General features: G+C 56.6%; 45 protein-coding genes, 1 tRNA gene and 7 pseudogenes (1 of these 53 running past the window's edge). 29 read left to right on the top strand and 24 right to left on the bottom strand.

Features of this window, described 5'->3' with window-relative positions; all coding sequences use genetic code 11:
• Nucleotides 1-571: pseudogene (locus tag CR254_RS16765) on the top strand (integrase core domain-containing protein); the annotation flags it as partial.
• Nucleotides 572-1,044: 473 nt separating this feature from the next.
• On the opposite strand, the gene CR254_RS16775 reads toward CR254_RS16765, so the two are convergent.
• The 3 genes and pseudogenes from CR254_RS16775 to CR254_RS17845 form a co-directional block, all read right to left on the bottom strand.
• On the bottom strand, nucleotides 1,045-1,875 hold the full coding sequence (locus CR254_RS16775) for a lysozyme inhibitor LprI family protein (RefSeq protein WP_097932063.1): 831 nt from the start codon (nucleotides 1,873-1,875) through the stop codon (nucleotides 1,045-1,047).
• Nucleotides 1,876-2,285: 410 nt separating this feature from the next.
• Nucleotides 2,286-3,597 (bottom strand): annotated as a pseudogene (locus CR254_RS16780) (IS3 family transposase).
• A gap of 203 nt (nucleotides 3,598-3,800) precedes the next feature.
• Nucleotides 3,801-3,945 (bottom strand): annotated as a pseudogene (locus CR254_RS17845) (transposase); the annotation flags it as partial.
• Between the two features lie 481 nt (nucleotides 3,946-4,426).
• Here CR254_RS17845 and CR254_RS16795 point away from each other — a divergent pair.
• The 3 genes from CR254_RS16795 to CR254_RS16805 are packed head-to-tail and all read left to right on the top strand — an operon-like array spanning nucleotide 4,427 to nucleotide 6,575.
• Nucleotides 4,427-5,701, top strand: coding sequence for a DNA cytosine methyltransferase (locus tag CR254_RS16795; RefSeq protein WP_219618038.1), 1,275 nt, complete (start codon nucleotides 4,427-4,429; stop codon nucleotides 5,699-5,701).
• Nucleotides 5,701-6,162, top strand: coding sequence for a very short patch repair endonuclease (locus tag CR254_RS16800; RefSeq protein WP_097932067.1), 462 nt, complete (start codon nucleotides 5,701-5,703; stop codon nucleotides 6,160-6,162). Before CR254_RS16795 ends, CR254_RS16800 begins: the two co-directional genes overlap by 1 nt.
• Before the next feature lie 11 nt (nucleotides 6,163-6,173).
• Nucleotides 6,174-6,575, top strand: a complete 402-nt coding sequence (locus CR254_RS16805; RefSeq protein ID WP_097932068.1) for a hypothetical protein — start codon at nucleotides 6,174-6,176, stop codon at nucleotides 6,573-6,575.
• A 3-nt stretch (nucleotides 6,576-6,578) separates the two neighbouring features.
• Here CR254_RS16805 and CR254_RS16810 read toward each other — a convergent pair whose 3' ends face one another.
• From CR254_RS16810 to CR254_RS16825, 4 genes are read right to left on the bottom strand one after another with little or no spacing between them, the layout of a single operon-like run.
• The gene (locus tag CR254_RS16810; protein ID WP_097932070.1) at nucleotides 6,579-8,702 is read right to left on the bottom strand and encodes an AIPR family protein; all 2,124 of its coding nucleotides are present in this window, start codon (nucleotides 8,700-8,702) and stop codon (nucleotides 6,579-6,581) included.
• 1 nt (nucleotide 8,703) lies between these two features.
• The gene (locus tag CR254_RS16815; RefSeq protein WP_097932072.1) at nucleotides 8,704-9,648 is read right to left on the bottom strand and encodes a PD-(D/E)XK motif protein; all 945 of its coding nucleotides are present in this window, start codon (nucleotides 9,646-9,648) and stop codon (nucleotides 8,704-8,706) included.
• Complete coding sequence (locus tag CR254_RS16820) at nucleotides 9,641-12,382, bottom strand: Z1 domain-containing protein (RefSeq protein WP_097932074.1); 2,742 nt, start codon at nucleotides 12,380-12,382, stop codon at nucleotides 9,641-9,643. The genes CR254_RS16815 and CR254_RS16820 overlap by 8 nt, the downstream gene beginning before the upstream one ends.
• 1 nt (nucleotide 12,383) lies before the next feature.
• Entirely contained in the window at nucleotides 12,384-13,871 is a 1,488-nt protein-coding gene (locus tag CR254_RS16825) for an ATP-binding protein (protein ID WP_097932076.1), read from the bottom strand.
• A gap of 285 nt (nucleotides 13,872-14,156) precedes the next feature.
• Between CR254_RS16825 and CR254_RS16830 the strand changes: the two genes are divergently transcribed.
• Nucleotides 14,157-15,286, top strand: a protein-coding gene (locus CR254_RS16830) for an IS3 family transposase (protein ID WP_097932078.1) whose coding sequence is annotated in 2 segments (ribosomal slippage) — nucleotides 14,157-14,400 and nucleotides 14,400-15,286 — 1,131 coding nt in all. Because the reading frame shifts where the segments join, the coding sequence is not laid out codon by codon here.
• Between the two features lie 37 nt (nucleotides 15,287-15,323).
• Here the strand turns inward: CR254_RS16830 and CR254_RS18255 are convergent.
• A pseudogene (locus CR254_RS18255) lies at nucleotides 15,324-16,177 on the bottom strand (IS3 family transposase); the annotation flags it as partial.
• Nucleotides 16,178-16,584: 407 nt separating this feature from the next.
• Nucleotides 16,585-17,466: a LysR substrate-binding domain-containing protein gene (locus CR254_RS16845; RefSeq protein WP_097932084.1), complete on the bottom strand. Its 882-nt coding sequence runs from the start codon at nucleotides 17,464-17,466 to the stop codon at nucleotides 16,585-16,587.
• Between the two features lie 99 nt (nucleotides 17,467-17,565).
• Between CR254_RS16845 and CR254_RS16850 the strand changes: the two genes are divergently transcribed.
• Both CR254_RS16850 and CR254_RS16855 read left to right on the top strand, forming a co-directional pair.
• Nucleotides 17,566-18,270 carry an SDR family oxidoreductase gene (locus CR254_RS16850; RefSeq protein ID WP_097932086.1) on the top strand — a complete coding sequence of 235 codons (705 nt, stop codon included), beginning with the start codon at nucleotides 17,566-17,568 and terminating at the stop codon, nucleotides 18,268-18,270.
• Entirely contained in the window at nucleotides 18,260-18,520 is a 261-nt protein-coding gene (locus CR254_RS16855) for a DUF6552 family protein (RefSeq protein ID WP_425440297.1), read from the top strand. Before CR254_RS16850 ends, CR254_RS16855 begins: the two co-directional genes overlap by 11 nt.
• A gap of 58 nt (nucleotides 18,521-18,578) precedes the next feature.
• Here the strand turns inward: CR254_RS16855 and CR254_RS16860 are convergent, their stop codons facing one another.
• The 4 genes from CR254_RS16860 to CR254_RS16875 all read right to left on the bottom strand — a co-directional run bounded on the left by CR254_RS16860 (nucleotide 18,579) and on the right by CR254_RS16875 (nucleotide 22,688).
• Nucleotides 18,579-19,541: a YHYH protein gene (locus tag CR254_RS16860; protein WP_097932088.1), complete on the bottom strand. Its 963-nt coding sequence runs from the start codon at nucleotides 19,539-19,541 to the stop codon at nucleotides 18,579-18,581.
• An 11-nt stretch (nucleotides 19,542-19,552) separates the two neighbouring features.
• On the bottom strand, nucleotides 19,553-20,194 hold the full coding sequence (locus CR254_RS16865) for a PEBP family protein (protein ID WP_097932196.1): 642 nt from the start codon (nucleotides 20,192-20,194) through the stop codon (nucleotides 19,553-19,555).
• 525 nt (nucleotides 20,195-20,719) lie between these two features.
• Nucleotides 20,720-21,847 carry a Gfo/Idh/MocA family protein gene (locus CR254_RS16870; RefSeq protein WP_097932090.1) on the bottom strand — a complete coding sequence of 376 codons (1,128 nt, stop codon included), beginning with the start codon at nucleotides 21,845-21,847 and terminating at the stop codon, nucleotides 20,720-20,722.
• Between the two features lie 10 nt (nucleotides 21,848-21,857).
• Nucleotides 21,858-22,688 carry a GntR family transcriptional regulator gene (locus CR254_RS16875; protein WP_245851719.1) on the bottom strand — a complete coding sequence of 277 codons (831 nt, stop codon included), beginning with the start codon at nucleotides 22,686-22,688 and terminating at the stop codon, nucleotides 21,858-21,860.
• Between CR254_RS16875 and CR254_RS16880 the strand changes: the two genes are divergently transcribed.
• From CR254_RS16880 to CR254_RS16890, 3 genes are read left to right on the top strand one after another with little or no spacing between them, the layout of a single operon-like run.
• Nucleotides 22,667-23,821, top strand: a complete 1,155-nt coding sequence (locus CR254_RS16880; RefSeq protein ID WP_097932094.1) for an LLM class flavin-dependent oxidoreductase — start codon at nucleotides 22,667-22,669, stop codon at nucleotides 23,819-23,821. The genes CR254_RS16875 and CR254_RS16880 overlap by 22 nt on opposite strands.
• Entirely contained in the window at nucleotides 23,821-24,711 is an 891-nt protein-coding gene (locus CR254_RS16885) for an aldo/keto reductase (RefSeq protein ID WP_097932096.1), read from the top strand. Before CR254_RS16880 ends, CR254_RS16885 begins: the two co-directional genes overlap by 1 nt.
• Complete coding sequence (locus tag CR254_RS16890) at nucleotides 24,711-25,229, top strand: flavin reductase family protein (RefSeq protein ID WP_097932098.1); 519 nt, start codon at nucleotides 24,711-24,713, stop codon at nucleotides 25,227-25,229. The genes CR254_RS16885 and CR254_RS16890 overlap by 1 nt, the downstream gene beginning before the upstream one ends.
• A 68-nt stretch (nucleotides 25,230-25,297) precedes the next feature.
• On the opposite strand, the gene CR254_RS16895 is transcribed toward CR254_RS16890, so the two are convergent.
• The 4 genes from CR254_RS16895 to CR254_RS16910 all read right to left on the bottom strand — a co-directional run bounded on the left by CR254_RS16895 (nucleotide 25,298) and on the right by CR254_RS16910 (nucleotide 31,255).
• The gene (locus tag CR254_RS16895) at nucleotides 25,298-27,673 is read right to left on the bottom strand and encodes a glycoside hydrolase family 31 protein (protein WP_097932100.1); all 2,376 of its coding nucleotides are present in this window, start codon (nucleotides 27,671-27,673) and stop codon (nucleotides 25,298-25,300) included.
• A gap of 162 nt (nucleotides 27,674-27,835) precedes the next feature.
• Nucleotides 27,836-29,128, bottom strand: a complete 1,293-nt coding sequence (locus tag CR254_RS16900; protein ID WP_097932102.1) for a mannitol dehydrogenase family protein — start codon at nucleotides 29,126-29,128, stop codon at nucleotides 27,836-27,838.
• A gap of 3 nt (nucleotides 29,129-29,131) precedes the next feature.
• A complete protein-coding gene (uxaC, locus tag CR254_RS16905) occupies nucleotides 29,132-30,517 on the bottom strand; it encodes a glucuronate isomerase (protein ID WP_097932104.1) in 1,386 nt (461 codons plus the stop codon).
• A 9-nt stretch (nucleotides 30,518-30,526) separates the two neighbouring features.
• Nucleotides 30,527-31,255: a GntR family transcriptional regulator gene (locus CR254_RS16910; protein ID WP_219618039.1), complete on the bottom strand. Its 729-nt coding sequence runs from the start codon at nucleotides 31,253-31,255 to the stop codon at nucleotides 30,527-30,529.
• Between the two features lie 277 nt (nucleotides 31,256-31,532).
• Here CR254_RS16910 and CR254_RS16915 point away from each other — a divergent pair, with 277 nt between their 5' ends.
• Genes CR254_RS16915 through uxuA form a run of 5 tightly spaced genes read left to right on the top strand, consistent with a single transcriptional unit; the run spans nucleotide 31,533 to nucleotide 37,171 of the window.
• Nucleotides 31,533-32,795 (top strand): ABC transporter substrate-binding protein, encoded by a 1,263-nt coding sequence (locus CR254_RS16915; RefSeq protein WP_219618040.1) that lies wholly within the window; start codon nucleotides 31,533-31,535, stop codon nucleotides 32,793-32,795.
• A gap of 57 nt (nucleotides 32,796-32,852) precedes the next feature.
• Nucleotides 32,853-33,821, top strand: a complete 969-nt coding sequence (locus tag CR254_RS16920) for a carbohydrate ABC transporter permease (protein WP_097932109.1) — start codon at nucleotides 32,853-32,855, stop codon at nucleotides 33,819-33,821.
• The gene (locus CR254_RS16925; RefSeq protein ID WP_097932111.1) at nucleotides 33,814-34,875 is read left to right on the top strand and encodes a carbohydrate ABC transporter permease; all 1,062 of its coding nucleotides are present in this window, start codon (nucleotides 33,814-33,816) and stop codon (nucleotides 34,873-34,875) included. The genes CR254_RS16920 and CR254_RS16925 overlap by 8 nt, the downstream gene beginning before the upstream one ends.
• Entirely contained in the window at nucleotides 34,875-35,975 is a 1,101-nt protein-coding gene (locus CR254_RS16930) for an ABC transporter ATP-binding protein (RefSeq protein ID WP_097932113.1), read from the top strand. Before CR254_RS16925 ends, CR254_RS16930 begins: the two co-directional genes overlap by 1 nt.
• Nucleotides 35,972-37,171, top strand: coding sequence for a mannonate dehydratase (gene uxuA / locus CR254_RS16935; protein ID WP_097932115.1), 1,200 nt, complete (start codon nucleotides 35,972-35,974; stop codon nucleotides 37,169-37,171). Before CR254_RS16930 ends, uxuA begins: the two co-directional genes overlap by 4 nt.
• Before the next feature lie 369 nt (nucleotides 37,172-37,540).
• On the opposite strand, the pseudogene CR254_RS16940 reads toward uxuA, so the two are convergent.
• The 4 genes and pseudogenes from CR254_RS16940 to CR254_RS16955 all read right to left on the bottom strand — a co-directional run bounded on the left by CR254_RS16940 (nucleotide 37,541) and on the right by CR254_RS16955 (nucleotide 40,096).
• A pseudogene (locus tag CR254_RS16940) lies at nucleotides 37,541-38,671 on the bottom strand (IS3 family transposase).
• A 66-nt stretch (nucleotides 38,672-38,737) separates the two neighbouring features.
• Nucleotides 38,738-39,607, bottom strand: a pseudogene (locus tag CR254_RS16945) (IS30 family transposase); the annotation flags it as partial.
• 76 nt (nucleotides 39,608-39,683) lie between these two features.
• A pseudogene (locus tag CR254_RS18400) lies at nucleotides 39,684-39,784 on the bottom strand (IS6 family transposase); the annotation flags it as partial.
• Between the two features lie 222 nt (nucleotides 39,785-40,006).
• A tRNA-Ser gene (locus CR254_RS16955) sits at nucleotides 40,007-40,096 on the bottom strand.
• A gap of 294 nt (nucleotides 40,097-40,390) precedes the next feature.
• Between CR254_RS16955 and rplU the strand changes: the two genes are divergently transcribed.
• From rplU to CR254_RS16995, 8 genes are all read left to right on the top strand, one after another.
• Nucleotides 40,391-40,996 carry a 50S ribosomal protein L21 gene (rplU, locus tag CR254_RS16960; RefSeq protein ID WP_097932117.1) on the top strand — a complete coding sequence of 202 codons (606 nt, stop codon included), beginning with the start codon at nucleotides 40,391-40,393 and terminating at the stop codon, nucleotides 40,994-40,996.
• A 23-nt stretch (nucleotides 40,997-41,019) separates the two neighbouring features.
• A complete protein-coding gene (gene rpmA / locus CR254_RS16965; RefSeq protein ID WP_097932119.1) occupies nucleotides 41,020-41,289 on the top strand; it encodes a 50S ribosomal protein L27 in 270 nt (89 codons plus the stop codon).
• 130 nt (nucleotides 41,290-41,419) lie between these two features.
• Nucleotides 41,420-42,814, top strand: a complete 1,395-nt coding sequence (locus CR254_RS16970; RefSeq protein WP_097932121.1) for an RtcB family protein — start codon at nucleotides 41,420-41,422, stop codon at nucleotides 42,812-42,814.
• Nucleotides 42,815-42,880: 66 nt separating this feature from the next.
• Nucleotides 42,881-43,393 (top strand): GNAT family N-acetyltransferase, encoded by a 513-nt coding sequence (locus tag CR254_RS16975; RefSeq protein WP_097932123.1) that lies wholly within the window; start codon nucleotides 42,881-42,883, stop codon nucleotides 43,391-43,393.
• Between the two features lie 108 nt (nucleotides 43,394-43,501).
• A complete protein-coding gene (obgE, locus tag CR254_RS16980) occupies nucleotides 43,502-44,542 on the top strand; it encodes a GTPase ObgE (RefSeq protein WP_097932125.1) in 1,041 nt (346 codons plus the stop codon).
• A complete protein-coding gene (proB, locus tag CR254_RS16985; protein WP_097932126.1) occupies nucleotides 44,527-45,654 on the top strand; it encodes a glutamate 5-kinase in 1,128 nt (375 codons plus the stop codon). Before obgE ends, proB begins: the two co-directional genes overlap by 16 nt.
• Before the next feature lie 221 nt (nucleotides 45,655-45,875).
• On the top strand, nucleotides 45,876-46,349 hold the full coding sequence (locus CR254_RS16990) for a hypothetical protein (RefSeq protein ID WP_219618041.1): 474 nt from the start codon (nucleotides 45,876-45,878) through the stop codon (nucleotides 46,347-46,349).
• Nucleotides 46,350-46,364: 15 nt separating this feature from the next.
• The gene (locus tag CR254_RS16995; protein WP_097932130.1) at nucleotides 46,365-47,624 is read left to right on the top strand and encodes a glutamate-5-semialdehyde dehydrogenase; all 1,260 of its coding nucleotides are present in this window, start codon (nucleotides 46,365-46,367) and stop codon (nucleotides 47,622-47,624) included.
• Between the two features lie 68 nt (nucleotides 47,625-47,692).
• On the opposite strand, the gene mepK is transcribed toward CR254_RS16995, so the two are convergent.
• The gene (mepK, locus tag CR254_RS17000) at nucleotides 47,693-48,259 is read right to left on the bottom strand and encodes a peptidoglycan L,D-endopeptidase MepK (protein WP_097932132.1); all 567 of its coding nucleotides are present in this window, start codon (nucleotides 48,257-48,259) and stop codon (nucleotides 47,693-47,695) included.
• Nucleotides 48,260-48,568: 309 nt separating this feature from the next.
• Here mepK and CR254_RS17005 point away from each other — a divergent pair, with 309 nt between their 5' ends.
• The 4 genes from CR254_RS17005 (at nucleotide 48,569) to CR254_RS17020 (ending at nucleotide 52,999) form a co-directional block, all read left to right on the top strand.
• Nucleotides 48,569-50,320 carry a L,D-transpeptidase family protein gene (locus CR254_RS17005; RefSeq protein WP_097932134.1) on the top strand — a complete coding sequence of 584 codons (1,752 nt, stop codon included), beginning with the start codon at nucleotides 48,569-48,571 and terminating at the stop codon, nucleotides 50,318-50,320.
• Between the two features lie 84 nt (nucleotides 50,321-50,404).
• Entirely contained in the window at nucleotides 50,405-51,493 is a 1,089-nt protein-coding gene (gene lpxD / locus CR254_RS17010; RefSeq protein ID WP_097932136.1) for a UDP-3-O-(3-hydroxymyristoyl)glucosamine N-acyltransferase, read from the top strand.
• 29 nt (nucleotides 51,494-51,522) lie between these two features.
• Nucleotides 51,523-51,789 (top strand): acyl carrier protein, encoded by a 267-nt coding sequence (locus tag CR254_RS17015; RefSeq protein WP_097932138.1) that lies wholly within the window; start codon nucleotides 51,523-51,525, stop codon nucleotides 51,787-51,789.
• 1 nt (nucleotide 51,790) lies between these two features.
• A complete protein-coding gene (locus CR254_RS17020) occupies nucleotides 51,791-52,999 on the top strand; it encodes a beta-ketoacyl-[acyl-carrier-protein] synthase family protein (protein WP_097932140.1) in 1,209 nt (402 codons plus the stop codon).
• Nucleotides 53,000-53,038: 39 nt separating this feature from the next.
• On the opposite strand, the gene CR254_RS17025 is transcribed toward CR254_RS17020, so the two are convergent.
• The gene (locus tag CR254_RS17025) at nucleotides 53,039-53,641 is read right to left on the bottom strand and encodes an invasion associated locus B family protein (RefSeq protein ID WP_097932141.1); all 603 of its coding nucleotides are present in this window, start codon (nucleotides 53,639-53,641) and stop codon (nucleotides 53,039-53,041) included.
• A 377-nt stretch (nucleotides 53,642-54,018) separates the two neighbouring features.
• On the opposite strand from CR254_RS17025, the gene CR254_RS17030 reads away from it, so the two are divergent.
• Nucleotides 54,019-55,575: a helicase HerA-like domain-containing protein gene (locus tag CR254_RS17030; protein WP_097932143.1), complete on the top strand. Its 1,557-nt coding sequence runs from the start codon at nucleotides 54,019-54,021 to the stop codon at nucleotides 55,573-55,575.
• Between the two features lie 12 nt (nucleotides 55,576-55,587).
• Here the strand turns inward: CR254_RS17030 and CR254_RS17035 are convergent, their stop codons facing one another.
• Entirely contained in the window at nucleotides 55,588-56,889 is a 1,302-nt protein-coding gene (locus CR254_RS17035) for an HlyC/CorC family transporter (RefSeq protein WP_097932145.1), read from the bottom strand.
• Between the two features lie 84 nt (nucleotides 56,890-56,973).
• Between CR254_RS17035 and CR254_RS17040 the strand changes: the two genes are divergently transcribed.
• Nucleotides 56,974-57,671, top strand: partial view of a metallophosphoesterase family protein gene (locus CR254_RS17040; protein WP_097932146.1) — the 5' portion only. The gene runs 88 nt beyond the window's last position; 698 of the gene's 786 nt are visible here — the first part of the coding sequence; the start codon lies at nucleotides 56,974-56,976; the stop codon falls past the right edge of the window.

Here is a 57,671-nt window from a genome sequence, read left to right on the forward strand (position 1 = left end):
AGTTCCGCATCTTGGCAGTGAATGATGATTGCTGCCGCGAGAATCTGTGCCTCATGGCGGACACCAGCATCTCTGGCGCGCGGGTGGCACGTGAGGCGCGGTTGCCCCGTGCGTCGATGGACACGCCAACCCCAGCATCTCTGGCGCGCGGGTGGCACGTGAGTTGGACGCGCTTGTGCGGATATATGGCAAGCCCGCCTGCATTGTCAGCGATAATGGGACCGAGTTCACCAGTCGTGCGATCCTGAAATGGGCGAACGAGAACGATGTCGAGTGGCACTACATCGATCCTGGAAAGCCGCAACAGAACGGCTTCATCGAGTCCTTCAACGGGAGCCTGCGAGATGAACTGCTGAACGAAGAATGGTTCGACAGCCTGGACGACGCCCGCCGTAAGCTGGCGCTCTGGCGATACGATTACAACAACGTCAGACCGCACTCATCACTGGAGAACCAAACACCCGCTGAAGCGCGTCGGGCGCTTCAGCAATTTGAGGCCTCCGCGCACGACGCGCTTGCCCAAACCGACGACGAACAATATGAAAATCACACCCGCAAACTCTCATTATAAATGACGGAGCCTCGGGGGGCAGGTCAGTCCACTTCAGCTAAACTGCAGCGCAGCGACGATCGTGATGGCCAATGTCGGCTTTGGGCCGTTCGTGTCGGTCGACACCATGGGCGGGAAGCAATCGTTCGCTGCAGACGCGAAGAAACGATTAGTTAGCGCAAGAGCTGTCACTCAAACCTCACTAAGGGCTTTTGATAATGTCAGGATGGCTGCGCTCTTGTTTTGGACAAATCATAACCTATTGCTGATGATCTGCTCTTTTCAAAAGAAGTAGCAAGCCGGTTGATAGGCTTATCCCGAAAGACATCCATCCAGCGACGACGAGAGCAGCATGCCGAACGGGGTGAAGGTTGCGATAATATCCCCATGAGTCTGCGAATGGTATGCTCTTCATCCAACGTTCGCACATTAAGAAAGTGACGATACAAAGACAAAGCACACTGCATGTTAAAAATAGCTTCCAGCTCACCAGCTTAGCCATCAAATTCAATTCCAACAATGTAGTTATTCACAAAATCCACACGCCGGGCAGTGTAGTCAGATAAGCAACTTAACATGCCAACATCTTCTTCAAATGGGTTGTAAACAACCCAAGCACTAAGCCCGCAGTCAGCATCACGGCTTGCTTCCCAGAGGTGTTGCGCATGGTCAAGCTCAGTCGCTGCGCTAAGTTTCTCAGCAAGCACAGCCCGCCAACGGTCATATTCTACGGTCAGGCACTCGGTCTGGTCGTAGATATCCAAACTGCATGACGATGCCTCCACGTTTAGGCAAGCGGTGGCACTCAGCTCACTCGACAAACATTGCTGAAACGCATCATAGTCTTCGCTCCTGAGGCTGGCCATGCGCCCAATCCCGTGGAACACATTGACCGGCATAATACTGTTTTCGTCGCATAGGATTTCTGTCCTTTGTCCCGATGGCGCGATAACCACCACACCTCCGTTTGACCCGTCAGTGAAATTGATTCCAGATCGGTTCATGATGTGAAACACCTCATAGGATGTCTCGCCGTTGTGAAATGTTATGCGTTCTGCAACATCCGGGCTATCCCATGCGAAGGGCGTATAATCGACGTCTGATAAAGGGCTTTTGATGGATAGCTCAACACGACCTTCCGCATTGGAATAGAAATACTGCACGTTGTCCGAAAACAATATCACGCTGACAGTGTTCGCTGCATTGTTTAGGGAACATTGGAACAATACCTCTGATTCATCGCTGTGACTATCCGCGGCCAAGCTGACTGGAAAGCAGCAAAGGTAGACCGTTTTTACCAAGAGGCTGATGATGACTGGGCGCATGTTTGCCTCTCATTTTGTTTTCGTGCTCTCGGGATGTGAGCAGCTTACTAGTGACATGGGCTATTGCAACCAAACACTCGTTGCTGATCATGCAGTGTAAAAAGATGAAAGTCCTGCTGCTAACTGCTGACTTTTGCAAACCGCAGATGTGGGGTGGTCGCGTAGCCCCCAGGCCATCAACAAGAGTAATTTTTGGAAAACTCTTGCTGTATCGGAAAGTTCCGAAAGCTTCTCCTCAGAAGAACTGATGGAGTCCTATGCCACCGCTGGAATTTGAGGAAGTCGCATAATGCCCTACCGAGCTGTAATCCAATGCTATGTATAAGAGCCTTTCAACAAATGAGTTCAAATTCACCATATACCGCAATAATCCTGAACGTCCGTTTCGGTCTTGACCTGCCACTGAACTTTCATCCAGCCGCGACCGGAGCCCGGTTGCTGTTTACGCCGATAGGCGCAGGTTGAGCAATCGCCCGACGCGCGGAGCTTTCATCTCGCGCAGCGGGTCGGGCGATTGCGGCGGTCAGGGTCCGTGCGTAGTCAGCCGGGGTCTGGTAATCCAAGGCCGAATGCGGGCGTTCGTTGTTGTAGTCGGCGGTCCAGGCGGCGATGACGACCCGCGCGTGGGCCAGGTTGCGGAACATGGTCTCGTTGAGCAGTTCGTCCATTGCCCGGCAGGCGATTGCGAAGCAATCTGCCGAGAGGGGCGCATCCGACCGTTGAAACTCTCCACGAAGCCGTTTTGCATGGGTTTGCCCCCTCTCGGGATCATGCTGCGCATGACCCTGTCGGGCAGCGGGACGCAATGTAGTGCCATTCGATCCGCTGCTCGGAACACCACCGCAGGATCGCGTTACTGGTCAGTTCGGTCCCGTTGTCGCTGACAATCATGCCGGGCTTTCCGCGCCGCTCGATCAGAGCCATGAGTTCCCGTGCCACACGCCGCCCCGAGATCGAAGTATCCGGGATCGCAGCCAGGCATTCGCGGGTGACGTCGTCGACCACGTTGAGCACCCGAAAGCGCTGGCCGCCCGCGAACTGGTCGTGGACGAAACCCAATGATCCCGCCGCCCGGCAGCGGTTTGCGTGCAAACCGCGAGAGGGGCGTGCATTGGGCCGTGCCTCGACCAAGATTGGCGCCCGTGTCCCGACAGCCTTGCGTCGGGCCTTTCGCTTGCGCACCATCAGGCCCTCCTCGCGGTAAAGCCGATAGATCCGGTTGATGCCAGATGGCTCGCCCTCGCGGCGTAGCAGGACATACAGGCGCCGATAACCGAACCGCCGGCGCTCATTGGCCAGCTCCCGCAGCCGCCCGCGCAGCTCCGTGTCTGGCGCGCGCTGCGCCTGGTATCGGATCATCTTGCGATCCGCCCCGACAATCTGGCACGCCGGCCGTTCTGACAGCCCCAATAGGGCCTTCAGATGCGCGACCGCCTCGCGCTTCGCGGCAGGCGTCACCATTTTTTTTGCGACGAGTTCTTTCATCGCCGCCAAGTCTAGCATCTGTTCCGCCAAGAGCTTCTTCAGCTTGGCGTTCTCATCCTCAAGCGCCTTCAGCCGCTTGGCCTCAGACACCGTCATGCCGCCGAACTTGGCCTTCCAATTGTAGAAAGTGCCTTCCGACATGCCGTGCTTGCGGCACAGGTCCGCGCACTTTGCGCCTGCCTCGTGTTCGGCCAGGATGCCGATGATCTGTTCGTCGCTGAATCTCGTTCGCTTCATTGTCCGTCCTCAGGTTGGGCCGGACTCTAATCGACGGTGGAGGAAAAATCCCGTGGCAGGTCAATGGCCATCTCTCGCCGATAAGACGGCCTTAACGCTTTTTTCCAAGCGCTTCCTTCAGAAGATCGTTTTGCATGCTCATCTCGGAAATCAAGGACGCGTCTATTACCCGGCAGGCGATTTCAAAGTAATCTGCCGAGAGGGCATGCCGTCAAACTTGGCCCGCCATTTGTAAAAACTCGCGCTGCTCATTCCGTGCTCGCGGCACAGCTCAGAGACCGGAACGCCACCCTCTGCCTGCTTCAACACGGCCATGATCTGTGCGTCGCTAAATCGTCCGTTCTTCATCATAAATCTCCTCAGATATCTTGCCGAGAAAATTCTACTTTTGAACACCACTAGTTTTAGGGGGGATTACCCACCGAGGCCAGCTATGCGGACTTTACTGCCATTGCCGTCATCTGGACTTGATGGCATTTTAGTCTCGGCGGACTACAGGACATGCTGCTGTTTGGCGAAGAGGCGGGTGGGCATGCGCGCGCTTTGTTCCCGATCCACGCCACACGGGTCATGGCGATGCGGTCACCCTGCCGTTCATTCTGAAAAGATAATGGGGCGCTGATGATGTTTGTCTGTCTTGCAACGTGGCAAATCGCAAATCAGGCGGGGCTGTTCAGTGCGTCCAAATTTGGGGTCGATGGTCCTTGTGGGTCTGTTAGCGATTGCGCTCAGGACAGTTCGGATTACACAGGGTCGCATTAAGATTGGGAGTTCTGCAGCGCTTCCTCTATACACTCAATCAAAAGCCAAAAAACGATCGAGCTAGGTATTGAAAGTCATTCCCGAAATAAACCGTAAACTCGCTGAGGCGCGTGAAAGGCTTGGTTTAGACCATTACGTAATGGCGACACTTTTGGGCCTAGGGCCCAAAGGGGCGGAAACGGTGAAGCTGTGGGAAAACGGCAAAGGGGGGAAGATAACCCCCGCCAAGGAAAAAGCGATTTACGCCTTACCTATCGAAATACCCTACCAGGATACCCGTAAGGAACCTGCGTTCAAGTTTATTGATCTCTTTGCCGGGATAGGAGGGATGCGTCTCCCGTTTCAGGAATCTGGCGGAAAGTGTGTATTCACAGCCGAAATCGACAAGCATAGCAAGGTCACGTACGCAGCTAATTTCGGGGAAGTGCCCGAAAAGGATGGTGACATAACCAAGTTCACCTCCTCGGAAATCCCAAGGCACGATGTGCTTCTCGCGGGCTTTCCCTGTCAGGCTTTTTCACAGGCGGGGAAAAAGCAGGGGTTTCTTGACACTCGTGGCACGATGTTTTTCGAGATTCAACGCATTTTGGCTACGCATCACCCGAAAGCGTTTTTGCTGGAAAACGTTAAACAACTGAAGGGGCATGACAAACAGCGTACCCTGAAAACGATAATGGCGATCCTTCGGGGCGAGGCTTCTGTCGAAATCCCGGATGACATTCAATTGTCTGAAGAGATTCGCGCAAGCCTGGGTACAAAACTCGACTACGACGTCAATTTCGAAGTCCTCCGTGCGCGGGATTTTGGCGTGCCACAGATCCGTGAGCGTGTTTATATCGTGGGTATCCGTCGCGACAAGGACGTGTCGGCCAATCACGAGCGGATCAAGGAGATGTTCGGCAGGATCATTGAAAACTATCGGTTGAAAGTACCTCTCAAAGATATTCTCATTGATGATCCTGAGCGTACTCAGGATTTCACCATATCGGATAAGCTCTGGACCGGGCACAAGGAACGCAAAAAACGGAACCGTGCGAATGGCAAGGGGTTTGGGTACAGTCTTTTTGATCGGACATCCGAATATTGCAGCACAATGAGTGCGCGCTACTACAAGGATGGCAGCGAGATCCTCATTGATCAGTCAGATTTGGGGCGAAATCCGCGTAAGCTCCTTCCTGAAGAGGCACGCGCCTTGCAAGGATTTCCCGAAGAATTCGTGATCGATCGTGTCGGCAAATCCCAACTTTATAAGCAGTTCGGGAATTCTGTTGCAGTCCCTGTAATCCGGGCGATAGCAAGCGAGATGCTGAAAGAGGCCAATATCCGGACAAGGGAAAGCTGATGGCCGACATCGTGTCCTCGGAAGTTCGTAGTCGAATGATGTCAGGCATCAAAGGCAAGGACACGAAGCCGGAAATCCTGGTAAGACAATTACTGCATCGTGCTGGCTACAGATTCAGGCTTCATCGGAAAGATCTTCCCGGTCGACCAGATATTGTTCTTTCACGCTACAACGCTGCGCTATTCGTGAATGGCTGTTACTGGCATGGGCATGAGGACTGCCATCTTTTTCGCCTCCCGAAATCGCGCCAGGAGTTCTGGAAAGCGAAGATTTCCGGCAATCAGGCACGGGATCTCCGAAAACAGACAGAACTCTTTGAACTTGGCTGGCGGGTTGGTGTCGTCTGGGAGTGCACATTGAAAGGCAAAACGGCATTGGGGCATGATTGCATTCTGAGACGTCTTGAAGAATTTATACGCGGAGATATTCCGTTTTACGAACTGCGTGGAACGTACCAGTAGAGGAAAAATAGATGGGGAACGTTTTCGAGGACATGCTGGTGGACAACGACCGGATTCTTGTGACCGTTCCGGCAGAGGCCCAGGTTATCACCTTCAGTAACAGTGGAAGAGGCGGCAAACGGAACTGGTTTGCCATGACAATAGATCAACTAAAGGGCTGCCTTGAAGACATGCTTGAGGGCTTGGACGCTTTTCCGTCTGTTTATGAGGAAAAGTTGTGGAGGGAGTTGTTCAAGACCCACCTGACCGAGGATGTCGCGCGAACCATGGGAGCCGTGCAAACGCTGCCGCTCTTCGAAATTCTGGCGAAAGTGATCCACTACTCGAACGGATCAGGCCCCAGATCGTACAAGACGATCAATCTGGAGCCGAATGCAGTGCGGCAGGCTATTGCCATGCTAGAACGCGACTAGAGCCTATTCATCGGCCTCAAGAGCAGCGTGCGTGTAGCCCAACCCCTTGAGTTTTACGAGGCACCTCAGGACCGTTTTTGCCTGGTGTGCGGATGGAATTTTCTCAGGTATTGCGGCGCAGATCGAAAGGACCCTGTTATCCATGGGCGAAAGCGCCTTTTTTTCGGTTCCCCAGTTCAGAACGTCCTTCCAGAAGTCGGCACCAACTTCGATAATCCAGCTCTCGCCGATCAGATTCTTCGTCAAGTCACTGTCCGCCCGCGCCTCCTGCGCGACCGAACGGACATCTTCAGGATCCACAAGCGCGTCCAGAAATTCTTCAGGATACTCTAGTTCACGCTGTCTGAGTGTTTTCCAGCAGGCCTCTTTCTTTGCCCATTCGCCGATGTGCCGCATGCCTGCGACAGGATTCAGGATCACCTCCTGAGCCTCGGAACACGCGATATCAAGTGCTGCTTCGACGCTTGTCAGATTTCGCTGCAGCCTCCAGACGCGATCGAGATCGATTGCCTTGTTCATCTCGGTAACATCTGACACCACTTTCGCGATGCCGTATGTGACAATGTTCGCGCGGTAGCCGCCCTCGTACCAAGTTTCGACGGCGGCAGAGACAAGCCTTTCGGTGGCGCGGAAAATAATTGCCTTTGAAATCAGCCTTTTGTACCAGGTCTCGTCAAATGAAATCCCGTCCTTTCCCCATCTCGTGCCAATGCTCTTGGCGAAGTTCGCAAAGTTCTTTTGTGCGCCGAGGCTGACAATATCGGGCTCGCACCGGAACGAGTTTTCGTATTTTGCGAGATCGGTTTTGGTGAAGAACCCTGAGCGCGGGTAGGTCCCGTCAAACTTCTTCCGTTCGGCAGGTGTTTTGTTTCCTCGCGCATCCGCGTATTGCCCACGGGCCCGCTCATAGAACCACTTTGTATCCTGAAACCCGTTTTCCCCGGCTGGCGCATAGATTTTGCGAGAAAACTCCTCCATCCGAATATGGAACGGATGGTTAGAAAAGAAATCGGCGGCATTCACCTTGTTCTGGGTGTTGGCGTATTCTGAAATCTTGGGGATAACGTCCTCGGACTGCTCCTTTGGGACGATATTGAGTTTCATCTGGACGTAGACATTTTTTAGCTGCTCGGGCGCAGTTTTCATTGCGGCATGTAGTGAAGCCGTCGTCTGGCCCCCGTTTACGATCTGTAGGTTCTCAACGCTGGACAGGACAAGGCCTTCACCTGTGTTGGAAATGGTCACTGCATCGGCTGTCGCGGTGATCCCGTTATTGTATGGCAGGAACATGTGCGGTTCCTTGACAATCGTGTCCCGAATGCCTCGGTTCACATTACCACGCGCCTGAAGGAAAGAGCGCACGTTAGATTCCAGCAGGCGAGCACCCCATTTGTTATAGATGCTTGCCAGCTGATCGCCGTTTATTACGGCAAGATAGCTTTCCAGTGCGGCATCTCCACCGAACGCCTTGAGGATGGGGATACTGCCGCCAAAGTCCTTTTCGAGGTCGATAACCAGGTCCTCGCGAGCTTGGCCCTGTTCCACATATTTTTGAAGACGTTTCAGGTCCCAGACGTTGTAGGTGACGCTCTTGCCGTCGATCTTTCCGGCGGAATAGGAATCAACTCTTGCAGAGGTGGATGCGGTCGTGGCGATGATCAGTTTGATGCTATCCAGTTGTGACCATTTGCGCACAATGAGATCACAAAGGATTGCACCGTCACTCGTTTCCTCGATCGCATCCCGGAACTCTTCGCTTCTCGCTGCGCGCAGAAATTCTACAAGTTTGCCAAATAGGCTTTTAATTTCAGGCGAACCCATTTGACGGATAGTTTCGCTGTACCGGAAATCTGTCAGTATAAGGCTCAGGGTGCTATCTTCGTTATCGGTCCCGATGCTGTAGCCGGTCACGGCAATCGGTTTTGTTAGAGTTTTAGCATCCTCTTTACGGCGGCGTTTCCACTCCCCCTCGTGCCTGCTCCAGGATGGTGTGTCGATTTCACCGGCCTCGTTCAGCATGTCGCCAACCAGTTCGAAAAAGCTCTCCTCCTGAAGTGCCCCTTCCGATGTGGCAGTTCCCATAATATCGCTCTGGAACTGTTGGTGAAATTCCTCAAGTCCATCCATATCAGACCTCCCCAGCTAAAATTCCCGGTTCAAATTCGGTGATAAAATCTGTGCATTCGGTCAAATCGATTGCGTAGGTGACATGGTGGACGCCACTGGTGAGAGGTGGCGTGATGCGTGGGAAGCCGTCGGCAACTGCGAAAGTCCGGCAGGTGCCAACAATCCAGCGGCGCTTCTCGTAATCGTGACCGCGTTCATACCCGACAGCTTCAAGGCGCTCCTCGAGAACATTGAGGCAGTCGGGATAATCCTCGAACAGCACGACGGTGTTTTCTACATGGCCGTGGAGATTGTCACCCTCCGGAATGACGGCGCTATCCACGTCATACACGCGGAGAAATAGTAGTTGTCCGGTTACATCGGAGAGCTGGTCCTCCGACGAAATCCTGACATACGGCTTGGCTGCGCCTCGTCGCGCTTTCACCTCGATGCAGGCTGCGGGGAACTCGAAGTCCTTTGCAGCGCCTTCCGGTCCAGTCCAGCCTTCTATCGCGGTCTCGGGCGATACGTGAGTTGAGATTTCACGAAGGAACGCCAGCTCGCCAACCAGCCCGCGCTGTTCCTCTTTGCTGAGGCCTTCAGAGGAGCCGCCTTTAAGCAGAAAATGCCACCGACGCGTTCGCCTGATGACACGGTCAAGCGCGGCCGATTGATCAGGCGCACATTCAGCTGCCGTTACAATATCGCGGCAGAGGGTTTCAAAAATCTCTCGGTGCGCGTTGTCGAGAAGTGATATGACGAGCGCTCTACCATTGACCGTCCTGAACTGTACAACGATGTTCTTGAGCGCAGGAAGATCGGCGACCATCTCTGCTTCGGGCCCGAGACCCATCAGCAGTGCCGGGGCCTTATTCTCGACCGTTGCCCAAAAGAAATCATGCTTCCCCTGCGCATCAACACGCCGCATGTTGCCTTCAGCAAGGCCTTTCCAGGGATCATTACTCATCTACGTTTTCCTCGTCCTCATCGGTGTCAGGATCGCCAAAGAGTTCACGCTGTTTGGTAGTGTTGATGATGTACTCGACCTTCTCGTTCGCGCTTGCGGATCTGGGAAAGCTGATGGCCCAAGCAATAACGGGTTTGTTCGGGAAATCCTTGTGATCAGCTATGTGCTTGTCCTTCGGTTCCTTGATCTCGACGAGGTAAAGTGCGATCAGCGGCCGCTCACGGACTTCGCGGTATATCCTGCCTGGATGGTTTGCCTTGGTATCCGCTGGAAGCGAACGTGCCTCGCGGTCAGCAGCTTCCACTTCGAGCGCCAGTTTTTCCGGAATTCCCAATCTTTCAACGCCTCGAGACGAAACGCGCATTTTGGAGCCGCCGATCGACATAAATCCACGCTCCAGGTCAAATGCACCGATTTTCCGTGTTATCGGGACAATGGGCCAACCGAGTGAAGTGTCCAAACCGCCCGTTTTCAGAGTAGCGATATGAACGTCCCAATCGGCGAGTTCATCATGCTCGCGTTTACGGATGTATTCCCGTAACGGATCGATCTGGGTTGTGATGCTCTCGTCCGCATTTACCCATGCGAGCAGGAAGTCGTCGATGAGCCCAACGGGGACAGTCTTTAGCAGGAACCCGCCTGCAACGGTTTCGGCTTTTTCTGGAGAATAACCTTCCTCTCGAAGCCGAGAGATGAATGCGCGTGCAGCGCTCCTGTTCTTTTGGATATCCTCGCTATTAGATACCAGTCTCGCGGTTTCCACAAAGCTCGAGGACAGGCCTACGGCCACCGTCTTCTTTCCGGAGCCAAGCTTGTTCCGCGCTGTGACCATTAGTGCGGACGGGTGACTTTTAACAGCTAAGCCGAACTGCTTCGGTGTCGCCTTCGCACTCTCCATAAGGCGCAGTTCCTGATGCAACTCCTCGGTTGCGTCCGCGATGTGGGCGTACCATGACACAGCTTCGCGGGGCATCCAGATACGACACAAATCATCATAGCCCATGCGGTAACCAAACCAGCGCCCCATTTGCATAAGCGTATCATACATCATGGTGTTGCGGAGGAACCAAGTGGTTGTCAGCCCTTCAAGAGTGAGGCCTCGGGAAAGCGAAAAGCCACCAACCGCAATCACAGTGACGCCCTGCTTACCTGCCGAGGAATAGTCGAGGTCGTTTCGTGCGCTGTTGACTTCGACAATCTTCGCCGATGCGACTGCGTTGTAGAGCGCTGCACGCACTTCGGGCCAATCAAATTCACTTGCTGAAAACTCGCCACCCCAAACTCTTTTCAGTTCGGCAATTTCAGGATCAAGGTCAGCTGCTGCCCCCTTGGCTCCATTGACGCGCAACGCATTCTTCATATCGTCGAGAACTTCATGCAGCCGAGTACGAAGAATGCCCTGCATGCGCGTAAATCGGCTCGCATTGACGAGCATGGAGGCGTGCTTATCGGCTTGGCCTCGCAAGTTACGGATTGTTCTGGCGACGAGAAACACACGGAGTGCATCGGTCAAGGATGTTGGCAGTTCGTTGAGCTCGTGGTCGATCTTGTGCTTTAGTGGCAGGATGTCTTCGTTATCGTCGATGTAACGGATGAACTCGGGTTCGGAGTCATCATCCGGTATGCCCTCGATAAAGACACGCTTGCCTCCGAAGTAGTTCGACGGTGCGTCCAGTCCGATAATGAAATCACGAGGGAAGAGATCTTCGCCCCACATATCGTTTTCCTGATCGGGATCGATGAAAATGTTTGCGAATGGGGTGGCCGTGTAGCCCACGTAGCAACTCCGGTGGAACAGGCCGAGCAATTCCCGGATCTGCCCGTTAATCCTCGTGACTTCTTTCTTTCCATATTTTGTATTGATGGATGCGTTGTCTGCTTCATCGTCAATGAGAAGCATCGGCTGACTGATCATCTCCTCATCGCCGTGCGAGCTGTTTTCCTTCAGCCAGTCGATCAGGTTCCCCAGAGTGCTGTAATTCTTTTTGATCACAAGGACGACTGGAACTTTGTAGGAGTCAATCTGGCTTTTGTTGGTTGTCGCGACGGCCTTTTTGAAGTCGTCGATCGTCGTGGTCAGGCTGACAGGCACATTACGATCATCGGACAAACCGACGCCGATACGCCTGTTACTTCTGCCCGCTCTCGACATCCTTCCGGTGTCGCGCCCGATGAACCCTTCGTCAATTCGCTGCTGCGTCTGGTTGCGAAGGTTGTTGTGGATGCCAGCGATTACGATGATCAGTCTGTATCCGGCGTCTGCAGCTTTACAGATCAAACCTGTGTAGTTGGCAGTTTTCCCACTTTGAACATGACCGACGACCATCCCTTTTGAGTCAAAGGGTCTACCTTGTTGCGGATTACCCATCCTGCCGAGCGTTTTGTCCGTGATATCGTCTAGTTTGATTACGACATCCTTCGGCAACCCGGTCCGGATCAGGTGCTCGCGGTAACGTTTCCAGTAGAACGGATCGATGTTTTGTTTAGCTTCGTCCAGCCAGGGTTCGAAATCATCACTGGTCACAACTGCGCCGAGGCCCATGCTGATGCCATTGCGTTCCTCGAATTCCCGCGCCAGAAATTCCTCCTGATCGGACGACACCGGCTCGTATCCCATTGCAGGCATTACTGAGTTCAGCGTTTTAATCAATGCGCGAAGTTCATCAGCTGTTTTTTTGTCAGAACCGACAATGGCTTGCGAAACTTGGGCATCCAGAAACTCGTAACTACTCATTTCAGGCGTCTTCCTCTAGGTGTTTTTTTATCATTTTTTGCGTTCGGCCCCAGTTGGAGCGGAGGACAACATAGTTTTTTAAAAGGTCCGGAATGATATCGGTGGAGATGCCGCCTTCGAGTAGGCTCGTGATCAGGGCCCCAACTTGTAGATCAAGAGCTTCGTCATCGAGATAATCGCTAGTAACGTTCTCCGCTCCGCCGATAATATCAGCATGAATGGTCTCCACCGGAAGGGACGATCCGATCAGGCGGATGCAGGTATCGAAATCGCTCTTCAGATCACCTCCGAGTCGATCACGAAATTCCCGGAAGACGGGGTGTGAAATATCCGGTTTAAAAATGATTTTGTCATCTCGCAAAACCCTGTTCCAAACCGGAAGCTGATCTTCTGCAATCAGTTTTCGTCCGCGGCGAGTGTAGGTTCTTTTCGACGTGGAAACAAAACGCTCAACGATGCTTTTGAGCTTGTTTCGTACAGTTGGTGGGAGCTGCGCCGACGCCTTTTTGACGTCGATTTTCCACTCAGCATCCATGGAGTTGGGGATGTCTACAGCGATGCGGCACAATTTTGTCGATTCAGCCTGCCTGGCCAAGCCTAGCCAGCCGCCCGCAATAATCAAACGGTCGGCCCGATAGATATAAAGCCCTTGCGATCTTTGGTGCCCTTCCGGCCCGCCAATGTCGTCCCATTCCTGTTGGGACATCTTCTTGTGGTGAGGGAGGGTAACACATTTGAATCTCACGATACCTTTCGAAAGCTTCAGGAACTCTTCGGAATCCAGTTGGCGTGCAGGGTGCCCCTCGGCGAAAGGGTCGATCGGGGCGAGTTTCACATGGTTGAGGTAGAGGGAAATTCTTGCAGGTGAACCACTCAGGTAGCGATGGAAGACCAACCTGAGATGGCGTTCCGCACTGCTAAGGGCTGCGTTGAGCGTTTGGGTTCTTTTGATGCCATCATTCTTGTAACCGCCATCGAGGCGATCAAGTTTTTTCCATACTACGATTGTGCCGGAGTCTCCGAGGTGCTGCGCAGAGGGAACTGTGCTTGGGTCATCAAGGATCATAGCTGACCAACGATTTGTTTCACCAACCCGATCCAGGTCCCAAGCCGCAGCTGTCGTTTCTCCGTCCTTTCGCGTTAGAACCGTAAGTTGCCGACATTGGGAAAAGCTCGCACTTTTTAGGCCAAGGCCAAAACGCCCCAGATCTTTTGCGTCGCGTTCATCCCGAGGATTTCTTGTGCCGGGCCTTAGAGCCTCAAGCAGCTCTGCTCTCGACATGCCGTGACCATTGTCAGCAATCGCTATCCAAGGATCATCTGTGACTGTATCGACAAAGATATCAATTCGCTTAGCAGAAGCAGTGATCGAGTTATCTACAATATCTGCCAGCGACGTTTCAAGGCTATAACCAAAATCCCTAAGGCCTTCGATAAGGCTTGCAGCGTGTGGTGGAAGATCAATTTCCTGTGACGCTGAAATATCCATAGAGAGGTATCCATTAAGTGTTTACTACGACAACATACCTGTCCTGAAACTTGGGTACTTGCAACAAGCGTGCTCGCAATATGCGCTAAATTAACCTTTTCAACGAGGTGCTCTGGAGCAACGAAATCAACCAAACACTTAAGGTGAAATCAAACCCCGTTAAATCCGGATGTCAAATTCCCTAGCGATTTCGTCAAGTAAAAGGGAAATTTTAAAGCAAATTGGACCTGTCGCGGTTTGATGCCGCTCCTTTGATAGCATTTACTGCAACAAAGGAGATGAATTATGGGACTGAAACGGACGGACGAATTCCGCCAAGATGCGGTTCGGATTGCACTGACCAGCGGGCTGACGCGCAGGCAAGTGGCTGATGATCTGGGCGTGGGGATGTCGCCGCTGAACAAATGGATCACTGCGCATCGAGATACGGATGTGGTGTCGAAAGAGGATTTAGAGCTCGCCAAAGAGAATGACCGGCTTCGGCGTGAGATCAGGCTCCTCAATGAGGAGAGGGAAATTCTAAAAAGGGCCACCCAGTTCTTTGCGGGCCTAAAGCAATGAGATTTAGGTTTGTTGAAGAACACAGCGCCAGCTTCTCGGCCAACCGCCTGTGCGATGTCGTTGGTGTAAGCGCACGCGGACTACGTGCGTTCCGCAGCCGCCCTGCCAGTCACCGACAGCGGTCTGATCTTGTGACGCTGGCGCACATCAAAGAACAATCGCGTCTCAGCTTGGGTAGCTATGGCAGACCACGCATGACCGAAGAGTTGAAGGAGATCGGTCTGAACGTAGGGCACCGTCGCGTTGGGCGTTTGATGCGCCAGAACGGCATATCAGTCGTCAGGACACGCAAACACAAGGTGACGACGGACAGTAATCACAAGTTCAACATCGCACCCAACTTGCTGGACCGAGACTTCACTGCGGACCAACCGAACCAGAAATGGGCGGGTGACATCAGCTATGTCTGGACGCGTGAGGGCTGGTTGTATCTGGCCGTGATCTTGGACTTGCATTCCCGGCGCGTCATCGGCTGGGCTGTTAGTAATCGGATGAAGCGCGACCTGGCGATCCGGGCATTGAAGATGGCCATAGCTTTCCGCGCACCAAACAAAGGCTGTATCCATCACACCGATCGTGGCAGCCAATACTGCTCTCACGATTACCAGAAGATCCTGCGACAGCATGACTTCAAGGCGTCGATGTCAGGTAAAGGCAACTGCTATGATAACGCAGCTGTCGAAACCTTCTTCAAGACCATCAAAGCTGAACTGATCTGGCGTCAGTCATGGAAAACACGGCGGCAGGCCGAGATGGCGATCTTCGAATACATCAACGGCTTCTACAATCCACGGCGACGCCACTCAGCACTGGGCTGGAAAAGCCCAGTCGCATTCGAAAGAAAAGTGGCTTAAACGAGCACTTGGGGCGGCACGAAAGCGTGACAGGTCCAGAATGGATCAAGACCCTATGCTTTGGTTTGCGCCGCCAAACGGCGCTCAGCAATGCTTGTAGGGCTAGGTCGGTTGGCATGCGAGACTGCATCGACCAGCCCACGACACGCCGTGAGAACAGGTCGATGACCACAGCGAGGTACGACCAGCCTTCATGGGTCCTGATGTAGGTAATGTCGGTCACCCAGGCACGGTCAGGGGCATCAACTTCAAACTGTCGATCCAGCGTGTTGTCCGCGACAACCGATGGCTTGCCACCATACCGCCCAGGTCGACGTTTGTATCCGATCTGCGCTGCAATGCCTGCCAAGCTGGCCAAACGTGCCACACTGTTCTCTGAACAGGTCTCGCCAGCATCGCGCAGGTCGTCTGCCAATTTGCGATATCCATAGACTTTACCGCTATCGGTCCATGCCTGCTGGATCAGCTCAGTCTGACGTGCATCCTCAAGCGCACGCTGGCTTAACGGTTCTTTAAGCCATGCATAGAACCCGCTGAAATGGACCATCAGCACACGACACATCGACCGAACAGAAAACTCTGCACGGTGAGCCTCAATGAACGCGTACTTTACTGAGACTCGCGCGCGAAGTACGCGGTCGCCTTTTTTAAGATCGTACGTTCCTCGGTGACGCGCGCCAGTTCTCGCTTCAACCGCCGGATCTCAGCGGCCTGATCCGCAGCCTCTGATCTGACACCAGGCGACTTCGCAAACTGCGACTTCCACGTGTAAAGCGACTTGGTACTGATCCCCAGCCGCTCCGCCACCTCGCTGACCGCATAACCACGCTCAACAACCTGCGCCACGGCGTCCTGTTTGAACTCGTCCGTAAACCGTATTCCCTTGTTCATATCCGTCTCTCCTTGGTTCCAAAATTACCAAGCAAACCGTCTACAAATCTAGGGGCACCTCAGTTTTTACGAAACCTCCACACATAGTGCGATGTCTTTAAGTGGCGACCTAATGGTCGGAGTAATTCCAAATCTCTATTCGATATAGTCATGGCAGAGCGTCGAAATCTGACCTCTGTTGGTCAGCAAGCGAATCGACGCCAAGAGCATAGATATAAGGTAAGAAGCTCCTGGCGAGATTAAGTTTTTTCGTTGAGGGCCGGTGCTTCAAAAGTGCGATCCACATGTACGTTAGGGATGTCTTCACCTGCCGTTGATCGTGCGATCGCCAAACTATCGGGTGGGCAAGCGGCCCCCAAGGACACGCTTTTTGCTTGATGAGGTTGCGTAAGTCTTGCTTCGCTAGCTTAGCTAGCGACAGTTTGCGCCGACTCTATTAACCACGCCACCACCGTATCGATAGATTTGTTCTGTTTGGGTTTTCGGGCGGCGAGCAAATAGAAATCCTGTTTGCCGGACATTGTTTCCGGTGTGATCTGTATCAGCCGTTTGGCCGCGAGATCCCGCGCCACCAGAAAGCGGCTGACCAAGGCAACCCCTTGACCAAACAGGGCTGCATCAACGGCGAGCGAGGTTTGGCTAAGGCGCAATCCGCGACCGCCCTTATCCTGCACATTCAGCAATCTTAGAAAATCCGGCCACAGGTCGTGGGTGTCGTGCAGCTTGGGCAGGGATGAAATCGCCTCTTTCCCTGCGGTGACACCTTGGCCGTCCAACAGGCTGGGTGCGGCCACTGCAATGACATCCTGCCGGAACAGCATGTGGGCATCCAGCGACGCACCAAAGGGTGGCTTTCCCTGCCGAACGGCAAGATCAATTCCATCGCTTTGAAAGCTGGAGACCCTTTCCGTTGCCAAAATGCGCAGGTCGATATCCGGGTGCTTGGCTGAAAAGTCGGGCAGATTGGGGATCAGCCACTTTGCCGCGAATGTTGGCGTCACACTGACCAGAACCTTGCCTGGTTCCGGTTTCAGCTGATCGGTGGCGCTGCGTAATGCCTCGAACGCAGCGGTGACACTGACATGATAACTGCGCCCTGAGGCGGTAAATGCCAGCCCCTTGGGCAGGCGTTCAAAGAGGGGCAGACCTAAATGCGCCTCAAGCTGACGCACCTGTTGGGCCACGGCACCCTGAGTGACGCCCAGCTCATCGGCGGCAGCCCGAAAATTCAAACACCGACCGGCGGTTTCAAATGCGCGCAATCCATTCAAGGGGGGCAGTTGGGACATTTTGACACTAAGATTTCTATTGGCATGAGGCAGGAATTCTCAAGCGAAGTCACGATGAGGATGCGTTATATGTAGATCAAGTGAGGCATGGAGTGAATAATGTCAGTAGAAAAAGTCGCGCTGATTACAGCGGGTGGAAGCGGAATGGGCGCAGATGCCGCACGTCAACTGGCCGCTGATGGGTTTCGGGTCGGGGTTCTGTCGTCGTCGGGCAAGGGGGAGGCGCTGGGCGTTGAGCTGAACGGGTTCGGCATCACCGGCTCCAACACCAATCCGGACGATCTGTCGGCGCTGGTGCAGGGCGCGATGCAGCGCTGGGGCCGCGTCGATGCCTTGGTGAATTCCGCGGGGCATGGCCCCAAGGGGCCGGTGCTGGAAATATCGGACGAGGATTGGCACACAGGGATGGAGGTTTACCTGATGAACGTCATCCGCCCGACGCGCTTGGTCACTCCGATCATGCAGGCGCAGGGCGGCGGTACGATTATCAACATCTCAACCTTCGCTGCCTTTGAGCCCGACCCGCTATTCCCGACCTCGGGCGTTTTCCGCGCCGGCTTAGCCGCTTTTACCAAGCTTTATTCCGATAAATACGCGGCGGATAACATTCGGATGAATAACATCTTGCCCGGATTTATCGACAGCCTGCCTGAAACGCAGGACCGTAAGGACCGCATTCCCATGGCGCGCTACGGGCAAACGCATGAGGTTTCCTCGGTGATCTCACTGCTCGCATCCGATGGAGGTGGCTATATGACAGGGCAGAACCTGCGCATTGATGGGGGACTGACCCGTGCCGTCTGACGCTATCGTCGCACGCCCGCGATTTGAGCGCATGGTTTTCGTGGTCAAATGGGGCGCGTCAATCATCCAGATCATGGGCTACACCGCGACCGGCTTTGGCTGGACGCCATGGAACCTGTATCTGTTCCTAATTGGTGTGCTGGGCTGGTTTGCAGTTGGCGCGATGTGGAACGACAAAGCGCTGATGCTGGTCCACCTCGTGGCTCTGGGGGCCATGAGCGCCGGAATGGTTAGTGGATCACCGACATAGGACTGATGCGTCCTGATCCGAAGCCGGTATTGGCCACCCGTCGCAATGGGTGGTCAAATCATCGACAGAACTCGCCCTGCATGATTTCGCCACCATTGGTGACGGTGCTGGTTGTGTAATCATAGCAATTTTCCGTATCGGCGGGGGCGTAGCGGATATAGTAGTCTTGCCCCTGATAGCTGTAATCCATGCTGTTGGAGCCATCGGAATTTTGGGTCATCACCAGATTTCCGACACCTCCTTGCGGTGGGCGGCCCGGCTCTGCCCCATCACCGGTGGTTGCAGTCATGGGGCGCACACGGGGTAATTGATCAAAGTCAGCCACTGCGCCCATCAGGCACTGCACGATATACGGCGCCTCTGGGGATGTGTGGTAGCGATAGCCGAAATCCGCGTCGGCCTGCCCGTTACAGACATCAAGCACCCCTTGCGCAATCGCGCTGCCATCGGGGTTATTATCGCCGTAAATCGGGTATCCATCAAAGGCCCAGCCAATGATCGCGTCGTCCTCGCCGGTATTATCCATGGCGTCGATCATGCAAGTTGGGGCGGTGTGATAGTGGTAGTCGTCGCCACGCCCGGCATGGCCACCGCAAACATCCAATTGGCCTGTTTGCACGGTGTCGTGGTGCGCTTGATGATGGGCCAGATCGGCCTCAGTCACCTCACCCCCACCTGTATAGTCATAGATCGGCACTCCGTTGACGGCCACGCCCAGCGCAGCATCCCGCGTTAGGGGCGTGCCGGTGAACTCTGACGTCAGGATGATCGGTGCGCTGTATTCAGCAGGCACCGGGATTTGCTCGTTCGTTCCGACAATACCGGTCATCAACTCATGATCGGGAAAGGTGTCGGATGTCAGCACGGCGTGGCTATCGGTGCAGGTCACGGTCACGCTGTCAGCAAAGCCTGCCTCTGCAACCGATGCGATCACCGCGTCGCAATGATCCTCATGTGCGGCGGCAGGACCTGCCACAGCCAGCAAAACAGGCGCTACAGCGCAATAAGTCAGGTGTTTCATGCTGTGCCTGCTCAGTTGACGGTCAGGCGGCACAGGACCGTGTTGCTTTGTTCAAGGTCCGGCCCCCAGATCAGCTCTGCCGTGTCATCCCATGTGATTTCGTCATATCCCCCCTTGGGGCTGACCTGCTGGGCGGAATAGACAGAGGCGGCGGGCCAGTCGGTGGCATCGAAATCTGCGCTATCCCAGCCTGTTGGTTCATCCGAGATATCGAAGCTGCAAACGCCCTCACCCGCGACGGGGTTGCTCTCATCTTCGCAGGATTTATCCAGCGGTGCGGTGTGGATGACCTCGCAAACCCAATCGCCAGAGCTGACGACAACCGGTTCACCGGCTGCATCGTGGATTTGCAAGATAATACCGCCATCGCCCATCTGCTGGCGGTTGGTGCCGATATATTCCAGACCGGTATCGTTCTCCTTGAAATCCTTGGCGACAATGCCGACCGTAAAGGGGCGCTGGGCGTCAAAGTCGAAACTCTCGGCGTTGAACGAGCGTTCGGTAGTGATGGATACGCTGTCCTCGGCAACCTGAATGCCATCGATGCGCATCTCGAACCAATTATCGGCCCAGACATCGGCGGAAAAAGTCTCTGCCATGGCGGAGGTGGCAATCGTTGAACACACGAGGAGGGTGGCGAGGTGCAGTTTCATGGCTTTGGTCCCTTCAGGTTCTGATAGGGTATACGTGCCAAAATCGAATTTCCGTCGATCTAATCGAAGATTTTCGGTGTTGGTGTCGCGAGATGTGTCGCTCGCATAGCTGCGGGGCATTCCCAACTGCTTTGGAATCGGCCCGCGCAGCACATCGCTTCTGCAATCATGTAAGGCACGGATTTTGATAGCGCCGACGCAGGGTAGGTGAGGGGTGGCACCGCTTTAGATGGTGCTTGAAAGCGGAGCGCCAAATAGGGGCTGTAGAGGTTGACCCGTCCGGCCTCTAAACCATCACCAGCTTCTTACAAGCGCTCACCTGTGTCGGCAGCAAGCCGTACCGCGCCGCCACCCCCGTACCGTCGGGTCGTCACGCAACTCCTCCAGCGCCTCTGTGCCTTGAAGTTATCCCTAAACTCTCGTTGCGTCCGAGCCATCCGACATCCCTTCATCATCGGGATATACCTAGCTCACCGCCCAGTTTTCTTGGACCAGAGGTTAGTCTGACACGATACGAGAGTTAATTCAGTGCGGTCTAATGAGCGTGTCAGCTAATTCATCGATGGCAACAGCGCGATGTTCCTTCATTGATAGCTGCGCTGCCATACCCATGATGACTGAAATCATCCCATCGTAGAGATTCACGTCCGCCGTTTCGCGATTTCCGCACACCAGATCAACGAAGTGTCGATGTTGGTAGAAGGTCGACCCATTGTGATCGCCCGCGTCCAGTAGCGTTGGATCGACGGGTATATTGCGCACCAATGGTCCCTTGGGTGAGCGTGGGCTTACAATAACCTGTGGCACGGGCGGTTCGCCAAGGTGCTCTGGCCAAAAGCGCCCCGGGCCCGGAACGAGTGCTTCAATCTTGCCGTTGGGCCCCACGGCGGACACTTCTTCCTGGTAGCGGGCGCCGTCGGCGAACATGCACAGTTCAAGAACCGCCCGCGCACCTGAGGCAAAGTCGACGATAACGTAGCCGTTATCGTAAATGTCCGGGGTCTCGCCATCGTATGTTTCGTCCAGATGGTTTACATCCTGTCCCCCGGAAGCCATCACGCGGATTGGCTCTGATTGTATCACAAGCCGCATCAAATCGAAGAAATGACAACATTTCTCGACAAAGGTTCCGCCGGTCTTTGCGTTGAACCTGTTCCAGTCCTCGACCTTGCTGAGAAACGGGAAACGATGCTCTCGGATCGTCAACATCTTGACGCCACCTGTCGCCGCTTCGACATCTTTCAGAAATGTTGCGATAGGTGGCATGTAGCGGTATTCCATCGCGACCCAGACAGGTGCCGGATAATTCTGGCGAAACACCTCTATTCGATTGATATCATTGGGATTGGTAAATAGCGGCTTCTCGACGAGAACCGGCAAGGGGCGTTTTGCAGCCAAGGCATCAAGCTGCTCCACATGTCGAAAGTTGGGGCTTGCGATCAGGATGCAATCCAGGCTCTCGACCTCCAACAGGGCATCGACACTGCCAACAAAGGTAGCGTCGGGTGCCAGATGTCTGGCTTGGTTTGCCATATCCGCATCCGGCTCAAAGATCGCGGAAACGCGTGTGTTCGGCAGAAGGGCGATATTGCGGAGGTGCTCCTGGCCCATCATGCCGCATCCGATAATGCCGTAGTTGACCTGTTTTGCCATGTCGATGCTCCTATTTCAGCCGCTGCACATATCGTGCGATATCCGTGTCAAACCATGTTCGAGAGTATTCAACGGGATGCGGTTTTTGCTCCCAACCGAGGCGTTCGATGTAGCCTGTCATCGCGCCGGGGGCTTTGCCGAATTCAACCGGGGCCCAGTCAGGCGTTCTTGAGATGCTTACGTAATCTTCGGCGCGTGTGATCCAAAAACCCAGCTTCACCTGATAATAGCGGTAGAGGGAATCCGAGGCCAGCGCGGGCAGAACCGTACCGCTATCGCCGTCCAGCCAGATTTCTTCCACGGCAACCGGTACTTTGTTGAGACACCGTAATCGTCTCATTCGTGTGCCATGGGTCGAGCTTCCGAATTCGGGCAGATCGCCGGGCTTTTCGCGCTCGGAAATGTCGAGGAAGCGCGCGGTTGGCAGGCCGCCGCCGGAAAGCAACTCAATGCGAAACATAGAGTAGGTGCTTTGCGCTTCAGGGTTGGATCTTACGTAATTTCCTGATCCCTGCACACGTTCCAGAAGTCCCTTTTGTTCAAGGATCGTCAATGATTTCCGCAGCGTGCGAACGGTGACCTGGTGCGTTGCCGCAAGCTGGCGCTCAGGCGGCAGGCGTTGCCCGTCAGTCAGGCGACCGGATGCAATTTCACGGATCAGGACTTCGCTCACTTGCACATAGATTGGCAGGGCAGCGGGGCCGACGCGGCGTTCATACAAGTGCGGCTCCTTCCCTGCTTGAAAATTGATGCCCCATTGATTTACATCAAAGACAAGGTTACGCAAGACAAATCCGCGCAACAGCATTGGGGAATCAAATGACAATTGTTCCGGTGACATCACCAGATCTGGACGCGGCAGAGGTCTCATGGTTCTCGGCGCTCTGCTCTGACGATTATCAGTTCCTGGGGGTGCCGGACGGCGATCTGCGTTCGTCGTGGGCACATTGTTCCGATATTGTGAAAACCGCCGAGGATCAGGGCTTTCGCAACATCCTGTGTCCTTCATCTTATCAAGTTGGTCAGGACACGCTCAGCTTCGTTGCGGGATGCGCTCCGATCACGTCAAAGATCAACCTGCTTGCCGCCGTGCGCTGCGGAGAGATGCAGCCGATCATGCTTGCACGCACCCTTGCCACGCTCGATCACATGCTGGAAGGGCGTTTGACGGTCAACATCATTTCGTCCGACTTCCCCGGACAGCAAGAGCCCAGTCCCTACCGTTATCAGCGGTCCCGCGAGGTTGTTCAAATCCTCAAACAGGCGTGGACCCGGGACGAGATCAACCACACTGGCGATATCTATGATTTCAAGGGCCTGACGACAGACCCGGTGCGGCCTTATCAAACGGGCGGCCCGTTGCTCTATTTCGGTGGCTATTCCCCCGATGCGCTTGAACTATGCGGCGAGTATTGCGACGTCTATCTGATGTGGCCCGAAAAGATCGAAGAGCTTGAGGGGCGCATGAAGGCCGTCAATGCCGTTGCGGAACGCTATGGCCGGACGTTGGATTACGGGCTGCGCACTCATGTCATCGTTCGCGACACGGAGGCCGAGGCGAAAGAATACGCTGAATATATCGTCTCCAAGCTGGATGATGAACAAGGCAACGCGATCCGCAACCGTGCGCTGGACGCGAAATCGCTCGGCGTCAGCCATCAGGCCAAGAACCGCGACCTGGCCGATAATGACGGTTACATCGAGCCGCATATGTGGACGGGCGTGGGACGGGCGCGTTCGGGCTGCGGTGCTGCAATCGTCGGGTCGACGGATCAGGTGCTCAGCAAGCTGGAGGCCTACCAGAAAATGGGCATCCGCTCCTTTATCCTGTCCGGCTACCCACATATTGATGAGGCCGAGCATTTTGGCGCCCGTGTGCTGACGCAGATGAAAACCTGCTCCTTGCCCCAGGAATATGGCCGCGTTCCGGCGCAGCCCCCTGCAACCCCCCTTGCCTCAGGAGTTCGCCGCTAATGGACCGCATCTCAATAGATTCCGATCTGTCGTTCAGCCGCCTTGTCTATGGCATGTGGCGCGTCGCTGACGATACCGATACCTCACCCGCCTTTGTGGAGGCCAAAATTCAGGCGTGTCTGGATCAGGGCATCACGACCTTCGATCAGGCGGATATCTATGGCGGCTATGTCGCCGAAGCCGTGCTGGGTGATGCGTTGAAGGCGAACCCGAAGCTGCGCAATCGAATGGAGATCGTGACGAAGTGCGATATCGTTGTGCCGGCTGGCCGCTACGCGGATACGCCAGTGAAGCACTACGACACCTCGCGCAAGCATATCGAATATTCGGTCGAATGCTCCCTGCGTGATATGGGGTTGGACCATATCGACATGCTTCTGATCCATCGCCCCGACCCTTTGATGGACCACAACGAGACCGGCGCGGCACTGGATGACCTGGTGCAAAGCGGCAAGGTTCGCGCGGTGGGTGTGTCGAACTTCCGCCCCTACGACTGGGATTTGTTGCAGTCGGGCATGAAAACCAAACTGTCGACAAACCAGATCGAGATTTCATTGGCTGAAGTCGCGCCATTCACCAACGGGGACATGGCGTTTCACCAACGGCAGGGACATGCCATGATGGCTTGGTCGCCGCTGGGTGGTGGCGCGTTGATGACAGGCAAAGGCGAAGTCGCTGACCGTCTGGACGTAATCGCGGCAGATCAGGGTGTGGACCGCGCGGCGGTGGCCGTGGCCTTCTTGCTGCGCCATCCGTCGAACATTCTACCCGTGCTTGGCACCAACAATCTGGACCGCATCGCGAAAATATCCGACGCGTTGAAGGTCGAACTTGATCGTCCGACGTGGTTTTCTCTGTACGAAGCAGCCTTGGGACGGGAGGTCGCCTAGTGTCGATTCACGCCAATGCCTCCTCAAGGGCCTTTGTGCCGGACGAGACAAATACACGCCTATTGCGTGATGCATTCGGGCGGTTTGCGACTGGCGTGACGATCGTGACAACTGCAACGGAGAGCGGCGTGTCTGCAATTACGGCGAGCAGCTTCGCGTCGGTCTCCCTATCACCACCATTGGTTCTTTGGTCACCTGACAAAAAATCCCGCAGGTTTTCGCATTTCGAGTGCGCAACACATTATGCGGTCCACGTTTTATCTGCTGACCAAGATGAACTGTGTTGGGCTGTGGCAAAAGATGTGAATGCTCTGAACAACCGCAATTTGCAACTTAATGCAGAAGGCGTACCGGTTCTCGAGAATTGCCTGGCACGTTTCGAGTGCACGAAAACCGCCGCCTATGAGGGCGGCGATCACGTCATAATGCTTGGGCAGGTGAACCGGGCACAGATGCGCGAAGACGGCGACCCGCTCGCCTTCTACAAGGGCCAGATGGGAAGCTTCACGGCAGACTGACAGCGACGCACGGTGCAACTTGCACAGTGCCGCTTCGGGTCGCGTACTCCACCCTTGGCCCTGAATGATCAGAGCTCAAACTGGTTTCCCGGCGCAACGGCAGTGCCCCGAACGGTCAATGAACGAGTTTCGCCTTTGGGTAAGGACACGATTGCCTTGTCCAGAACCGGATTTGCCGTTCCTGCCTGTTGCCAGTCGAGTTCAAGGGTGTCACCACGACTGACCAACGAGAAATTCAGAAGCGAGTATGGCGCATCTACGCTCACGCCGTCATCCTCGAAGAGATAGCCAGCACCGCTTCCGTCGCCCTGCAACGGGAAAAGCGCCAGGACCCGCCCCATATCGGCCATCGGATCAGCCCGTTCCGCGTCGATGGACATTGGCAGTACTGCGCCAGCCCGGACAAATAGCGGAATCGTCGCGAGGTCGACGACCTTTTCGACGACTGCGCCCGGTGCGTGCCACTGCCCGCTGTCGAAATCCCACCAGCCGGTGGCATTGAGCGGCAACCGCACCTTGCGCGACGTCGCCCCCTGCTCGGTGACATTGGCCACCAAGAGATCGCGGCCCAACATGAAATCGTCGGTCTCCTCCCAGGCATGTGGATCGTTCGGATGGTCAATGAAGATCGGCCGCAACATCGGCTCATCGTCTTGTACAGCCTGCCACAGCAGCGTGTAGAGATAGGGCATCAACCGATAGCGTAGGTTGATGGCATCGCGGATGTGACCGGTGACTTCGGGATGCATCCAGGCTTCGTTCGCGCTTTGATCGTCGTTCCACGAATGGATCGTGAAGCGCGGATGGAAGATGCCGTTCTGGACCCAACGCACGAATAGTTCCGGGTCGGGCCGTGGGCCGGAAAAGCCGCCAACATCATGCCCGACATTGAACATGCCGGACAGGCTCATCCCAAGGCCGGTACGGATATTGTAACGGAGCGTTTTCCACTCGGTTCGATTGTCGCCCGACCAGGTCTGCGCATAGCGCTGGATGCCGGGTGCCCCGGACCGACAGATCAGATAGGGTCGCTTGTCCGGCGCATGGGCGCGTTGGGCCTCTTGGGATGCGCGGGTCATCAACACGGACTGTAGCGGCCGGATCAATGCGATATCGATCGGCTCACCGAAACCTGCGCATTGGGCTTCGCGATCCCAGACCTCGTACTCGTTATTGTCGTTCCAGGTGGACCCGATGCCATTTTCGAGCAACTGAGCAGTCACGCCGTCTTTCCACCATTTGATCGTGTCGGGATTGGTGAAATCCAGGTGAGAGCCCTCATCATCCCAAAAGGTGGATTGCTCGGGTGCTCCGGTTTCGCTGTCTTTGACAAACAGACCAGCCGCTGCAACCTCAGCGTAGAGCGGGTGGTCGTTCAGCAGGCACGGTTTGATGTTGCCAATCAGATGTACCCCTGCATCGCGGAACTTGCCGGTCATGGCTTTGACGTCCGGTACCTTCTCGCGGTTCCAGTTGAACACGTAGCGTTTTCCGTTGATCGACGAGTATCCAGACGAGAGCTGGAAACTGTCGCAGGGGATCTCGTGTTCCGCGATCTTTTCGACGAAACCTTCAAGCTGCTCCTGCGCATTCTCGGCATCCGTGTAGGACATGGTTGAACCTGAGTAGCCCAGCGACCAACGCGGGGGGAAACAGGTGCCTCCGGTCAGGCGGACGTGGCCCTTTACGAGGTCCAGCATATCGGGTGCCCATCGCAGGTAATAATCAAGGTCGCCGTCGTCGCTGCGATAGGCGCGATAGGGCAGATGGTAGTTGTCCAACTCCTTGCCCAAATCGAAATGGCAGCTTGCAAGGTTATCGTAGAAAATCGACCACGCCCCGGACCTGACAGTTTGCGTCATGGTTAGCGGCATGTGTTTGTAAAGCGGATCAGTGGTTTCCGCGTCGTATCCCATGGCGTCGAGGTTGCGCATCTCGTAATGACGACCGCGCCTGTCGAGCGGGCCGGTTTTCTCGCCCAGACCGTGTACGGGTTCGTCCGGATATCGGCGCAGGAAATGGTTGTGCCGATGGTCCCGCAGGCCAAGCAGCATTCCTCCCGTGGGGCGTTCTTCGACAAAGGTCTGCCACACGCCATCGACCTTGACTGCCCACGACAGGTGCAAGGGGTGCGAAATCGTGAGTCTGATCGTGTCCGTGCTCAGGGTCAGCGCGTCGCCGTCCTCGATCGTGACTCGCGGGCTGTCGAACCCTGACATGTCGTCGCGGTTGCGGCCTTCCCACGGGACATCGGTTTTCGCCACATCGGTTTTGGGTGCGATGCTCCACGTACGGGGCAATCGCCACGCACCGTCCTTCTTCAAAGACACGCGAAACAGCTGGTTTTCAAGCGCCACCACCCGCAGGATGTGGCGGTCTTCGACCCGCAACTCCACACCGTCGGGCCGTTGACGCTCCAGCGTCCATGACTTCAGAGTTTTCATGCGGCGTATCCTCTCAAGGTCGCGTCGCCTTTGTGGAGTGTGCCTGTATTTGGCCACAAGACCACAGCCATCGACAGAAATGACAATGGCGGCGTATCAAACAGGGGGTTGGTTTTCGACGGGTGGGCGCTGGTACCCGTGCGGGGGTTCTTTAAGCTTAAGCTATACAGCATATGACGTGACGCGCGTGGCGAGCGTATCCAGCAACACCGGCGAGGCATCCGGCACGCCGATGAGATCGGCCATTTGGGCAGCGGCATCGCGAATATCCCTTGCATCATCAAACAGCCTGGCAATTTGTTTGGCGTTTGGGTCTGCAAAAACCGTGCCATCGCGATGTGCCCGCAGTGCGAATGCGATCCAGGCCGCAACCGCGTCCAATGCCTGAGACCCTTCGGCAGTATTGCCCATCAGCGGCACGATACGTTCACGCATTTTCAGGCTTCCGTCCGCTGCGATCTGGATCAATTCGTGGCGCATTTCGGCTACGGCAAACCGATCGATCAGTGCGTCGCGGTAGGCGGGCAGGGTGTCGATCACAACGGGCGGCAATGTGGCGGCTGCCATATCCCACAGCCGTTCAACACCCCTGCGCAGGGCCGGATCAGCCATCGCTTCATGCACATATCTATGCCCTGCGAGCAGACCAGCATAGGCCAGCCAAGAATGCGCAGCATTGAGCAACCTGAGTTTGCGTTTCTCGAACGGCGCAACATCGGGCACCAGTTCGGCGCCGACGTTCTCCCAATCCGGTCGTGGCCCGGCGAAATCGTCCTCGATGACCCATTCGGTGAAGGCCTCGGTCATGACAGGTGCCACTGCGGGTCGGCCCGCAGATGCGGTGATTTCGTCAATTAGGCCTTCGGTCGTTGCGGGTGTGATCCGGTCGACCATGGTGTCGGGAAACCGATTGCCGGGATCGAAGGCGATGTTCGCGCTTTTGGCGAAATCCTCAACTGCGGCGGCGAGCTTTGAGCCATTGCCCGAGAGGTTGTCGCAACTCAGCACTGTCAACGGATTGAGCCCCGCATCCATCCGTCTTGCAAGTCCGTGTGCAAGCAGGCCAATGGCGCCACTTGGCCGCCCTGCGAGATCGGCGGCGATATCGGGGTGCGTCAAGTCCAGACGCCCAGTTGCGGGAGCGAGACAATACCCTTTTTCGGTGATCGTAAGGGTCACGACATGCAGCTCTGGATCGACAAAGGCATCCACAACCGCCGCAGCATCCCGGCTTGCGAGCAGAACCCTGTCGTGAACCGTGATGTGTTCGACTTGCAGCCCGTTGGCCCCCCGGATGCCGAGGCTATATCCCGTTCCGTTTTTCAGCGTGTCAAATAGCGCCTCGTTGCGCATCACGACACCGGTGATCCGCCAGTCGCCTTCGGCCCGGGCTGTATACCAGGCCTGATGCGCCCTATGAAAATTGCCAAGACCGATATGGAGCAGACGTTGCATAATTCAGGCGCCCTCTATTCTGTAGGCGTCGATCGCGGCATCATGGGCCAGCCAATCGCCCAGCCTGGCCGCCTCGCTTTTGTTCAGGACGCCGCGCGCGATCTGGTCGGCAAGGTGAAGCGCCACTCCGCGCCGCCACATGTTGTGACGCGCGGGGATAGACAGGAAAGCACGTGTATCATCGTTGAAACCCGCAAGGTTGTAGTAGCCCGCCGTTTCGACGACATTATCGAAATATCGCCGGATGCCGTTCAAGCTGTCGTGAAACCACCATGGTGGACCAATGCGCAGACACGGCCAATGTCCCGCCATAGGCGCAAGTTCCCGAGCATATGTGCTTTCATCCAATGTGAAGACGAGAACGCGCAATCGTGGATCGTTGCCAACCCTGTTCAACAGGGCGCCCAAACCGCCCACCCAATCGAGCGCACCGGGTATATCCGCCCCCATATCAGGGCCGACGGCGTCACTCAGCGCTTTGTTCGTATTGCGGCGGCTGCCCGCGTGGATCTGCATGACCAGACCATCTTCCGCCGACATTTGCGCCATCTCAACAAGCATGTGCCCGTAATAGGCGCGCGCTTCCACGTGGTTCAGGGTGCCCGCAACGGCGCGCGCATGCAGCGCGGTGATCTGGTCGCGGTCGAGCCAGCAAGTCTGCAAGTCGGGCACGTCGTGATCCGTCGCTGTGGCCCCCGCAGAACGGAATGCCGCGCGGCGATCACGCAGTGCCGCAATGAATTCGTCGTAATTGTCCGTGTCGCGGTCCGTCATCGTTGCCAAGCTGGAAAGCGCTGCGCGATGGCCTGCTTTTTGTGGGTTCAGCAGGTCATCGGGGCGAAAGGTCGGCACGACCCGACCCGACAAACCGGACGCCGCAATTTTTGTGTGGTCCGACAGGGGCGATGTGGCCGGATCCGTCGTTGCCAGCAGCGAGATGCCGAACCGATCGAACAGCGCGCGTGGCCGGAAAACGGGGCTGGCCAGCTTTGCCTCGATCTGGTCATAGACTGCGTCGGCGGTTTCGGGGGCAAGGGGGGCTTCAACCCCCAAGGTGTGATAAAGCGTATGCTCGAGCCACTGTCGGCTGGGGGTTCCGAGGAACAGATCCCAGTGTCGTGCGAACAGGCGAAATACAGCACGCGGGTCGCGGTCGCGACCCTCGGGGCCGATCCCGAGATCGCCGAGCGGGACGCCCTGTGAATACAGCATCCGGAACACGTAGTGATCGGGTTGGATCAAAAGCGCCGCTGGATCGGAGAATCTGGCATCTTTCGCCCACCACACAGGGTCGCAATGGCCGTGGGGTGAAACGATTGGAAGGTCACGTATACCCTCGTAAAGAGACATCGCCACAGGTGGTAGTTCAGACGTAGGTGCCTTGTTCATGGTGCTCTCTCATGTCTCATTGAGATCGAAAAACGCGCGATTTGCTGCGATAGATTCAGACAGCGTGCCAAGCACAAGCCGCAGGTGATCTCTCAGCTGCCGTGTGGCATTTCGTAAATCGCCTGTGCGGATCGCTTTGAAAATCCGATCGTGCTCTTCATAAAGGCGGCTCATGTTGTCCGCCCTGTCGAGGGAGAAGACCCTCAGACGATCAAGCACCATCTTTTCGCGGGTCAATGCGCGCTGTATCCTGCCAAGTCCTGTCGCCCCGGCGAGCGCAAGGTGAAACTGATCGTCGAGAGTTTGAAATGCGGATTTGTCTCCGGTCCCAACTGCGCGACGCTGCTCTTCGAGGTTGGCATGAAGTGCTGTGTCCGCGGTTTCGCAAACCCCTGTCTGACAAAGACGTTCGACGACGGCCACCTCTATCGCCTCGCGCAGGAACTGCGCACTTGTGATCTGATGCACTGAAAGTTTCGTGACGAAAGTGCCGCGACTGGGCCGCGTTACGATCAGGTTTTCTTCTCTCAGCATTGCGAAAGCTTCGCGCACAGGCGTCCTGCTGGCTCCGAACAGTTGGCCGACCTCCTTTTCGGAAATCATCTGTCCCGGAGTCAATCGCATAGAGAGGATGGCAGCTTTCACAGCAGCGGCGATTTGATCATTGGCCGGTCGCGACGTGTCCATCGGCGGAACATCTACGCCAGCTGATCGAGTGTCATCAGATGATCGGTTCACGGCTTTTCCGTCGCTCCATGGGCTTGCAAGTGATCTTGTCCAAAACTGGATACCGGTATACCGGTCAGTTGACAACCGGTATACCGGTATGCACTCTAAATCTGGGATCTACGGAAAGGGGGGAGCCTGGCCGAACGCAATCGTGGCAATCGACCATTTTTGTGGCGGTGAAGTGCAGAACCGGACCTGGAATCTTTGCAAATACTGGTTGGCGCAGACACTGTGCGACACCCGAATAATAAAAATAATATCGCTTCAACTTGGAGGAGTTAATCAAGTGAATAAGAAACTCATGAGAACCACCGCCATTCTGGCAGGTCTGAGCATGACGGCCTCGGCCGTTGCCGCCCAGGAAATCCGCTTTCAATGCTATTCGGATGGCAATGAATGCGAAGTCTACGAAGATTTGCTGAGCCGCTTCGAGGCGCAGAACGAGGGCGTGGATGTCATCGTAGACGTTGTGCCGTATCAGGCAATTCTGGAAAACCTGCCGGTGCAGCTGGCTGCAAGCACTGGCCCTGATCTGGCGAAGGTCACCGATCTGGGTGGTTTGAACGAGTACTACCTCGATCTGACGCCTCACGTTGACGCGTCCTACTGGGAAGAATCGTTTGGCGAAACGCTGAATTGGTACCGCGTCGGCGACCGTCAGGGCATCTACGGCCTGCACTCTCAGCTGACCATCACCGGCCCGTTCGTCAATGCCACATTGTTTGAGCAAGCGGGCGTGGAAATGCCGGGCGAGGGCGCGACTTGGGACGACTGGGCCGCTGCGTCAAGGGCGGTTATCGAAGCGACTGACGCTGACTTCCCCATGGCGATGGACCGTTCCGGTCACCGCGTGGCAGGTCCGGCGATTTCCTACGGTGCGAAGTATTTCGACGCGGACGGTGTAGGGTCCTTCGATGGCTTTGAGACCTTCGCGGAGGCCTTCGTTGGCTGGAACGAAGATGGCACCATGGCGCGCGACGTTTGGGCCAGCCAAGGTGGGTCAACCTATGCGGACGCCGCACAGGAATTCATCAACGGCGAAGTCGCATTCTACTATTCGGGTTCCTGGCAGGTTGGCCGCATGGACGAGCAAGTTGGTGATTTCTTCGACTGGCAGGTCGTCGGCTCCCCCTGTGGTCCGGCTGGTGCATGTTCCGGCATGCCGGGCGGTGCGGGGATCGTTGGCTTCGAGGGAACCGAGCATCCTGAAATCGTTGCATCCATCATCGATTTCCTTGCTGCTGAAGAGAACTACGCAGAAGCGGCGGCACGCACCAGAAACCTGCCGGCACACCTTGGTGTTGCAGCCGCGGGCGTCGAGTTCGAGAACGCGTCTCCGGCAGCGCAGGCTGCGTTGAATGGCTTTGCCGGCGCTCTGCCTGACGTGTCTCCGGTTGCCTTTGCCTATCAGGGTTATTCCGGCAACCGCGCAATGTTCGGCATCACGGTCGAACGGTTGAGCCAGGCTATCGTCGGTGAACTCAGCGTCAGCGACGCTATGGACCGTGCGGCATCCGATCTGGAATCGGCATTGGCCGAAACCCAGTAAACCACAAGATCCCCCCGCGCTGCTGAGGCGCGGGGGGCACCACCTGTGGAGGGCTCTATGCTTCATGTCATTTCCCCGATCATGCGCGTGATCGAGATCCCGATGCTGGCGCTTCAGCGCGTGCTGGGGATCAACAAACTCGCATGGGTCTTTCTCTTCCCCAACTTGCTGCTTTTCGGCCTGTTCGCATTCCTTCCGGTCATCCTGAACGTGGTCTATGCGACGACAGGCGGCGACAACGTGTTGTTGGCGGATCGCCCCTATGTGGGCCCGCGCAACTTTGGCACCTTGATGGATTGCTCGAATTACCTTGATCCGAATTCGTGCCGCGAGGACAAATTCTGGCGCGCCGTGTGGAACACCAGCTGGTTCGTGACCTTGCAGGTCGGCATGATGGTCTGCTTTTCACTGCTGACGGCGGTTATCCTTAACGGCGAAATACGCGCCCGCGGTTTTTTCCGCTCGGTCTTTTTCTTTCCTGTCTTGCTGTCTCCTGTTGTCGTTGCCCTGATCTGGAAATGGATATTGCAACGCGAAGGCGTGCTGAACGCGTTTCTGGATTGGACGGGTATCGGCGGCTTCAACTGGCTGGTGGATGCGCAATGGGCGTTCGGCTGGTCCGTCTTCATCTCCGTCTGGGCTCATATGGGGTTCTACACCTTGATCCTGCTGGCCGGTTTGCAGGCAATCCCGCGCGACGTGTATGACGCAGCGACGATGGACCGCGCATCGCCTTGGCGCACGTTTCGCCGCATCACATTGCCGCTATTGGCACCGACCATGCTGGTGGTGCTGGTGTTGGCGTTGATCAAGGGCGTACAGACGTTCGATGAAATCTATGCCTTTACGGGCGGTGGCCCCGGCACGGCGACGACCTTCATCATTCAATACATTTACGAAGAAGGCTTTGCGGGTGCTCCGCGCCTGTTCGGTCTGGCCGCTGCTGCGTCGCTTCTGGTGGCCCTGGTGCTGATCCTTTTGACGCTTGTGCAACTCTGGGCGAACAGGAAGAACGCAAATGGCTAAAGTCATCTCCTTTCTGACGGCGACGCGCGGCAAGGGCCGCCTGCATTGGACCGACTGGGTATCCTACGCCTATCTGGCGATTGGCATCTTTCTGATGTTCGGTCCTGTGATCTGGCTGGTTCTGTCCAGCTTCAAGACGCAAAACGAACTGGATCGGTTCCCGCCACGCTTCCTGCCTTATGCGCAGGAAACTGTGGAACTGGATGGGTTTGAAGACCCGTTGATCCTCTTCACGGTATCGCGGACGTCTGAGTCCGAAGTGGCGGGTGAGACCGTTGCACAAACCCGTCGCGGTGCAGGCCGCGCAGAGGTTGTGCGGCTGGATGATCCTGAAACGCGTATCCGGCTGCCAGCAGTTGATTTGCAGGCGATCGAGTCCGTGGCATTCGCAACCGAAAATTACACACAACTGTTTGAGAGGTTCAATTTCCTGCGGTTCCTGTGGAATTCGACCTTTATCACCGTGGTCGCGACGCTGTTGATGCTGCTGGTCAATTCGATGGCCGCTTTCGCCTTGTCCAAATACGAATTCCGGGGCCGGACAACGGTGCTTCTGCTGGTCATCGGCACATTGATGATCCCGCAAACGGTGGTCTTGGTGCCGCTGTTTCTGATCGTGACCGAACTGGGCATGTTCAACTCGCTTTGGGGAGTGATCATTCCGGGGGCCGCGACACCGACAGGCGTGTTCCTGTTGCGCCAATACATGATTACGATACCGGATGAAATTCTGGATGCCGCGCGGATGGACAAGGCATCCGAGTGGAAAATCTTCTGGCGCATCATCGTGCCATTGTCTGCGCCCGCCATCGCCGTGCTTGCGATCCTCGCGATCATGTGGCGCTGGAATGATTTCCTATGGCCGCTGATTGTTCTGACGCGCACAGAAAACTTCACACTGCAACTGGCATTGAATTCGTTCCAGGGGGAGTTGCAGACCGACTGGGCCTCGCTTCTGGCCATGACGGTTCTGACATTGTTGCCGATCGCGGCCGTCTTCATGTTCCTGCAAAAATACATCGCCACGGGCATCGCTTCGACGGGGGGCAAATAATGGACCTGAACTTACCAAGCGTGGGCGTGCAGCTCAAAAACGCGCGCAAATCTTATGGCAATGTCGAGGTCATCAAGGGCATAGACCTTGATATCAGTCACGGCGAGTTCTGCGTGTTTGTCGGGCCGTCAGGGTGCGGAAAATCTACGCTGTTGCGGATGATTTCCGGGTTGGAGCCGATTTCGGGCGGGGATATCGTGATCGGGGATGAGGTCGTGAACGACATCCCCGCCGCTGACCGTGGCCTGGCGATGGTGTTTCAGTCTTATGCCCTCTATCCGCATATGACCGTGGAGCAAAATCTGAGCTTCGGGTTGGAGAACATCAACACGCCCCGCGCCGAAATCAAGGATAAGATCAACGCCGTCTCTGCGATGCTTCAGATCGATCAACTGCTGGATCGGCGTCCCAAGGATCTGTCAGGCGGTCAACGCCAGCGCGTCGCCATTGGCCGCGCAGTTGTACGCGAACCCCGAGTGTTTCTGTTTGATGAGCCGCTCTCGAACCTCGATGCGGAACTTCGCGTCGATATGCGCGGCGAGATCTCGGCGCTGCACAAACGGCTCGGGAACACGATGATTTACGTGACCCACGACCAGGTGGAGGCCATGACAATGGCCGACAAGATCGCCGTGCTGCGTCTGGGTGAGTTGGAGCAATTCGGTGCGCCGCTCGAATTGTTCAACAACCCGCACAACCTGTTCGTGGCGGGTTTCATCGGCTCGCCCAAGATGAACTTCCTCAAGGGCAAGGTGGATGCAAGCGACCGCACGTTATTGACGCTGGAAACCGGAGAGCAGGTACGCCTTCCCGGCACTGGTTTCGCGCAGCAGGCGGGGCAATCCGTAACGCTTGGCATCCGCCCCAATGAACTGCAACCGGCAACGGACGGCGCACTTCATCTCGAAGTTCGCGCGGTCGAACAACTCGGCTCCGACAGCTATCTGTACGGCGCCCTTAGCGATGGGACACGTCTGACTGTCCACAATTCCGGCCAAACGGTAGTCCGTGAGGGCGAAAAGGTGCCGCTCAGTTTTGCCACGGACGCCGTACATCTTTTCGACACTGAATCCACTTTGACCCTACGGGATCAATCATGAGGCAAACATGGCGCTGGTTCGGCCCCGAGGACGAGATAACGATTGGTGATATCCGCCAAACCGGCGCCGCTGGAATCGTATCAGCGCTGCACCATGTGCCGACAGGCGCTGTATGGACGCCAGATGAGATTGCCAAGCGCCAGCGTGAGATTGAGGGACCACCCGACACGCCAAGCGGGCTAACGTGGGACGTAGTGGAAAGCTTGCCAGTTTCCGAGGCGATCAAAACCCAAAGCCACGATTGTGCCGCGCATATCGAAGCGTGGCGAACGAGCCTTCGCCATCTCGCGGCGGCTGGACAGAAGGTGGTCTGCTACAACTTCATGCCGGTCCTTGACTGGACGAGGACTAATCTGGCCGCGCGGTTGCCCGGTGGTGGCACAGCGATGGCTTTTGACCTGATCGATTTCGCTATTTTCGATCTACATATCTTGCAGCGCAAAGAAGCGGAGGAGGAGCATTCTGCTGCGATCCAGGACGCGGCTTTAGAGCGGTTATCGCAGATGAGTGATGGTGCGAAGGCGGCCTTAGCGTCTAACATCGTTGCGGGGTTGCCGGGATCGAACGATCGTTGGACGTTGGACGACGTTCGCGCCAACCTTGGCACCTATTCCGCGATTTCGCCGACTATGTTGCGGCAAAACCTGATCGATTTTTTGTCCGAAGTCGCTCCATTGGCCGAAGAGCTTGGAATGCGCTTGTGTTGCCACCCTGACGACCCACCATTTCCGCTGCTCGGTTTGCCGCGCGTAATGTCAACGACGGACGACTATGCCGTGATGCTTGGTGCGGTGGACCTGCCTGCGAGCGGAGCCACGTTTTGCACAGGCTCGCTGGGCGTGGCGGAAGGGTTCGCCCCGGTCGATTTCATCACCCGCCTGGGCGCGCGCATCCATTTCGTCCATCTACGCAACACGCTGCGTGCGGGGCCCGTTGATGGCACTCGCGTCAGTTTCCATGAATCCGAGCATCTCGAAGGTGACACGGATATGGTGGCGACACTAGACGCGCTTCTTGCGCAGGAGGCACTGCGGCGTGCCGAGGGCCGCGCAGACGCACAAATCCCGATGCGGCCCGACCACGGTCAGGCGCTACTGAGTGATCTGGATCGCTCGATGATGCCCGGCTACCCCTTGATCGGACGAATGCGTGGACTGGCAGAACTTAGAGGCGTCATGGTGGCACTAGAACGATAGCCGCGCGGCCGCTCTGCTGGGCACTGAAAAGACATCGGCTGATTGATTGAAATGAAACCCAATAATGCACAATCTATTCAGTGAAAATCTAGTTTCATTCCGTTGCAGATAAATGTTAAAAAATGGTGGAATAGATTAATAGCTTCGCCGAATTTACTGGAATTTCAAGCAGAATGTAGCGTTTGGGCAAAGCAGGCTGAACATTCTCGGCAGATGTAGTTTACCTGTTTGGCAAAGCTGGCTGCATCGCAGCAAGGCGCTCGACGTAAACGAAGATAAATGGTGCGTCAGCATAAGTCACGACATTCTGAAGTGGTCCCACTTATTTGGACAGTTTTGCGGCTGAGCTAAGATGTAATCGGGTTGGTGTCATGCCGCTTTTCGTATTTCCGCTTGGGTAAAGTATGCTGTGTCCGGCGTGCGCTTATCAAGGGCGGAGTGAGGGCGCTCGGAGTTGTCGAACCCGATCCAGTTATCGATGATCCGTTTGGCTTGGAACCCGTCCTGTAATTCTTGCAGATAAACGGCCTCCTGTTTGAGTGACCGCCACAACCGTTCGATGAAGATGTTATCGAGATAACGACCTCGACCATCCATTGAGATTTCGACATCTGCCTCGGTCAAGGTGGTGATCCAGGCTGCACCCGTGAACTGCGATCCTTGGTCCGTATTCATGATCTCGGGCTTGCCGTATTTAGCGATTGCCTCGCTCAAGGCTTCAACACAAAAACTGGCATCCAGCGTGTTCGATAACCGCCACGCCAAGACCTTGCGGGTCGCCCAATCCATGATGGCGACCAGATACAAGAACCCGCGCCGCACAGGGATGTAGGTGATGTCACTGCACCAAACGTGGTTCGGCCGCGTGATTGGTAGCTTCCGAAGCAGGTATGGGTAAATCCGGTGCTGTGGGTGCTTCTTGCTGGTGTTTGGGCCTTTGTAGATGGCCTGGAGTCCCATCAAACCCATCAATCTGCGCACACGGTGACGACCGGCATGAAAACCATTTCTCGGCAACTAGGCCGCGATCTGGCGGCTGCCGAAAAACGGATACTTCGTGAACACACGATCGATCTCGTTCATCAATTCCAGCGTCTCGGCATTCACACCAACGGGCACGTAATACAGCGACGATCGGCTGATCTTCAGCAGTTTGCATTGGCTGGTCAGGCTCAAATCCGTATGATCCCGATTGATCATCGCTTTGCGTTCGTTCGGGCTCATCGCTTCAGCCCTTATGACAAAAAAATCAGTTTCAACCGCCAGTTTGCCAATCTTCGCATGAAGCTCTTTGACTTCGGCTTCGTTATCTTCAGCCTTCCTGACCTTGTCAGAGAACACACCCGTCAGACCATCAATTGCCTGCCGTTTCCATGTCGTCACCTGCGTCGGGTGGATATTGTGCTTAGCTGCAATCTCTTGCGCCGTCTTGTCTCCGCGAAGCGCCTCAAGCGCTACCGTGGCCTTAAAATTATCTGAAAAACTGCGTCTCTTCGTCATTTCTGTATCCTGTCTTCAAGGTTGGATACATCTTAGCACGCTGTCCGAATTTGCCGGACCACTTCAGTAGAGCTCGCGCGGCAACTTCTGAGCCGATTTGATCAAGGCCGTAACGACGCTCTCGGTGTCCTTGTTCGCGACTTTAACCAGCATCACATACCGAGAATGCCGCTCAACAAGGGTCGCAATATAGCTGTTCTTCGAACCGCCGACCAAGTCGCCTTCCCAGTGGCCCGGAACGGCACGATCCTCGACGGATGCAGGCCTTTCACTGATGGACACAGCATCCTTAATCTGACCATTGCCCTTGCGCTTCTGGCTTGCGTGCTTGGAACGCCTGACTGTCCGTTTGGCGCGCAGGTGCTCCAGAAGCTCCTTCTTCAGAACCCCACGTGCCTGTATATAAAGGCTTCTGTAAATCGTTTCGTGTGACACCTGTTTGTGCGCCTCCCCTGGGAAAGCACGTTTGAGCCAACCCGCAACCTGTTCAGGCGACCACTTGCGCCGTAGCTTTGCAGATACTGCGTCGGCCAACTTTGGGTGACAAGCTAGCTTGCACATCTTGGGCCGCAATGCCCGATCCCACGCAGCTTGATCCGATGTGGTCGCGCGATAGCCTGTCTGGCCGCCATTGCGCCGCACCTCTCGGCTGATCGTCGAAGGCGCACGTCGCAATTGACGCGCAATCGACCGAAGCGAGTGTTTGGTGCTGAGCCCACGAGATATCTCTTCGCGCTCAGACAGGCTCAATGCAGACTTACCCCGTCTGCGATCTGGTGGACGTATTCCGCCCGTTGGTGAGATGACTGAAAAGACTGACGACGATTGACGATCAAAGACACGCCCAATCGATCTCATCGATTCCCCACGCTGCCATCGATCCCAAATCTCGGCACGCTGTTCAGCTGAATAGTAAATCCTGCGACGATACTTCATTCAAAACACTCCATCTTTTCCTAAAGACTAAAGTGTTGCGTTCACCAGTTGAGCACACCATCCGATTGTTACGCTACTTTCTGTCGATGTGCCGGATGCTATCGAATGTTGAACATACCGATGATTGATTTCACGAATGACACGTCGATAGGTCTGCGCCTTATCGGTCACGCCCATCTCGGGTCTGGGTATTAGCAGAGCTTCTCTATACTGGATCATAGCCAAGCAAGAGAGCGCTTAGAAAGGTGGGGCCCCTATGGATTATACCAGCGGGAAACCTCTTTGCTGCGTTTAGTCCTGGTGAGCCAAGGAAAAGGATTTTGAGGTGAAGGTGTGGGGAGGGGGCGCTCTTGCTGCGGTGCTGTTCTTACACAGATTCTTGATTGAGCGATAGGTCTATGGCGGAGAGACAGGGATTCGAACCCTGGGAACCCGTGAAGGCTCAACGGTTTTCGAGACCGCCCCATTCGACCACTCTGGCACCTCTCCGTGAGGCGAGGCTCTACCCGTTTGATGTCGGGGCTGCAAGTGGTTCGCGGTCTGAGCTAGAATATTTTTTATCGAGCGCAGCAGAATGGCTGTTTTATAGGGCGTACGGGCTCTATTGATCATTCACGCTTGACAGCTAGGGGGCTACGCACCATACGAGCCGTTCGTGGGCGAAGTGCGCCTGCGCGAATTTTGTAGATAGCTCCATTAGGGGCCGCTGCCCGAGGTGCGGGGAACCGCGCAACTCCCTCAACAGGGGACCACAGGGTGCGAAAGATGAAAAGGAAGACCAGCATGTTTGCGGTCATCAAAACGGGTGGCAAGCAGTATCGCGTTGCCAAGGACGATGTTTTCACGGTTGAGAAGCTCGACGGTGAATCTGGCGACGAGATCCGCTTCGCTGAAGTGCTCATGATGGGCGGCGAGACCGTCACCATCGGCGCACCTATGATCGACGGCGCGGCTGTCGTTGCCGAGGTTGTTGAGCAGATGCGCGGCCCGAAGGTTATCTCCTTCGTTAAGCGTCGTCGGAAGCACTCCTCCCAGCGTCGTCGCGGCCACCGCCAGCAACTGACAAAAGTACGGATCACAGACATCCTCGCCGACGGCGCCTCCGTGGCACCTGCGACGAAGGCTGCTGCTCCTGCTGCGAATGTTACCGCACCTTCGAACCTGATGTCCGAGGCACCTGCTGATGCTGATGACCTGAAGAAGCTGTCGGGCGTTGGTCCTAAGCTGGAAGGCACGCTGCACGAGATCGGCGTCTACACCTTCGCTCAGATCGCTGAGTGGACTGCAGACGATGTCGCGTACATGGATGAGAAGCTGTCCTTCAAGGGCCGCATCGATCGTGAAGACTGGATCGGTCAGGCGAAAACTTTCGTCGCCGAAGCCGAATAATTCAGAGTTGAGGAGACTATAGCATGGCACATAAAAAAGCAGGCGGTTCCTCCCGTAATGGTCGCGACTCCGCAGGTCGCCGCCTTGGCGTGAAGAAATTTGGTGGCGAGCAGGTCATCCCGGGCAACATCCTCGTGCGTCAGCGCGGTACTAAGGTGTGGCCGGGTGAGAACGTTGGCATGGGCCGCGATCACACTCTGTTCGCGAAACAAGAGGGTAACGTTACCTTCCACAAGGGCCTCAAGGGTCGCACGTTCATCAGCGTGCTTCCTGCACAGGAGGCCGCTGAATAAGCCGGTCATACTGTGAACTAACAGTTTCGGGGATCGGCGGAAACGCCGGTCCCCGATCTCGTTTCTGCCATCCCCTACACCGCCGCCCCGATCGGAAGACGACCTGCGGCATATGAGAGGGAGAGGGCAAATGACCCTGACCGCAAAAGATATCGTTGCAATGGGATATGACCATGGGGCGTGGATTCCGCAGGCTGTGGACTACGTCAACGCAAATGATCTGAGCGCGAAAGAGGTCACGTCCTATCTGCGACAAGTGGCGCCGAAACCTAAGGTGCCCTTGCACCCTGAACCCATGCCATTTTCGATGCATCTATCCGCCGAAACAGCGGAGGAGATCGCAAATGTCGAGGCTGTAACCGCAACGATGAGCGAGGTTATGCGCACGCCGACGGTGGTCAGTGGTGCAGTCATGCCAGATGCCTGTCCAGCCGGTCCCATGGGCACGATTCCTGTCGGCGGTGTGGTCGTTGCGCGTAATGCAATCCACCCCGGGATGCATTCGGCCGATATCTGTTGTTCGCTGATGATGACCGAGTTCACGGATGCAAAGCCTGCGGATGTGTTGAATGCCATCCACACGGTGACGCATTTCGGGCCTGGTGGGCGGCGGAATGGGGAGCGGTTCACGATGAGCCTGAACCTGCTTGATGCTTTCCGTGCGAACAAATTCCTTAGCGATGCCAAGATTATGCGGGCCGCGCAGGAGCATATGGGTACGCAGGGCGACGGCAACCACTTCGCATTTGTGGGTGTTTCGGCGCAAACTGGGCGAACTTGTCTTGTCACGCATCATGGCTCACGTGGGCCGGGGGCGGGGCTGTATAAGCTGGGGATGAGACTGGCGGAAAAAACACGTCGCCGCCTATCGCCAGAAACGGCGAAGGTGAATGCGTGGCTGGAGGCCGATAGCCCAGATGGCATCGCCTATTGGCAGGCGTTGCAACTGATCCGTCAGTGGACAAAGGCAAGCCATAACGGACTGCATGCCGCCGTGGCGGAGCGATTTGGCAAGGCGATTGAGCGGCGTATCTGGAACGTGCATAATTTCGTGTTCCGTCAGGATGATCTGTATTTCCATGCCAAGGGCGCAACACCCGTTGCGGCAGGGCTGATGCCTGACACGGCAGACGTGCAGATTGTGTCGTTAAATATGGCGGAGCCGGTTCTGCTGGTACGGCAATGTGCGGACGGGCCGGAGCACGGGTTTGCTCCACACGGGGCAGGGCGCAACCGCTCTCGCACGGCGCATAAACATGGGTTGGTCGGGCGCAGCGACGCGGAGGTGTTTGCCACGGAAACGGCAGGCATTGATGCGCGCTTCTTTTGCGGGCGGATCGATGTCAGTGAATTGCCCTCGGCCTATAAAAACGCGGCGCAGGTTCGTCGGCAGATGGAATCGGAGCGTTTGGCGGAGGTTGTAGATCAGATCATGCCCTATGGCGCGATCATGGCTGGCGACTGGGAGTATGATGCGCCGTGGAAGGTGCAAGCACGTGCAAAATATGCCGCTGAAAATGCGTGAGGCAACTGGGGGTGCTGGTATCTGCCGGTGCCCCTCACTATCCTCGTGGATAGATGGAGAGATGAGATGACCGTACCCGTGATTGAAACCGAACGCCTGACCCTGCGCCCCTTGCGCGCATCGGATGCTGGCTTGATCACGCTATATGCCGGTGATGCCCGTGTTGCGCGGATGACGACGCGCATCCCGCACCCGTTTCCGCCCGGTGCCGCCGAAAGCTTTATCGGGCGCGCATTGCGTGAGGATTCGGGCGAGCAGATCTGGGCGCTGGATGCGACCAAGATTGATGGCGAGGAAATCCTCGGTACGATTGCGCTGCGGGATACCGGCGATGTCGGATACTGGATTGGTCCACCATTCTGGCGCACAGGTTATGCTAGCGAAGCACTAGCTGGTGTCATCTCGTGGCATTTTGCGCAGGGCGGCGGGCAGCTAAAGGCGCAGGTCTTTCAGGATAACGATGCATCGGCAGCGGTTTTGACCAGTGCGGGATTTGGCTATGTGGGCGAGGGCGATAGCTACTCCGTTGCGCGTGGCGGAATTCAGGCTGTTTGGTCCTATACGCTGGATGCGAAATGAAATGCGGACACGTGTCGATATGCTAACCGAATTGCGATGCCGCTACCCGCTTGAGGCGGCGCGCGGTTTGGCGTATCAGCACGGCTTGTCCGACCGGAGGGTTCGCCCATGAAATTTCTCGATTTTTCCAAAGTTACTATTCGCTCCGGCGCAGGCGGGCGGGGGTGCATCTCGTTCCGGCGTGAGAAATACGTCGAATATGGTGGCCCTGATGGCGGCAATGGCGGACGTGGCGGCGATGTGATTGCCGAGGCGGTTGTCGGCCTGAACACGCTGATCGATTATCGGTATCAGCAGCACTTCTTTGCCAAAAACGGTCGCCCCGGTGAGGGACGGCAGAAAACCGGCGCAGATGGCGAAGATATCGTGCTGAAGGTGCCAGTAGGGACCGAAATCCTCGACACAGATCAGGAAACGGTAATCGCCGATCTGACCGAGGTCGGGCAGCGCGTATTGCTGGCCAAGGGCGGCAATGGTGGCTTTGGTAACCTGCACTTCAAATCCTCGACCAATCAGGCGCCGCGTCGCGCCAATCCGGGGCAGGATGAGGTGGAGCGTGAGCTGTGGCTGCGCCTGAAACTGATCGCGGATGTTGGCCTGCTGGGTTTGCCCAATGCGGGTAAGTCCACGTTCCTTGCCGCGACGTCGAATGCACGGCCGAAAATTGCGGACTATCCGTTCACCACTTTGCACCCTAACCTAGGTGTTGTAGCTGTTGATGGCGCGGAATTTGTGATTGCCGATATTCCCGGCCTGATCGCTGGCGCGCATGAGGGTAAGGGCATCGGCGACCGGTTCCTTGGCCATGTGGAGCGTTGCGCGGTGCTGTTACACTTGGTTGACGGCACGCAGGACGATGTTGCGCTGGCCTATCACACGATTATCAACGAGCTGGAGCAATATGGCGGCGGCTTGGCGGAAAAGCCGCGCGTTACCGTGCTGAACAAGACTGACGCGCTGGATGATGAGCTGATCGAGATGCAGTTGGCAGAATTGCGTGAGGCGAGCGGCGGTGAGGTGCTGGTCATGTCCGGCGCCGCGCAAACCGGCACGACCGATGTGTTGCGCGCCCTGCGTGCACAGATTGTTGCCCGCGCCAAGGCGGAGGCCGATGCCGACGAGGAGGATACCCCGTGGCGTCCAGCCTAAGCGCGGCGGAGCGGTTCGACGCTACGCATGTTGTTGTTATCAAAATCGGCTCTGCATTGCTGGTCGATGCGGCAAGCGGAGCGTTGCAGCAGGAGTGGCTGAACGGATTGCTGGCGGATGTGGCGATGCTGCGCGCGCGCGGGAAATCCGTGCTGCTGGTGTCATCAGGCTCCATCGCGCTGGGGCGGCGGGTGCTGGGGCTTGCCTCGGGCGCGTTGCCGTTGGAGCAATCGCAGGCCGCCGCGGCAGTCGGGCAAATCCGGCTGGCACGTGCCTATGAGGAGGGGTTGCGCCCGCATGGTGTGACCACTGCTCAGGTCCTTATGACGCTTGAGGATAGTGAGGCGCGCCGTCGGTATCTGAACACGCGGGCAACCTTGCGGACTTTGCTCAGCCTTGGCGTTGTGCCGATTGTGAATGAGAACGACACGGTTGCGACGGATGAAATCCGCTATGGCGATAATGATCGTTTGGCGGCGCAGGTCGCATCGCTAACCGGTGCTGACGCGCTGGTTCTGCTGTCCGATGTGGATGGTATCTATACTGCAAACCCGCGTCAGGACCCGTCTGCGCAGCATATACCCGTGATCGAGCGTATCACGCCCGAGATTTTGGCGATGGCAGGCGGTGCAGGTACGGACGGGGCCAAGGGCGGCATGCGGACCAAGGTGCTGGCTGCGGAAACGGCCATGCAGGCGGGATGCGCGCTGGCTGTATGTCGGGGCGATCAGATGCGGCCAATCTCAGGCTTGCTGGCAGGTGCGCGGGCGAGCTGGTTTGTTCCAACCGAGGACCCGTCGCGTGCGCGTAAATTGTGGATCGCGGCAATGCGCCCGCGGGGCACGTTGCGCGTGGATGAGGGGGCCGCAAATGCGTTGCCCGAGGGGCGTTCACTATTGCCCGCTGGTGTTGTTGCGGTTGAGGGCAGTTTCCAGCGCGGTGATCCTGTTGATATCCTTGGCCCTCGTGGTGAAACGGTTGCGCGTGCGATTGCCGGTTATGACAGTGGTGAGCTGACGCAGATCGTGGGTCGGCAAAGCAGCGAGATCGAATCGATCCTTGGCCATCCCGGCCGTGCCTATGTGGTTCATCGTGATGATATGGCGCTCTAATAGGATGGCGTGGTGCATTTAAAGCGTGCGCCACGCGCGACCTGTTCGCCTATAGGTTTTATTGCGAACTGATACCACTCATATTATTACAAGAAATAGCCGCATCATATTTTTACTATGCTAGATGTTTCGACAGTTCTTACTGATCGGGTCCTGTCTTGCGTAGCTTGTGTTTGATGCTTGGGTTTGTTCTGTCAGGATGCAACGCATGGGACACCATGGTGACCCCAGCGCCTGTTGCACAGGGGCAGCTAACTGTTGCTGGTGCGAATTTACTGGTGCCGCTGGAAAACTCCCTATTCGCGTTTGATGAGGCAATGCCGACGATCCTTGCTGATCATGTGGGCCTATCCACTGTGGTCGCGCAAACGCGGGGTGAGGGGGCTGCGATGCAGGACCTTTGCCAATCGAGCGATAGTCGGCCCGATATTGTGCTGCTGACGCGCTCCCCACAAATGGTTGAAATCCGTCAGTGTGAGGCACGGGGCGTTGATATCAGCGCCGATCTGGTCGCGCTATATGGTGGTGGATTACACGGAGCGCCGGATTCAGCGCAGGTCTGGGTCGCCTTTGTGCCCGATCAACTGGTGGTAAATCCTGCGGCAGAGCGTGCGGTGCGGGTCTTGCGCTATGATTTTGCGGGCCTCATAGAAGGTACGGTATACGAGCCGTATTTCACGGCACGCCGGAACTAACACGCGGATATAGCTATGACTGACATGGATGTGCGCGGCGTAATGGCCGCGATGGGTAAGGCAGCACGAGCAGCTTCGGCGGAGCTTGCCTTTGCTCCGGCTGATGCCAAGCGGCATGCATTGAACGCGGCAGCGGATGCAGTAGATGCATCAACCGCGCAGATTATTGCCGCCAATGTAAAGGATATGGCATTCGGTCGGGATAAGGGCCTGTCGCCTGCAATGCTGGACCGGTTGGAGTTGAACGAGGAGCGGATCGCGGGGATCTCTGCCGGATTGCGCACTGTTGCGGCGCAGGATGACCCCGTTGGCGCCGTTATTGCGGAATGGGATATGCCATCGGGCCTGAACATTCGCCGTGTGCGCACCCCGATTGGGGTGATCGGCGTGATTTATGAAAGTCGTCCGAACGTAACTGCGGATGCAGGCGCACTGTGCCTAAAGGCCGGCAATGCGGTGATTTTGCGTGGTGGGTCTGAAAGCTTCCACTCCTCGACTGCCATTCACGAATGCTTGGTGACTGGATTGCGCACCGCCGGACTGCCCGAGGCGGCGGTGCAACTGGTTCCCACCCGTGATCGCGCTGCGGTGGGTGAGATGCTGACAATGACCGATTATATCGACGTGATCGTTCCCCGCGGTGGCAAGGGGCTGGTCGGTCGCGTGCAGGCCGATGCGCGCGTTCCGGTCTTTGCGCATCTTGAAGGGATTTGCCACGTTTATGTTGATAGCTCGGCTGATCTGGAAAAAGCCCGTGCGATTGTGCTGAACGCAAAGACACGGCGCACCGGGATTTGCGGATCGGCTGAAACGCTGCTGGTGGATCGTGCTTTCCTTGACCGGTACGAGGTTATCATTCGTGATCTGTTGACTGCCGGCGTTGATGTGCGTGGCGACGCAGAGATTGCCAAGATTGCAGGTGTTAGCGCCGCGCAGGATGATGATTTCGGGACTGAATTCCTCGACATGATTATCGCAGCGAAGGTGGTGGACGGCGTGGATGGCGCGATTTCGCATATCCGCACCTATGGCTCGAACCACACCGACGCTGTGATCGCCGAGGATGATGCGGTTGCTGATCGGTTTTTCCAGCGGCTGGACAGTGCAATCCTGATGCGGAATGCCTCAACGCAATTCGCGGATGGTGGTGAGTTCGGCATGGGGGCGGAGATCGGCATCGCCACTGGCAAGCTGCATGCGCGCGGACCCGTCGGGGCCGAGCAGTTGACCAGCTTCAAATATCTCGTCACCGGTGACGGCACGATCCGCACCTGATCCAGATGCAAAAGGAGCCCCGCCGATCTGGCGAGGCTCCTTTTACGTGGTGCATTAGGTTTGTGGGATCAGCCGCGCCAGGTACGCACTGGTCCGCAATCGAAGTGTACGAAGTTCGAGCGCGGGTAGCGACCGACGCCACCTGCATTGCAGGATACGCCTGCATCATACATATTCTGAACCGAACGGGTCGAGAGCCGCAGATCGGCAGCCATCGCACGCATGTGGTAGGAATTGCGGGCCACGCCACGGTTGCTGGCGCGCAGGGCGTTGTTCGTCTCAGGGCTGCGATAGCCGGACATCAACTGGTAGGGCTCCGTCGTTTCCATCATGCGCGATGCGGCGGCCATGATGTCGATGGTGCGAACGTCAACGGCGCGTAATTCGTTGCGGCGCCAGTCGCGGAAGATGAAGTTAACTTCGTCCAGAACCTGGGGGATGTACTCACCCTCAACCCAGTAAACACTGTCCAGACGCTCACCCGTGCGGGGGTTGTAGAGCTTGAGGCTGCGGATATCACCTGCACCGGTCAGAACGGCAGGGGTATCGGCAAAACTCGGGGCTGCTGCAATTGCGCTTAGGCCCACTAGACCGCCCAGCAAACTACGCCGGGAAACGACACTCACGTCGGTCATGAAATAATCCTTAAGTCTGTCCCATTGGCTGCAACCTTCGGTGGTAACCGTGATCGCTTGGTAAATTTATTGCACACACGATTTTTTCATCCAAGTGGCAGTTGTGCAGCAACCTTTTCCGAAGTTGTGCGCTATATAAGAGGTGCAAAGCCGTTTTGTGTTCGCGTTTGTTCTACTTTCCTAACGCGTAAGGTCAATTCGGTTGACGTTTCGGCGAGAAATCGCCGGTATTCTGGGGGCACCTCATGTGGATCGGCGAAGTTTCGCCGTAATCGTGGCGGTCTAAAACTGTGTCAAAGGGCGTAAGCAGTGTATCAATTTAGCAACTCAGCAATTTTCGGAGCTGTTTCCCTGCTCGCACTGACTGCGGGCAGCGGTGCGATTGCACAGGTCAGCGTAGATTCGAACGTGGAGACACCTATCGCGGTTGCGATGCCGATCTGGTCCGAACTGGCGGATATTGTGCAGATCGACGCATCCATGGAGGTCGCGTCCTTCTACGCTGATCGCAACTATGCGCCATTGTTTATGGCAAATGACGCTGAGGTCGCGCGGGCCGTTATCGACGCACTCGCCTCGCAGCACCTGCACGCATTGCCTGAATGGGGTGATCGCTTAGAGCCACTGAGCCGCCATGTTGCGGCCGCCGTTGATGGATATCCAACGGCTGAGGGGGAAGTAGCCTTTGCTGAGGCATATATCGCCCTGGCACAGGCACGGCTGACGGGTGTTGTTGTTCCGACACGGTTGAGCGATGACATGTATGTCTTTCCGCCAGAAATCAGCGCAGCAACGGCGCTGGATGCCTTGGCTGAGCAGGCGGCCCCTGTGCGTTATCTGATGGATCTAGCGCCAGATCATCCTGATTACGCGCCGCTATTGGCCCTGCGGGCGGAGCTTGAGCAAGTTGTCGCCAATGGCGGATGGGGCGCTGCGGATGTTCCGTCGGGCGCATCGATTCGTGCGGGTGAGCGGGACGAGCGCGTTCCGGCTATCCGTGCGCGCTTGCTCGCCCTTGGCGATATTGAGGGGCCGCGCGCGCAGCGTGTGATGCCTGTTGTTACGCCAGTAGCCACAACGCAACCGCTGGATGATACGCCGCTAGATGCCACATCGGTATCAAATGCCGTGCAACCCGATCCCACCTATATGGATGATGCGACGGTTGCTGCATTGATGGCGTTTCAGACCCGCCACGGGCTGAACGATGACGGTGTTATCGGGCCGAAGACGTTGGCCGCGCTCAACACAACTGCGGATGAGCGTTTGCGGCAGGTTCTGGTGAATCTGGAGCGGGTGCGCTGGACCGATTGGGATCGCAATGAAAAGCATATCTACGTCAACCTCGCGGATTACCGGATGTGGTTGCGTGAAAATGGTGAGGAGCTGTTCACCACTCGCACCGTGATCGGGTCCAGTCGCCATCAGACGGTCGAGTTCTCCGATACCATGACCCATCTGGTTGTGAATCCGACGTGGACTGTTCCACGCTCGATCGCGACCGAGGAAATCCTGCCCGCACTGCGTGACAATCCGAACTACCTCAATGAACGGAACATGACGCTGATCGACGACGGTACAGGCGTTTGGACGCCTTCGGATACGTCGCTGATCAACTGGGCGAATTTTTCCGAGAGCTTCTTCCCGTGGTGGATCCGTCAGGGGCCGGGGCCGGGCAACTCGCTGGGCAATGTGAAATTCATGTTCCCGAACCAGTTCGCGATCTACCTGCACGACACGCCATCGCGCAGCCTGTTCGCCCGCGACGCTCGCGCCTTTAGCCACGGCTGCGTTCGTGTTGCTGACCCAACCGGTCTAGCCGAGGTGCTGTTGCAGCCACAAAGCAGTGATCCACTGGGCCTGTTCCAGCGTCATCGCGCAACGGGTCGGGAAACGACTGTGAACTTGCAGGAGCGTCCGGCGGTTCACATCGACTACCGCACCGTCTGGATTGATGAGAGCGGCCAGGTTCAATATCGCGATGACGTATATGGTCGCGATGCGCTGGTTCTGAACGCTATGCAGGATCTGGGCGTGCAGACAGGTCAGCCACAGGGCTGACGCAAAGTCCGGCTGCGTTGCGTAGCCGGACCCTTCCATCAGGTTGGCGGGCGCTCTATATCTTCCTGAAACGGAGTGCAGATTATGGCCCTGACTATTGGTGAGATTGCGACGCAAATTGGTGCACAGGCAGTGGGCGATATATCGCTACAGCCCGTGCGCCCCCGGCAGCCGGATGAGGCAGGCGCGGATGATTTGGCGTTGGCTATGGAGAGCGCTTTTGCAGCGCAACTGGCAGATAGCTCCGTTCGGATGGCTGTGCTGAGCGACGGGGCTGATTGGCAGGCATTGGGGCTGAAGGCCGCAATTCTGGTGGCCCGCCCACGTTATGCAATGGCGGGCATTTCACGCCTGTTCGATACGCGCACAGCGGGTGCGGGCATTCACCCATCTGCATCTATCGATCCCACGGCAGAGCTGGGGCCCGATGTCAGTGTCGGGCCAATGGCTGTCATTGGGGCCCGTGCGAAAATCGGCGCAGGGTCGAATATTCAGGCGCAAGTATTTGTGGGCGACGATGCAGTGATCGGTGCGGATGCGCTGCTGATGCCGGGGTGTCGCATCGGAACCGGTGTTCGTATCGGCGACCGGTTTATCGGGCAAATGAATGCGGTGATTGGCGGGGACGGTTTCTCGTTCGTCACGGCGCGCCCCAGCGCGGTTGAGGATTATATGGCCGCTGGCACGATCAGCGCCTCGATGAAGCCGGACCGGCATGAGCGGATCAACTCTCTCGGCTCAGTCTTGCTGGGCGATGATGTTGAGGTTGGCGCAAGCTCGGTCATTGATAAGGGCACGGTTTCGGACACCCGTATCGGAAACGGTGTGAAGGTCGATGCGCAGGTCATGATCGGACATAACGTGCAGATTGACGATACGACTCTACTATGTGCACAGGTGGGTATTGCCGGATCGTCACAAATTGGAAAAAGAGTTGTTCTGGGCGGTCAGGTCGGCGTGGCAGATCACGTCACTATAGGCGATGACGCTATTGCACTGGGTATGTCCGGTGTTACTAGTCGAGTACCTGACCGGACGGTGGTTATAGGCTATCCTGCAGTAAAGCAGGAGACGTTCATAAAAATGTATAAAGCTATGCGTCGACTGCCAATGATGGCAGAGAAGTTAAACATGCTTCACAAACGGGTTACAAACCCCGATGACAAGAGCTAAGAGCCGAAGCGACGAATGAGGGCCTACCGATGTCGGATGATGTTACTGAAAAGATGCGCGCGATTATCGCAGAGCAGGCCGTGCTAGACCCGTCCGAGGTTAGCATGGACGCAACGCTGGACGATCTGGGCATTGATAGCCTGGGTCTGGTTGAGGCGGTTTTCGCGATCGAAGAAGAATTCGACGTGCAGGTCCCGTTTAACGCGAATGATCCCGCGGATTCCCAGTTCGATATTTCCAATGTGCAAAGCATGGTCAATGCGGTGAAGCAGCTCGTCGCGGCGAAGCCGGACTGAGATGCGACGCGTCGTAATCACAGGGCAGGGCGCGATTAACGCGCTGGGGCACACCGCAACAGAAACCTGCACCGCAATGCGTGAGGGACGGCAGGGCATCGGCCAGCTGGAATTCCGCGACGTATCCCGCCTGTCGATCCAGATCGGCGGGCAGGTGCGGGGGCATGATGCCTCAAGCCTGTTTAGCCGCCAGCAATTGTCGCTCTACGATCCGAACACCCAGTTCGCTCTGATCGCGGCGGCTGAGGCGATGCAGCAATCGGGCCTACAGGTTAGCGACGAACTGGCACCGCGTGCCGGCGTTATCATGGGCAATTCCGGTGGTGGCCTACAGACCATCGATGAAAATTACCGGACGGTTTATGAGGAGGGGAAAAACAGGGTCCACCCCTTCGTTATTCCGCGCCTGATGAACAGTGCAGCTGCCTCGCATATTTCGATGACCTATGGGCTAAAGGGACCGACCTTTACGGTTTCTACGGCCTGCGCATCATCCAACCACGCGATGGGGCAGGCGTTTGAGACGATCCTGCTTGGCAATGCCGATGTGATGCTGACCGGAGGCTCCGAGTCCATGCTGGTCTTTGGCGGGATCAAGGCGTGGGAAGGTCTGCGTGTGATGTCCAAGGATGCCTGCCGACCGTTCTCGAAAAACCGCAACGGTATGGTACAGGGGGAGGGGGCAGCGGTTTTTGTCTTCGAGGAATACGAGCATGCCCGCGCCCGTGGTGCCGAGATTTTGGCCGAGGTTGTCGGTTTTGCCATGACCTCCGATGCGTCCGATATCGTTATGCCCAGTCGTGAGGGCGCGGCGCGCGCTATGCAGGGTGCGCTACGTTCCGCCAGCGCGAATGCAGACGAAGTTGGCTATATAAACGCGCATGGCACGGGGACGGCGGCGAATGACCGTTCGGAATGTGCGGCCGTGCGTGAGGTATTTGGCGATCATGCGGATAACCTGATGATCTCCGCGACGAAATCGATGCATGGCCACCTGATTGGCGGGACCGGCGCGGTTGAACTGCTGGCTTGCATCATGGCCCTGCGTGAGGGCGTGATTGCACCAACCATCGGTTATGAGGATCCGGATCCCGATTGCGATCTGGATGTTGTTCCGAACGAGGCACGCGACGCGGATGTCTCGCTGGTGATGACCAATGCGTTTGCCTTTGGAGGGTTGAACGCTGTGCTTGCCTTGCGGCGCATCTAGAAAGGAAAAGGGGCGCACGCGGCGCCCCTGATCTACATTTTACTGTAGTGCGTTATAGGCTGCCGTAAATCCGGCGAGGCTGATCGTCAGCGTGATCGGATTTTCCTGCACGTTGATCGCCGCCACGGTCAGGGTCAGGTTGTTACCTGCCTTCATCGAGTCGATTTGACCCTGATTCAGACCGAAGCGCGATACGCAGCCACTTTCCACACAAAAGCTGTACTGGAACTGCTGCGCGCGGCCATTATCGACGCGGAACACCACGCCCTCTGGCAGAATCACACCCAGTGGGAACACGGCAGTCACACCTGCAACTGCGTTCGAGCCGCTGGCCAGCTTGATGATTGTGAATTCCGCAGCGGGGCGGCCCAGATCGTTATTGGCGACCTGAAACAGGATGCACTCCTCGGTCTCGCCGACGCAGCGCAGCTCCCAATCATTGAACTGGTTCGTCACGGTGTCAGGTACGGCACCGGTCCGTTCAACTGATGCAGTCGGGGACACTGTTGGCTCAGGCTCGGGTGCAGGGGCGGGGGCCGCTGGAGCAGGTGCGGAAAAGCCAGTGGTTGGGCCGCTTTGCGCGTATAGGCCTGTGCCCAGTGAACATAGCAGAGCGGTAATTGCGATGGCGCGGAATGTCATGTCAGACCCCGTTATTCGTTCAGACCAATAGTAAAGACAAATACCCAGATGTGTGCGGGCATATCGTGCAGCAAAGAGGTGTCAGGTCCGGCCTTCACTGTCAACGTGATGCCGGTATATCAGCGCGGATGCCGTCCAAATGGGGTATTAAACTGAAAAGAGGCGCCCCGATGAGCGCCTCTCTCCGTCCCGCTTTTTGCGGAATTATCCCTGTCAGACCCGGACGAACCATTGTCTTGAACGAACGCTACGTAATGAAATTCGCTCCGTCAATAGCCACGTAACAAGAATGTGACAGCATGGCATGGAACACTTTCACAGTGGCACGACGGGGGGACATCTGTAATCTGCATCCAAAGCATAACGCAGGAGACGTGATGACCGACAGTATCTTTACCGGCGGCGGGGGCGTGGCACAGGATGAGGCGCAAGAACTCAAGCTGAAATATGCCAACCGCCATGGCTTGATTGCGGGTGCCACCGGAACAGGTAAGACGGTTACTTTGCAAATTCTGGCAGAGGGCTTTTCCGCCGCTGGCGTTCCTGTGTTCCTGTCCGATGTGAAGGGTGATCTGGCGGGGCTATCCCAACCCGGTTCTGAAACGGCGCCACTACATCCCAAACTGGTGGAGCGGGCGGCGAAAATCGGGCTCGAATCCTATAGCTACACCGCCTTTCCCGTCACATTCTGGGACATGTTCGGTGAAAAGGGGCATCCCGTTCGCACAACCGTGGCCGAGATGGGGCCGCTACTCTTGGCTCGCTTGCTGGAGTTGAGTGAGGCACAGGAGGGCGTTTTAAACATCGCCTTTCGCGTCGCGGACGAACAGGGATTGGCGCTGCTGGATCTCAAGGATTTGCAGGCTCTGCTGGTTTGGGTCGGTGAAAACGGCTCCGAACTTAGCCTGCGCTACGGCAACGTTTCGCGCGCTTCGGTCGGGGCCATTCAGCGTCGATTGTTGGTTCTGGAAAATCAGGGCGGCGCAAATTTGTTCGGTGAACCTGCGCTGGCGCTAGAGGATATGATCGCGCTGGATACGGATGGGCGGGGGCGGATCAACGTGCTGGCCGCCGACCGCTTGATGCAGTCGCCGGGCCTATACGCGACATTCCTGCTATGGCTGCTGAGCGAGCTGTTCGAGCAATTGCCCGAGGTGGGCGATCCCGAAAAGCCCCGCTTCGTGTTCTTCTTTGATGAGGCACACCTGCTATTCGACGACGCACCTGATGCGCTGATTGATAAGGTGGAGCAGGTCGCCCGCCTGATCCGGTCCAAGGGGGTCGGCGTTTGGTTCGTAACGCAAAACCCTGACGATATACCTGCGGATATTCTGGGGCAGTTGGGCAACCGCGTTCAACATGCCTTGCGCGCCTATACGCCACGGGATCAAAAGGGCCTGCGCGCGGCGGCCGAGACATTCCGCCCGAACCCCCGCTTTGATACCGAGGACGCAATCCGAGATGTCGGAATTGGCGAGGCCGTAACTAGCTACCTGCAAAAGAAGGGCGTGCCCGGAATTGCCGAACGTACCCTGATCCGCCCGCCTGCATCGCGCATGGGCACGATTACGGATGCGGAGCGGGCGGCGACTATGGCCGGATCAACGCTTGGTGCGAAATACGATACGCCGCTGGATCGTGAGAGCGCCTTTGAGATCCTACGCAAGCGTGCAGAAACCGCAGCGGTTGAGGAGGAGCCGGAGGAAGCCCCCATTCGTGATCGCAGCTATCGGGGCAGCAACAGCGCGCCCACCAGTCGTGAATATAATAGTGGGCGGCGCTACAGTCCGGGAAATGCAAAGGTTCGCACGACACGGTCCCGCTCTGATTCCGTGGCCACGACATTCGGCAAATCACTGGCGCGCCAGCTTGGGACACAGATGGGGCGGCAAATTACACGTGGTATTATGGGTGGGCTGTTCAGGGGGCGTTAAGCCCCCTCGCGATCATTCCAACGGACGGATGCGCAATTTGTGCAGGCGATTACGCTCCCGCTCCACCACCTCGATCCGGAAGCCGTCAAAGGAGAAGACCTGTCCGGTCGTTGGAATCGTCTGTGCCTCATGAATGACGAGGCCGGCAATCGTGTTTGCCTCATCATCGGCCAGTGACCAGTCGGTTGCGCGATTCAGGTCGCGGATGGTCATCGTGCCCTCAACCAGAACGGAGCCGTCGGCGAACCGTTCGATTCCCTCAACCTCTACATCCGTCTCGTCAGTAATATCGCCGACGATTTCCTCTAGGATGTCCTCTAGCGTGACCAATCCCTGCAACGCGCCATATTCGTCCACCACCAGCGCGAAGTGGCTGTGACGATGCAAGAAGGCGCGCATCTGATCGTCCAGCGTGGTGGCGTCGGGCACGAACCACGGCTCCATCACGACATCCATGACGTTAAAGGTGGACAGCTCGGACAGGCCGCCAGTGGTGCCGCGGATCAATTTGTCCACGGCGCGCAGCAGGTCCTTGGCATGGATGACGCCGACGATGTTCTCGGGCTCGTCCTTGAAGACCGGAATACGGGTGTGTGGGGAGCGCAGGCAGGTGGTCAGGATTTCCTCGGGCGGCATATCGGCGTCCAGCATTTCGATATTGCGGCGATGGATCATCACCTCCTCAACCGTGCGCAGCTTCAGGTCCAGCGCGGCGAGCAGGCGATCACGATCATCCTTTTCCACGGACCCCTCGGAGGCATGCAGGGTAATCGCCTCGGCGATCTCCTCATGCGCCATGATCAGGGCCTCCGGATCAGTCGGCACGCCAAACATGCGCAGGGTGACGCGCACGATGAAGCGCACGAAATAGACGACAGGCGCCAGTACCTTAACGATCATCGCGATGGGCAGGGCCACCACAGCGGCCATCCGCTCGGGATTGATAATCGCATAGGTCTTTGGCAGCACCTCGGCAAAGATCAGGACCAGTCCGGTCATCACCAAGGTTGCCGCCGCAACGCCATTATCGCCCAGCAGCGTAGTGAACAGCGCCGTCGCCAGCGAGGTCGCCAGAATATTGGCGAGGTTATTGCCCAGCAGAATACCGCCGATCAAACGCTCGGGGTCTTCCTTTAGCTGCAAGGCGCGGTTTGACCCCTCACCATCCATGCCGTGCAACTTCGCGCGATTGGCGGCGGTCAGCGCAGTTTCGGAACCGGAGAAGAAGGCCGAGAACACCAATAGCAACAAAATCGCCAAGGCGGGCAGCCAGATGGCGGTATCAGTGATGCTCAAATCCGTGACTTCTTGCATTGCGAAATCTCCCAAACGTGACTGGCCTGTGCGTGCCATCTTCTTATGCTGCGTCCCGAGGTGCACGACAAGCGGGAGCGGCAGATGCGGGTTGTTGATTGGGGCGAGTTTGCAGGCCCGTTAATTGTTTTCGGCGGCGTGCATTCCAATCGCCACGCGCTGGACGCGTTGGTGGCATTGCCCGAAGCCAAGGTTTGCACAGGCGATATCGTCGCCTATTGCGCGCAGCCAGCCGCCTGTGTCGATCTGATGCGATCCGAAAATATTCCAACCATTGCAGGTAATTGCGAAAGCCAGTTGGCCGAAAATGCGCTGGATTGCGGGTGCGGGTTCGAGGATGGAACCGCATGTGATCTGATGTCCGCGCGGTGGTACGCCCACGCAAATGCGGTGTTGAATGCGGAGCAACGCGGCTGGATGGGAACTTTGCCCGACTGGGCGGTTTTAACACATGCTGGGCGGCGCTGGTTGTTGGTTCACGGCGCGCCCTCTGCCCAGAATCGATTTATCTGGAGCATGACCGATTTACAGGGTGAAATCGCGGTGGCCGAGGCGCAGGTCGGTCCGGTTGATGGCATCCTCGCGGGCCATTCCGGAATTCCGTTCGTGCGCGAATACGGGCGGCACATCTGGGTGAATACCGGAGCGATCGGGATGCCCGCACATGATGGTCGTCCCGATACCAGCTATGCGCGCTTGGACGGCCAGCAGATCACAATTGAGCGGTTGAGCTATGATCATGAGGGTGCCCGCGCCATGATGGTCGCGGCGGGGCTGGTGCA

The organism is Pontivivens marinum (genome assembly GCF_900231835.1).
Lineage (GTDB): Bacteria > Pseudomonadota > Alphaproteobacteria > Rhodobacterales > Rhodobacteraceae > Pontivivens > Pontivivens marinum.

Excerpts from the sequence above, each read along its gene's own strand:
- CR254_RS16800 (WP_097932067.1), top strand. The coding sequence starts at position 5,701 with ATGGCCGACATCGTGTCCTCGGAAGTTCGTAGTCGAATGATGTCAGGC.
- CR254_RS16975 (WP_097932123.1), top strand. The coding sequence starts at position 42,881 with ATGACCGTACCCGTGATTGAAACCGAACGCCTGACCCTGCGCCCCTTG.
- CR254_RS16860 (WP_097932088.1), bottom strand. The coding sequence starts at position 19,541 with ATGAAACACCTGACTTATTGCGCTGTAGCGCCTGTTTTGCTGGCTGTG.
- CR254_RS16845 (WP_097932084.1), bottom strand. The coding sequence starts at position 17,466 with ATGTCCCAACTGCCCCCCTTGAATGGATTGCGCGCATTTGAAACCGCC.
- CR254_RS16865 (WP_097932196.1), bottom strand. The coding sequence starts at position 20,194 with ATGAAACTGCACCTCGCCACCCTCCTCGTGTGTTCAACGATTGCCACC.
- CR254_RS17015 (WP_097932138.1), top strand. The coding sequence starts at position 51,523 with ATGTCGGATGATGTTACTGAAAAGATGCGCGCGATTATCGCAGAGCAG.
- CR254_RS16885 (WP_097932096.1), top strand. The coding sequence starts at position 23,821 with ATGGACCGCATCTCAATAGATTCCGATCTGTCGTTCAGCCGCCTTGTC.
- CR254_RS16805 (WP_097932068.1), top strand. The coding sequence starts at position 6,174 with ATGGGGAACGTTTTCGAGGACATGCTGGTGGACAACGACCGGATTCTT.
- CR254_RS16970 (WP_097932121.1), top strand. The coding sequence starts at position 41,420 with ATGACCCTGACCGCAAAAGATATCGTTGCAATGGGATATGACCATGGG.
- obgE (WP_097932125.1), top strand. The coding sequence starts at position 43,502 with ATGAAATTTCTCGATTTTTCCAAAGTTACTATTCGCTCCGGCGCAGGC.
- CR254_RS16870 (WP_097932090.1), bottom strand. The coding sequence starts at position 21,847 with ATGGCAAAACAGGTCAACTACGGCATTATCGGATGCGGCATGATGGGC.
- CR254_RS17025 (WP_097932141.1), bottom strand. The coding sequence starts at position 53,641 with ATGACATTCCGCGCCATCGCAATTACCGCTCTGCTATGTTCACTGGGC.
- CR254_RS16850 (WP_097932086.1), top strand. The coding sequence starts at position 17,566 with ATGTCAGTAGAAAAAGTCGCGCTGATTACAGCGGGTGGAAGCGGAATG.
- CR254_RS16775 (WP_097932063.1), bottom strand. The coding sequence starts at position 1,875 with ATGCGCCCAGTCATCATCAGCCTCTTGGTAAAAACGGTCTACCTTTGC.
- CR254_RS17030 (WP_097932143.1), top strand. The coding sequence starts at position 54,019 with ATGACCGACAGTATCTTTACCGGCGGCGGGGGCGTGGCACAGGATGAG.
- CR254_RS16815 (WP_097932072.1), bottom strand. The coding sequence starts at position 9,648 with ATGAGTAATGATCCCTGGAAAGGCCTTGCTGAAGGCAACATGCGGCGT.
- CR254_RS16925 (WP_097932111.1), top strand. The coding sequence starts at position 33,814 with ATGGCTAAAGTCATCTCCTTTCTGACGGCGACGCGCGGCAAGGGCCGC.
- uxuA (WP_097932115.1), top strand. The coding sequence starts at position 35,972 with ATGAGGCAAACATGGCGCTGGTTCGGCCCCGAGGACGAGATAACGATT.
- CR254_RS17020 (WP_097932140.1), top strand. The coding sequence starts at position 51,791 with ATGCGACGCGTCGTAATCACAGGGCAGGGCGCGATTAACGCGCTGGGG.
- CR254_RS16880 (WP_097932094.1), top strand. The coding sequence starts at position 22,667 with ATGACAATTGTTCCGGTGACATCACCAGATCTGGACGCGGCAGAGGTC.
- CR254_RS17035 (WP_097932145.1), bottom strand. The coding sequence starts at position 56,889 with ATGCAAGAAGTCACGGATTTGAGCATCACTGATACCGCCATCTGGCTG.
- CR254_RS16895 (WP_097932100.1), bottom strand. The coding sequence starts at position 27,673 with ATGAAAACTCTGAAGTCATGGACGCTGGAGCGTCAACGGCCCGACGGT.
- rpmA (WP_097932119.1), top strand. The coding sequence starts at position 41,020 with ATGGCACATAAAAAAGCAGGCGGTTCCTCCCGTAATGGTCGCGACTCC.
- lpxD (WP_097932136.1), top strand. The coding sequence starts at position 50,405 with ATGGCCCTGACTATTGGTGAGATTGCGACGCAAATTGGTGCACAGGCA.
- rplU (WP_097932117.1), top strand. The coding sequence starts at position 40,391 with ATGTTTGCGGTCATCAAAACGGGTGGCAAGCAGTATCGCGTTGCCAAG.
- CR254_RS16810 (WP_097932070.1), bottom strand. The coding sequence starts at position 8,702 with ATGGATGGACTTGAGGAATTTCACCAACAGTTCCAGAGCGATATTATG.
- CR254_RS16930 (WP_097932113.1), top strand. The coding sequence starts at position 34,875 with ATGGACCTGAACTTACCAAGCGTGGGCGTGCAGCTCAAAAACGCGCGC.
- CR254_RS16995 (WP_097932130.1), top strand. The coding sequence starts at position 46,365 with ATGACTGACATGGATGTGCGCGGCGTAATGGCCGCGATGGGTAAGGCA.
- CR254_RS16825 (WP_097932076.1), bottom strand. The coding sequence starts at position 13,871 with ATGGATATTTCAGCGTCACAGGAAATTGATCTTCCACCACACGCTGCA.
- CR254_RS16900 (WP_097932102.1), bottom strand. The coding sequence starts at position 29,128 with ATGCAACGTCTGCTCCATATCGGTCTTGGCAATTTTCATAGGGCGCAT.
- CR254_RS16875 (WP_245851719.1), bottom strand. The coding sequence starts at position 22,688 with ATGTCACCGGAACAATTGTCATTTGATTCCCCAATGCTGTTGCGCGGA.
- mepK (WP_097932132.1), bottom strand. The coding sequence starts at position 48,259 with ATGACCGACGTGAGTGTCGTTTCCCGGCGTAGTTTGCTGGGCGGTCTA.
- uxaC (WP_097932104.1), bottom strand. The coding sequence starts at position 30,517 with ATGAACAAGGCACCTACGTCTGAACTACCACCTGTGGCGATGTCTCTT.
- CR254_RS16920 (WP_097932109.1), top strand. The coding sequence starts at position 32,853 with ATGCTTCATGTCATTTCCCCGATCATGCGCGTGATCGAGATCCCGATG.
- CR254_RS16820 (WP_097932074.1), bottom strand. The coding sequence starts at position 12,382 with ATGAGTAGTTACGAGTTTCTGGATGCCCAAGTTTCGCAAGCCATTGTC.